50 protein-coding genes are annotated in these 57,227 nt (G+C 65.1%); 30 read left to right on the plus strand and 20 right to left on the minus strand.

The annotated features are described in order from the left end of the window. Positions 1–292: 292 nt before the first annotated feature. Positions 293–1,231, minus strand: a complete 939-nt coding sequence (locus tag AC066Y_RS11660) for a peptidylprolyl isomerase (RefSeq protein ID WP_478273997.1) — start codon at positions 1,229–1,231, stop codon at positions 293–295. A 379-nt stretch (positions 1,232–1,610) separates the two neighbouring features. On the opposite strand from AC066Y_RS11660, the gene secA reads away from it, so the two are divergent. After that, entirely contained in the window at positions 1,611–4,475 is a 2,865-nt protein-coding gene (secA, locus tag AC066Y_RS11665; RefSeq protein WP_478273998.1) for a preprotein translocase subunit SecA, read from the plus strand. A gap of 57 nt (positions 4,476–4,532) precedes the next feature. Here the strand turns inward: secA and AC066Y_RS11670 are convergent, their stop codons facing one another. Then, positions 4,533–4,967, minus strand: a complete 435-nt coding sequence (locus tag AC066Y_RS11670; protein ID WP_456719989.1) for a VOC family protein — start codon at positions 4,965–4,967, stop codon at positions 4,533–4,535. Between the two features lie 351 nt (positions 4,968–5,318). Between AC066Y_RS11670 and AC066Y_RS11675 the strand changes: the two genes are divergently transcribed. After that, complete coding sequence (locus AC066Y_RS11675; protein ID WP_478273999.1) at positions 5,319–7,754, plus strand: spermidine synthase family protein; 2,436 nt, start codon at positions 5,319–5,321, stop codon at positions 7,752–7,754. A 14-nt stretch (positions 7,755–7,768) separates the two neighbouring features. On the opposite strand, the gene AC066Y_RS11680 is transcribed toward AC066Y_RS11675, so the two are convergent. Beyond that, the gene (locus AC066Y_RS11680) at positions 7,769–8,212 is read right to left on the minus strand and encodes a MarR family winged helix-turn-helix transcriptional regulator (protein WP_038387042.1); all 444 of its coding nucleotides are present in this window, start codon (positions 8,210–8,212) and stop codon (positions 7,769–7,771) included. Positions 8,213–8,390: 178 nt separating this feature from the next. Between AC066Y_RS11680 and AC066Y_RS11685 the strand changes: the two genes are divergently transcribed. The 9 genes from AC066Y_RS11685 (at position 8,391) to AC066Y_RS11725 (ending at position 17,636) form a co-directional block, all read left to right on the plus strand. Next, a complete protein-coding gene (locus AC066Y_RS11685) occupies positions 8,391–9,572 on the plus strand; it encodes a substrate-binding domain-containing protein (protein WP_207834525.1) in 1,182 nt (393 codons plus the stop codon). Between the two features lie 85 nt (positions 9,573–9,657). After that, the gene (locus AC066Y_RS11690; RefSeq protein WP_478274000.1) at positions 9,658–10,821 is read left to right on the plus strand and encodes a substrate-binding domain-containing protein; all 1,164 of its coding nucleotides are present in this window, start codon (positions 9,658–9,660) and stop codon (positions 10,819–10,821) included. Between the two features lie 183 nt (positions 10,822–11,004). Beyond that, complete coding sequence (locus tag AC066Y_RS11695; RefSeq protein WP_478274001.1) at positions 11,005–12,519, plus strand: amidase; 1,515 nt, start codon at positions 11,005–11,007, stop codon at positions 12,517–12,519. Between the two features lie 42 nt (positions 12,520–12,561). After that, complete coding sequence (locus AC066Y_RS11700; RefSeq protein WP_092120142.1) at positions 12,562–13,419, plus strand: branched-chain amino acid ABC transporter permease; 858 nt, start codon at positions 12,562–12,564, stop codon at positions 13,417–13,419. A gap of 5 nt (positions 13,420–13,424) precedes the next feature. Then, positions 13,425–14,645 (plus strand): substrate-binding protein, encoded by a 1,221-nt coding sequence (locus AC066Y_RS11705; RefSeq protein WP_478274002.1) that lies wholly within the window; start codon positions 13,425–13,427, stop codon positions 14,643–14,645. 7 nt (positions 14,646–14,652) lie between these two features. Continuing rightward, on the plus strand, positions 14,653–15,780 hold the full coding sequence (locus tag AC066Y_RS11710; RefSeq protein ID WP_478274003.1) for a branched-chain amino acid ABC transporter permease: 1,128 nt from the start codon (positions 14,653–14,655) through the stop codon (positions 15,778–15,780). Further along, positions 15,767–16,501: an ABC transporter ATP-binding protein gene (locus AC066Y_RS11715; RefSeq protein ID WP_456719995.1), complete on the plus strand. Its 735-nt coding sequence runs from the start codon at positions 15,767–15,769 to the stop codon at positions 16,499–16,501. Before AC066Y_RS11710 ends, AC066Y_RS11715 begins: the two co-directional genes overlap by 14 nt. Then, complete coding sequence (locus AC066Y_RS11720; RefSeq protein WP_478274004.1) at positions 16,494–17,195, plus strand: branched-chain amino acid ABC transporter ATP-binding protein; 702 nt, start codon at positions 16,494–16,496, stop codon at positions 17,193–17,195. Before AC066Y_RS11715 ends, AC066Y_RS11720 begins: the two co-directional genes overlap by 8 nt. A gap of 267 nt (positions 17,196–17,462) precedes the next feature. Continuing rightward, on the plus strand, positions 17,463–17,636 hold the full coding sequence (locus tag AC066Y_RS11725) for a hypothetical protein (RefSeq protein WP_478274005.1): 174 nt from the start codon (positions 17,463–17,465) through the stop codon (positions 17,634–17,636). 43 nt (positions 17,637–17,679) lie between these two features. Here the strand turns inward: AC066Y_RS11725 and AC066Y_RS11730 are convergent, their stop codons facing one another. From AC066Y_RS11730 to AC066Y_RS11740, 3 genes are read right to left on the minus strand one after another with little or no spacing between them, the layout of a single operon-like run. Further along, on the minus strand, positions 17,680–18,168 hold the full coding sequence (locus tag AC066Y_RS11730; RefSeq protein ID WP_478274006.1) for a DUF3147 family protein: 489 nt from the start codon (positions 18,166–18,168) through the stop codon (positions 17,680–17,682). Then, positions 18,165–18,512: a DUF3147 family protein gene (locus AC066Y_RS11735; protein ID WP_478274007.1), complete on the minus strand. Its 348-nt coding sequence runs from the start codon at positions 18,510–18,512 to the stop codon at positions 18,165–18,167. The genes AC066Y_RS11730 and AC066Y_RS11735 overlap by 4 nt, the downstream gene beginning before the upstream one ends. After that, on the minus strand, positions 18,509–19,135 hold the full coding sequence (locus tag AC066Y_RS11740) for a phosphatase PAP2 family protein (protein ID WP_478274008.1): 627 nt from the start codon (positions 19,133–19,135) through the stop codon (positions 18,509–18,511). Before AC066Y_RS11740 ends, AC066Y_RS11735 begins: the two co-directional genes overlap by 4 nt. Before the next feature lie 149 nt (positions 19,136–19,284). Between AC066Y_RS11740 and AC066Y_RS11745 the strand changes: the two genes are divergently transcribed. Further along, the gene (locus AC066Y_RS11745) at positions 19,285–19,515 is read left to right on the plus strand and encodes a hypothetical protein (RefSeq protein ID WP_176528529.1); all 231 of its coding nucleotides are present in this window, start codon (positions 19,285–19,287) and stop codon (positions 19,513–19,515) included. Between the two features lie 32 nt (positions 19,516–19,547). Here the strand turns inward: AC066Y_RS11745 and AC066Y_RS11750 are convergent, their stop codons facing one another. The 5 genes from AC066Y_RS11750 to AC066Y_RS11770 all read right to left on the minus strand — a co-directional run bounded on the left by AC066Y_RS11750 (position 19,548) and on the right by AC066Y_RS11770 (position 24,309). Beyond that, positions 19,548–19,943: a nuclear transport factor 2 family protein gene (locus AC066Y_RS11750; RefSeq protein WP_478274009.1), complete on the minus strand. Its 396-nt coding sequence runs from the start codon at positions 19,941–19,943 to the stop codon at positions 19,548–19,550. A gap of 334 nt (positions 19,944–20,277) precedes the next feature. Further along, on the minus strand, positions 20,278–21,735 hold the full coding sequence (locus tag AC066Y_RS11755) for a L,D-transpeptidase family protein (protein ID WP_478274010.1): 1,458 nt from the start codon (positions 21,733–21,735) through the stop codon (positions 20,278–20,280). Between the two features lie 229 nt (positions 21,736–21,964). Then, complete coding sequence (locus AC066Y_RS11760; protein ID WP_212311932.1) at positions 21,965–22,927, minus strand: acetyl-CoA carboxylase carboxyltransferase subunit alpha; 963 nt, start codon at positions 22,925–22,927, stop codon at positions 21,965–21,967. A gap of 202 nt (positions 22,928–23,129) precedes the next feature. Then, on the minus strand, positions 23,130–24,146 hold the full coding sequence (gene xerD / locus AC066Y_RS11765) for a site-specific tyrosine recombinase XerD (protein ID WP_478274011.1): 1,017 nt from the start codon (positions 24,144–24,146) through the stop codon (positions 23,130–23,132). 16 nt (positions 24,147–24,162) lie between these two features. Beyond that, entirely contained in the window at positions 24,163–24,309 is a 147-nt protein-coding gene (locus AC066Y_RS11770; protein WP_478274012.1) for a histidine kinase, read from the minus strand. A 145-nt stretch (positions 24,310–24,454) separates the two neighbouring features. Here AC066Y_RS11770 and AC066Y_RS11775 point away from each other — a divergent pair, with 145 nt between their 5' ends. The 3 genes from AC066Y_RS11775 to AC066Y_RS11785 all read left to right on the plus strand — a co-directional run bounded on the left by AC066Y_RS11775 (position 24,455) and on the right by AC066Y_RS11785 (position 27,654). Further along, positions 24,455–25,087, plus strand: a complete 633-nt coding sequence (locus AC066Y_RS11775; RefSeq protein ID WP_478274013.1) for a shikimate kinase — start codon at positions 24,455–24,457, stop codon at positions 25,085–25,087. Next, positions 25,084–26,226: a 3-dehydroquinate synthase gene (aroB, locus tag AC066Y_RS11780; protein WP_478274014.1), complete on the plus strand. Its 1,143-nt coding sequence runs from the start codon at positions 25,084–25,086 to the stop codon at positions 26,224–26,226. Before AC066Y_RS11775 ends, aroB begins: the two co-directional genes overlap by 4 nt. Before the next feature lie 117 nt (positions 26,227–26,343). Further along, the gene (locus tag AC066Y_RS11785) at positions 26,344–27,654 is read left to right on the plus strand and encodes an HlyC/CorC family transporter (protein WP_478274015.1); all 1,311 of its coding nucleotides are present in this window, start codon (positions 26,344–26,346) and stop codon (positions 27,652–27,654) included. A 179-nt stretch (positions 27,655–27,833) separates the two neighbouring features. On the opposite strand, the gene AC066Y_RS11790 is transcribed toward AC066Y_RS11785, so the two are convergent. Both AC066Y_RS11790 and AC066Y_RS11795 read right to left on the minus strand, forming a co-directional pair. Then, a complete protein-coding gene (locus AC066Y_RS11790) occupies positions 27,834–28,322 on the minus strand; it encodes a hypothetical protein (RefSeq protein ID WP_478274016.1) in 489 nt (162 codons plus the stop codon). Positions 28,323–28,411: 89 nt separating this feature from the next. Further along, on the minus strand, positions 28,412–28,687 hold the full coding sequence (locus AC066Y_RS11795; RefSeq protein ID WP_028338206.1) for a BolA family protein: 276 nt from the start codon (positions 28,685–28,687) through the stop codon (positions 28,412–28,414). A 109-nt stretch (positions 28,688–28,796) separates the two neighbouring features. Between AC066Y_RS11795 and AC066Y_RS11800 the strand changes: the two genes are divergently transcribed. Further along, complete coding sequence (locus AC066Y_RS11800; RefSeq protein WP_478274017.1) at positions 28,797–29,432, plus strand: J domain-containing protein; 636 nt, start codon at positions 28,797–28,799, stop codon at positions 29,430–29,432. Between the two features lie 205 nt (positions 29,433–29,637). Here the strand turns inward: AC066Y_RS11800 and AC066Y_RS11805 are convergent, their stop codons facing one another. Next, positions 29,638–30,732, minus strand: coding sequence for a citrate synthase/methylcitrate synthase (locus tag AC066Y_RS11805; RefSeq protein WP_478274018.1), 1,095 nt, complete (start codon positions 30,730–30,732; stop codon positions 29,638–29,640). 76 nt (positions 30,733–30,808) lie between these two features. On the opposite strand from AC066Y_RS11805, the gene AC066Y_RS11810 reads away from it, so the two are divergent. Next, positions 30,809–32,032 (plus strand): citrate synthase, encoded by a 1,224-nt coding sequence (locus AC066Y_RS11810; RefSeq protein WP_478274019.1) that lies wholly within the window; start codon positions 30,809–30,811, stop codon positions 32,030–32,032. 60 nt (positions 32,033–32,092) lie between these two features. Here AC066Y_RS11810 and AC066Y_RS11815 read toward each other — a convergent pair whose 3' ends face one another. After that, positions 32,093–32,755 (minus strand): DedA family protein, encoded by a 663-nt coding sequence (locus AC066Y_RS11815; protein ID WP_456759514.1) that lies wholly within the window; start codon positions 32,753–32,755, stop codon positions 32,093–32,095. Between the two features lie 292 nt (positions 32,756–33,047). On the opposite strand from AC066Y_RS11815, the gene cobS reads away from it, so the two are divergent. From cobS to AC066Y_RS11840, 5 genes are all read left to right on the plus strand, one after another. Continuing rightward, positions 33,048–34,046 (plus strand): cobaltochelatase subunit CobS, encoded by a 999-nt coding sequence (cobS, locus tag AC066Y_RS11820; RefSeq protein ID WP_050405952.1) that lies wholly within the window; start codon positions 33,048–33,050, stop codon positions 34,044–34,046. Between the two features lie 3 nt (positions 34,047–34,049). Then, positions 34,050–34,460, plus strand: a complete 411-nt coding sequence (locus tag AC066Y_RS11825) for a GNAT family N-acetyltransferase (protein ID WP_461350790.1) — start codon at positions 34,050–34,052, stop codon at positions 34,458–34,460. Next, complete coding sequence (cobT, locus tag AC066Y_RS11830) at positions 34,457–36,355, plus strand: cobaltochelatase subunit CobT (protein WP_478274020.1); 1,899 nt, start codon at positions 34,457–34,459, stop codon at positions 36,353–36,355. Before AC066Y_RS11825 ends, cobT begins: the two co-directional genes overlap by 4 nt. Before the next feature lie 144 nt (positions 36,356–36,499). After that, positions 36,500–37,567, plus strand: coding sequence for an esterase-like activity of phytase family protein (locus AC066Y_RS11835; RefSeq protein ID WP_478274021.1), 1,068 nt, complete (start codon positions 36,500–36,502; stop codon positions 37,565–37,567). A gap of 133 nt (positions 37,568–37,700) precedes the next feature. Further along, positions 37,701–38,813, plus strand: a complete 1,113-nt coding sequence (locus AC066Y_RS11840) for an NADH:flavin oxidoreductase/NADH oxidase (RefSeq protein ID WP_478274022.1) — start codon at positions 37,701–37,703, stop codon at positions 38,811–38,813. Between the two features lie 80 nt (positions 38,814–38,893). Here the strand turns inward: AC066Y_RS11840 and AC066Y_RS11845 are convergent, their stop codons facing one another. Then, positions 38,894–40,402: an FAD-dependent oxidoreductase gene (locus AC066Y_RS11845; RefSeq protein ID WP_478274023.1), complete on the minus strand. Its 1,509-nt coding sequence runs from the start codon at positions 40,400–40,402 to the stop codon at positions 38,894–38,896. 55 nt (positions 40,403–40,457) lie between these two features. Here AC066Y_RS11845 and AC066Y_RS11850 point away from each other — a divergent pair, with 55 nt between their 5' ends. After that, on the plus strand, positions 40,458–41,096 hold the full coding sequence (locus tag AC066Y_RS11850; RefSeq protein ID WP_478274024.1) for a TetR/AcrR family transcriptional regulator: 639 nt from the start codon (positions 40,458–40,460) through the stop codon (positions 41,094–41,096). A gap of 106 nt (positions 41,097–41,202) precedes the next feature. After that, a complete protein-coding gene (locus AC066Y_RS11855) occupies positions 41,203–42,303 on the plus strand; it encodes an LLM class flavin-dependent oxidoreductase (RefSeq protein ID WP_478274025.1) in 1,101 nt (366 codons plus the stop codon). Positions 42,304–42,367: 64 nt separating this feature from the next. On the opposite strand, the gene AC066Y_RS11860 is transcribed toward AC066Y_RS11855, so the two are convergent. Both AC066Y_RS11860 and AC066Y_RS11865 read right to left on the minus strand, forming a co-directional pair. Further along, on the minus strand, positions 42,368–44,050 hold the full coding sequence (locus tag AC066Y_RS11860; protein ID WP_478274026.1) for a phospholipase D-like domain-containing protein: 1,683 nt from the start codon (positions 44,048–44,050) through the stop codon (positions 42,368–42,370). Between the two features lie 214 nt (positions 44,051–44,264). After that, complete coding sequence (locus tag AC066Y_RS11865) at positions 44,265–46,532, minus strand: DUF2235 domain-containing protein (RefSeq protein WP_478274027.1); 2,268 nt, start codon at positions 46,530–46,532, stop codon at positions 44,265–44,267. A gap of 222 nt (positions 46,533–46,754) precedes the next feature. Between AC066Y_RS11865 and AC066Y_RS11870 the strand changes: the two genes are divergently transcribed. Beyond that, the gene (locus AC066Y_RS11870) at positions 46,755–47,174 is read left to right on the plus strand and encodes a hypothetical protein (RefSeq protein WP_478274028.1); all 420 of its coding nucleotides are present in this window, start codon (positions 46,755–46,757) and stop codon (positions 47,172–47,174) included. 43 nt (positions 47,175–47,217) lie between these two features. Here the strand turns inward: AC066Y_RS11870 and AC066Y_RS11875 are convergent, their stop codons facing one another. Continuing rightward, on the minus strand, positions 47,218–48,396 hold the full coding sequence (locus AC066Y_RS11875; RefSeq protein ID WP_478274029.1) for an ABC transporter substrate-binding protein: 1,179 nt from the start codon (positions 48,394–48,396) through the stop codon (positions 47,218–47,220). 151 nt (positions 48,397–48,547) lie between these two features. Between AC066Y_RS11875 and AC066Y_RS11880 the strand changes: the two genes are divergently transcribed. Next, positions 48,548–49,546: a winged helix-turn-helix domain-containing protein gene (locus tag AC066Y_RS11880; protein ID WP_478274030.1), complete on the plus strand. Its 999-nt coding sequence runs from the start codon at positions 48,548–48,550 to the stop codon at positions 49,544–49,546. On the opposite strand, the gene AC066Y_RS11885 is transcribed toward AC066Y_RS11880, so the two are convergent. Beyond that, positions 49,537–50,163 (minus strand): TetR/AcrR family transcriptional regulator, encoded by a 627-nt coding sequence (locus AC066Y_RS11885; RefSeq protein ID WP_478274229.1) that lies wholly within the window; start codon positions 50,161–50,163, stop codon positions 49,537–49,539. The two genes, AC066Y_RS11880 and AC066Y_RS11885, sit on opposite strands and share 10 nt — an antisense overlap. A gap of 52 nt (positions 50,164–50,215) precedes the next feature. On the opposite strand from AC066Y_RS11885, the gene AC066Y_RS11890 reads away from it, so the two are divergent. From AC066Y_RS11890 to AC066Y_RS11905, 4 genes are all read left to right on the plus strand, one after another. Continuing rightward, complete coding sequence (locus AC066Y_RS11890) at positions 50,216–50,473, plus strand: hypothetical protein (protein WP_478274031.1); 258 nt, start codon at positions 50,216–50,218, stop codon at positions 50,471–50,473. A 286-nt stretch (positions 50,474–50,759) separates the two neighbouring features. Continuing rightward, entirely contained in the window at positions 50,760–54,230 is a 3,471-nt protein-coding gene (locus AC066Y_RS11895; protein WP_478274032.1) for an acyl-[ACP]--phospholipid O-acyltransferase, read from the plus strand. A 75-nt stretch (positions 54,231–54,305) separates the two neighbouring features. Further along, positions 54,306–56,081 (plus strand): NAD(P)-binding domain-containing protein, encoded by a 1,776-nt coding sequence (locus AC066Y_RS11900; protein ID WP_478274033.1) that lies wholly within the window; start codon positions 54,306–54,308, stop codon positions 56,079–56,081. 44 nt (positions 56,082–56,125) lie between these two features. Continuing rightward, positions 56,126–57,088 (plus strand): alpha/beta hydrolase, encoded by a 963-nt coding sequence (locus tag AC066Y_RS11905; protein ID WP_478274034.1) that lies wholly within the window; start codon positions 56,126–56,128, stop codon positions 57,086–57,088. The last annotated feature ends 139 nt before the right edge of the window (positions 57,089–57,227 follow it).

The following is a 57,227-nucleotide window of genomic DNA, read 5'->3' on the forward strand; positions in this document are numbered from 1 at the left end:
GCAACTGTTCAGGTTGATAGATGGAACGGGCGGGGGACCGAGCCGGCTCACGGCGTCAAGCGCCAAGGACCCAACGGCTTCCCGCCCACCGCCATCATGACAGACTTTCCAGACACAGGGACCCATACGCCGCGGCGGAGCTCTTCTTGCCGCGGCAGCAGTTTCTTGAACAATTGATGACGGTGGTTGGGTCCCGGCCTTCGCCGGGACGACGCGATCAATCGAACGCACCTTAGAAAGCAAATGGCCGGGACGTGCCCGGCCATCGCAACTGCAACAACGTTCGCGAAGCTTACTTCTTCGTCGGCGCCATCTTGGTGTCGGCGGGCTTCGGCGCATCCTTGGCGGCATCTGCCGGCGCCGTCGCGTCCTTGGCCGTCTCGGCCGGCTTGTCCAGGCGCTCGACCTTGGCGGCCTCGCGCAGCTTGGCGACATAGTCGGCCTGCGCCTTGCGGGTCACATAGGTCTCGATCTGGGCCTTCACCTGCTCGAAGTCGGGCGCCTTGCGGTTGCGCTTTTCCTCGACCTTGATGATGTGCCAGCCGAACTGCGACTTGACCGGATCGGAGATCTTGCCCGGCTCGAGCGTGAAGGCGACCGCGGAGAATTCCGGCACCATCTGCTCCTTGGTGAAGAAGCCGAGGTCGCCGCCGTCGGAGGCGCCGGGATCCTTGGACTTCTTCTTGGCGAGCTCGGCGAAGTCCGCGCCCTTGTCGAGCTCGGCCTTGATCGCCTTGGCTTCGTCCTCGGTCTCGACCAGGATGTGGCGGGCGCGCACCTCCTGCTCGCCGGTGATCTGCTTGGAGGCCTCTTCATAGACCTTCTTCATGGCGTCGTCGGTGGTCGCGGCCTTGCCCTCGCTGGCAAGCAGGCTGTCCATCAACAGGCGGTTGCGGGTGAAGGCGAGCCGCTTCTTGAAGTCGTCATTGTTCTCGATCTTCTTGTCCTCGGCGGCCTTGGACACGATCTTCATGTCGATCAGGAAGGACAGCACGTTGTCCTTCTTGGTCGCGGGGTCCATCTGCGCCAGGCTCGGGCCGAGTTCCTCCTCGGCGAGCGCGACGTCGCTGGCATGGATCTCGGAACCGTTCACCTTCGCCAGCACCGGGTCGGATTCCGCGGCGCGGACCGGGAGGCCGGCAGCCAGCACTGCGACAAGACAGCCCGTGGCGGCCAGGGTGGCGAGGCCGAGGCGCAGGCCGGTTTTGGTTTCCGGAGGCGAGGTGGTCATGCAAAATCCTTGGTCTAAAGGGGGGAAGCTCGAGCGGGCCGGACACTCGCCCAATCGTGTTACATTGGCAACGCGAAAGTCTTGTCAAAATGATGAATTCCTTGACATCTTGGCGGCGTTGACAACCCCCCGACCGGGCCATATCTCTGGCCGACCGTGTCAGCGGTGAGAGCGCTTATTTTGCTGCGTTTTTCGCCGTTGAACCCAGGATGGCCTGTTTCCCACTCAATTGGCGGAGGAGCCCCGGGTCGGGGCTCGAACCGTAGCGCGTCACGGTGAGTTGATAGGCAATCCGGCGGACCGTCTCAGGCTGTATTCCAAGACTGAAATTCAAAACCGAACCAAGACCGAACTCGAGACCGAAGAACAGGAATTTCGCATGATCGGCGCGCTCGCCCGCAAGTTTTTCGGCTCCGCCAACGACCGTCGGGTCAAGGGGTATCAGTCCCGCGTCAGCGCCATCAACGCCCTGGAGGGCGACCTCGTCAAACTGACGGACGACGAGCTCAAGGCCCGCACCGTCGAGTTCAAGCAGCAGCTCGCCGGCGGCAAGACGCTCGACGACCTGCTGGTTCCGGCCTTCGCCACGGTGCGCGAGGCGGCCAAGCGGACGCTCGGCCAGCGCCATTTCGACGTCCAGCTGATCGGCGGCATGGTGCTGCACGAGGGCGACATCGCCGAGATGAAGACCGGCGAAGGCAAGACGCTGGTTGCGACGCTCGCGGTCTACCTCAATGCGCTCGCCGGCAAGGGTGTCCATGTCGTCACCGTCAACGACTACCTCGCCCGCCGCGACTCCGGCTGGATGGGCCAGATCTATTCGTTCCTGGGGCTGACCACCGGCGTGATCGTGCACGGCCTCGACGACGCCGAGCGCAAGGCCGCCTATGCCTGCGACATCACCTACGGCACCAACAACGAATACGGCTTCGACTATCTGCGCGACAACATGAAGTACCGCCTGGAGGACATGGTCCAGCGCGAGCATTTCTACGCGATCGTCGACGAAGTGGACTCCATCCTGATCGACGAAGCGCGCACGCCGCTGATCATCTCCGGCCCGCTCGACGACCGTTCGGATTTCTACAACACCATCGACACCTTCATGCCCAAGCTCGCCAAGAAGGACGACTTCGAGGTCGACGAGAAGCAGCGCACGGTGACGCTGACCGAAGGCGGCATGGAGAAGCTCGAGAACCTGCTGCGCGACGCCGGCCAGCTCAAGGGCGAGTCGCTGTACGACGTCGAGAACGTCTCCGTCGTGCATCACGTCAACCAGGCGCTGCGCGCGCACACGCTGTTCACGCGCGACAAGGATTACATCGTCCGCGACGACGAGGTCATCATCATCGACGAGTTCACCGGACGCATGATGCAGGGCCGGCGCTATTCGGAAGGCCTGCACCAGGCGCTGGAAGCCAAGGAGCACGTCACGGTCCAGCCCGAGAACCAGACGCTGGCCTCGATCACCTTCCAGAACTATTTCCGGATGTACCAGAAGCTGTCCGGCATGACCGGCACGGCGCTAACCGAAGCCGACGAACTGTTCGACATCTACAAGCTCGAGGTCGTGGAGATCCCGACCAACCTGCCGGTGGCGCGCCTCGACGAGGACGACGAGGTCTATCGGACCCAGAACGAAAAATACGCCGCGATCCTTGCCGAGATCGAGCGCGCCAACAAGCGGCTGCAGCCGGTGCTGGTCGGCACGGCGTCGATCGAGAAGTCGGAAGTGCTGGCCGAGTACCTCAAGAAGCACGGCTACAAGCAGATCGACTTCACGTCCGAATCCGGCATGGAGAAGCTCTACGCCGCGGCGCGCGCGGGCAAGCCTGCAAAACTGTTCGCGGTGCTGAACGCGCGCTTCCACGAGCAGGAAGCCTACATCGTTGCGGAAGCCGGCGTACCGGGCGCGATCACGATCGCGACCAACATGGCCGGCCGCGGCACCGACATCAAGCTCGGCGGCTCGCTCGAGATGCGGATCCAGCAGGAGACCGCCGCGATCACCGACGAAGCCGAGAAGGCCAAGAAGATCGAGCTGATCAAGGCCGACATCGAACGCTTCCGCGAGCTGGTGCTGAAGGCGGAAGAGGATTTCGAGGTCGAGCCCGCCAAGGGCAACAAGCCCGCCAAGACCGTGAAGAAGCCGGGCGGCCTTTACATCATCGGCTCCGAGCGCCACGAATCCCGCCGCATCGACAACCAGCTGCGCGGCCGTTCCGGCCGTCAGGGCGACCCCGGCCGCTCGAAATTCTTCCTGTCGCTGGAAGACGATCTGATGCGCATCTTCGGCTCCGACCGGCTCGACAGCATGCTGCAGCGGCTCGGCCTGCAGGAAGGCGAAGCCATCATCCATCCCTGGATCAACAAGGCGCTCGAGAAGGCCCAGCAGAAGGTCGAGGCGCGCAACTTCGACATCCGCAAGAACCTCTTGAAGTTCGACAACGTCCAGAACGACCAGCGCAAGGTGATCTTCGACCAGCGCATCGAGCTGATGAAGGATGACAGCGTCGTCGAGACCGTGACCGACATGCGCCACGCGTTCGTCGAGGACGTGGTCGCCAAGCACATCCCCGAGCACGCCTATGCCGAGCAGTGGGACACCGCGGGCCTCAAGGAAGAGCTGAAGCGCGTGCTCGATGTCGACCTGCCGGTCGACGAATGGGCCAAGGAAGAGGGAATCGCCGACGAGGAGCTGCTCAACCGCATCGAGAATCATGTCGATGAGCGCATGGCGGCGAAGGTCGCGCAGTGGGGCCCCGACGTGATGCGTTACGTCGAGAAGACCATCCTGTTGCAGACACTCGACCATCTCTGGCGCGAGCACCTGATCATGCTCGACCATCTGCGCCAGGTGATCGGCCTGCGCGGCTACGGCCAGCGCGACCCGTTGCAAGAGTACAAGACCGAGGCCTTCAATCTCTTCCAGGAGATGAGCGCGCATCTGCGCGAGGCGGTCACCGCGCAGCTGATGCGGGTCGAGATCGTGCCGCCGGACGAGCCTGCGATGCCGCTGCCGCCGATGGAAGCGCACAAGCTCGATCCCCACACCGGCGAGGACGAGTTCGCCCAGGCCCGCCTGACCGAGGCCACCTACGCCCAGGCCTCGCTGGCGCCGGGCATGCCGGCCGCCGACCGCAATCCGAACGACCCGGCAAGCTGGGGCAAGGTCGGCCGCAACGAGGATTGCCCCTGCGGCTCAGGCAAGAAGTACAAGCATTGCCACGGCCGCTACGCGTAAGCCGCCGCAAGCCCTGACGCGGCGGGCGCCTGGCCCGCCGTCGAAGCTGCATCGCCGTCAGCCGGCGAAGGCCTTGTCGAGATCGGCAATGATGATCTTCTGCATCTTCAGCATCGCCTGCATCGCGCGATCGGCCGCCTTGCGGTCGGGATCGCCGAGATAGCGGCTCAACGCCGTCGGGATCACCTGCCAGGACAGGCCGAAGCGGTCCTTGAGCCAGCCGCAGCGCGATTCCTGGCCGCCGTCGGTGAGCTTCTCCCAGAAGTAATCCACCTGCTCCTGGGTCTCGACGCTGAGGAAGAACGACACCGCCTCGTTGAACTTGTGCTGCGGCCCGCCATTGAGTGCGTAGAACCGCTGCCCCTCGAGCTCGAAGCTCGCCATGAAGTCGCTGACGGTCTCGATCTCGGCGTTCGGAAACACCGATTTGTAGAAGGTGACGGCGTCGCGGACGTTGTTGTCGAGCCAGAGGAACGGCGTGATCGAAGTCATGACGGGGGAATCCTTGTGATCGATGAGGAGGATGAGCCGGAACCGCGCGCACAGCGTTAGCGCATCCGGAGGACGAGACCGCGTCCGGCACTCCGACATGTTGCCCGGACTTTTTGTTGAGCCTCCCGGCATGGCTGTCTGACGGCGAGGCGGTATTTTCGCGATTTTGGGTTCCCTGGTAACCCCGCGCTAAGCCCGCCGACGGTCCGGCCACTACCCAAAGTCGGAGTTGGCTCGTCCAATCAATCACTTGTTAGCGCTCTGTGCTTCAATATTGCCGGGCGTGTCGGGTGAGCCGCCGACGCGCATCAAAGCGTCTCTTTGATCAAGGCTCGATCAGGAGGCCGCGCCTTGCAGACCGCGACGACGATGCCCGGCCGCTACTATCCGGCGATCTTCGTGCTGGCGTCGGCCACGCTGGCCTATCAGATCCTCATCACCCGCTTCTTCAGCGTGGTGGTGCATTACCACTTCGCTTTCGGGGCCATCGCCCTTGCGATGTTCGGGCTGACGCGCGGTGCAATGAAGGTTTATGAGGATTCCACGCGTTATGCGCCGGAGCGTGTGGCGCCGGAATTTGCCTGTCACGCCGCGCGGTTCGCGCTCAGCGGCGTCGCCGTCATGTGCGCCTTTCTGTATGCGCCGCTGGTCGTGCCCGACGCATACGCCATGTCTGCGCTCGCCGCGGTGGCGCTGGCTTTCACCATTCCGTTTGCCGAGGGCGGCATCTGCATCACGCTGCTCCTGACCCGGCTGCCCTATGTCGGCGGCTGGCTTTACGCTGCCGATCTGGTCGGCGCCGCGGTCGGATGCCTCGGCATCATCTTCGTGCTGCTGGTGATCGATCCGGTCAGCGCGACGCTGTGGATCGGCGCCTGCGCCGCGGCCGTCGGCTGGTTCGTGGTCGGTCACGGCGAGGGCCGAAGCGCTGTGCGCCTGAGCCGCAACAGCGCGATTGGTCTCGCCGCGCTCGCCGCGGTTCACACCGCGCTTGCCGCAACCGGCAGCAGCCATCTTGGCGTGATCTGGGCCAAGGGCACCCCGCAGACCGGAACGTTGTTCGAGCGCTGGAACACCTATTCGCGCATCCGCGTGACCGATCTCGGGCTCACGACTCCGTTCGGCTGGTCTTTCTCGCGCACCCCGGATACCAGGATCGAGCAGCTCTATCTCGACATCGATGCCGACGCGGCGACGCCGATCACCCGCTTCTCCGGCGATCTGACCAAGGTTTCCTATCTCAAGGACGACGTCATCAACGCGCCCTATCTGGTGCAGCAACGGCCGGGCGATGTGGCCGTGGTTGGCGTCGGCGGCGGCCGCGACATCCTCTCTGGCCTCTATTTCGGCGCGCAGCGAATTCACGGCATCGAAATCAATCCCGCGATCTTCGAAGTGCTGACCGACAAGTTCGCCGATTATTCGGGCCATCTCCATCGCCAGCCCGGCGTGTCGCTGGTCAATGCCGAAGCGCGCAGTTACATCAACCACTCGCCCGATCGCTACGACCTGATCCAGATCTCGCTGATCGACACCTGGGCCGCCACCGCAGCCGGCGGGCTGACGCTGACCGAGAACCGGCTCTACACCGTGGAGGCGTGGGACGATTTCTTCCGCGCATTGAAGCCGGGCGGCATGCTCTCGGTGTCGCGCTGGTACGAACCGACGGTCTATCGCGGCGAGTTCTATCGCCTGATTGCGATCGCGGCCGAGGCGCTGCAGCATCAGGGCGTGCCGATGACCGAACTGTCGCAGCATGTGATTGCGGCGAATGTCGGCAGCATCGTCACGGTCATGACCCGGCCCGAGGCGTTCACGGCGGCGCAATGGCAGGGCGCGCGCGACCGGCTGGTAGCACAGGGGTTCAAGCTGCTGCTCGGGCCTGACATCGCGTACGACAATGTCACCTCGGCTCTTCTATCGGGCAAGGCCGACCAGAGCTTCCTTGATTCATTGCCGGTAAACATCGCGGCCTCGACCGACGACAAGCCATTCTTCTTCTATACCGCGCGACTTGCCGATCTGTTCCTCAAGAACGGCTTCGAGGCGCAGAACAACGCAGCGCTCGGCATCATCAAATGGGTGCTCGTCTTCCAGCTCGGCATCTGCATCTTCTACATCGGCATTCCCTTCGCGCGCCTGATGCGGCGGATGCCGGTGGCCACACTGGTGCCGCCGGTGGCCTATTTCGCCGCGATCGGCATGGGCTTCATGCTGATCGAGATTTCGCAGATGCAACGGCTGATGGTGTTCCTCGGCCACCCGGTCTACGGGCTCAGCGTCGTGCTGTTCACGATCCTGCTGTTCGGCGGCATCGGCAGCGCCACGGTGGCTGCCGCGCCTTCGCGGCCGGCCATGTTGATCGCTCGCCTCGTGGCGCTGGGCGCAACGCTGGTGGCCGCAGGCCTGCTGACGCCGGCCGTCACCGCTTGGGCGCGCTCCGCGCCGACCGACATCCGCATCCTGGTGTCGGTCGCGCTGCTGGCACCGCCGGCTTTCTGCATGGGCATGATGTTCCCGCTGGGCCTCGGTATCTGGCGGCGACATGACGGGCTGCTGCCGTTCTTCTGGAGCACCAACGGCATCACCTCGATGCTTGCTTCCGTGCTCGGCATGGCGCTGTCGATCCAGTTCGGCATCACCACGACATTCGGACTCGGCGTCTGCTGCTATGTGGTGTGCGCGATCATGATCGTCGGCAACCGGCTGGCCCAACCGGCCGCTGATACCGCCCTCACGCCGGTGCGGCCGGCCGGCCTGGTGGCGCAGGACGAGGTGGCGTCGTAGCGGAGGCTGTTGCCTCAGTTCGCGCTGCCGATCAGGCTTTCCAGCAGCCGCTTGAGCTCGGTGGTCGACTTGTCGCCATAGCTCTCGACGATGTGCTCTTCCTGGCTCACCGCCAGCGAGTTCAGGCGGCGGCACAGCGCCTTGCCTCGGTCGGAGACGAACATCAGGACCTTGCGGCGATCCTTCGGATCCTGCACGCGATAGACCAGCGCGTCCGACACCATGCGGTCGATCATCTTGGTCAGCGTCGGATGGTTGAGCAGCACCGCGTCGGCAAGCTCGCCCATCGAGTGGCCGTTGCCGTCGGACAGCACTTTGAGGATGCGCCACTGCTCGACCGGCACGCCTTCCTTGGCCAGCCGCGTCTCCAACTGCCGGTTGATCTCCCGGTTGGCTTGCGCGAGCAGGTAGGTGAGGTGTTCGGTGATCGGGGAATTTTCTTTCGGCGGTTTAGCCACGGCGTGAGACCTGGTTCCTGACCCGGTGAATGAATGTCCGGCAACTCATGCCATTTCTATATGCACTTCAATTGTTGAATATTCAATATTTTCCCCTAGAATATTCCCCCAACCAAGGGGCGGATGCCGCGACCGCCCGCTGGCTGCGTTGCGTACTGCTTCCCAGACAGGAGTTGGCGTGCTCTCGACGGTCTCCTTCCAGGCGTATGGCGGCATGCCCGTCGCGCCGCCGCACCTGTTTCGAAATCCGTCGTCCTGTGCGGCCGACCTCGCCTTGACCGTCAAGCCGGGCTCCTCGCGCCGTGGCGGCACCGACGGCAAGCTTAGGATCGGCAATTTCATCACCTTCTCCGGCGCGCCCGGGATCTGGGGGCCGATCTCGGCCAACAGCGTCATGCTGGCGGTTGCCGAGATCAACCGGCGCGGCGGCATCCGCGGCCGCGAGGTCGAATTGTCGATGTACGACGCCGGCGGGCCGATCGAGGAGGTGGTGCGCCGCGCCGAGCGGGCGATCGCCTTCGACGAGATCGACGTGATCATGGGCTCGCATATCTCGGCGGTCCGCCTCGCGCTGCGCAAGGTCACGGCCGGCCGCATCCCCTATGTCTACACGCCAGTCTATGAGGGCGGCGAGCGGACGCCGGGCGTGATGGCGATCGGCGAGACGCCGCGTGCCGAAAGCCGCCCGGCGATCCACTGGCTCACCGAGGTCAAGAAGGCGCAGCGCTGGTACCTGATCGGCAGCGACTATGTCTGGCCCTGGCAGTCGCATCGCGCGGTGAAGCGCTACATCAAGGAGGCGGGCGGCCAGGTGGTCGGCGAGGAATTCGTCCCGCTCGGCGAGGACGATCACGAGCCGCATCTGGCGCGGATCCGCGCGGCCCGGCCCGATGTCGTGCTGATCACCCTGATCGGGACCGACAGCATCACCTTCAACCGCGCCTTCGCCGACGCAGGACTCGCCGCCACCACGCTGCGCTATGCCGGCGCGATGGACGAGACCGTGCTGCTCGGCATCGGGCCGGACGCGACCGAGAACCTGTTCTGCGCCTCCGGCTATTTCGGCTGCGTCGATTCGCGCGCCAATGACGAGTTCCAGATCAGCTACCGCGCGATGTTCGGGGCGCACGCGCCGCCGATCGGCTCGGTCGGACAGTCGAACTACGAGGGGATGCGCTTTCTCGAAGCGGCGGCCAACCGCGCCCGCTCGCTGTCCACGGGGCCGTTGTCCGCCGCGGCGCGCAACCTCGTCTACAGCGGCGCCCGCGGCACCGTCACCATTCGCGACGGCCGTGCCGAAATGCCGATCTATCTTGCCGAGGCCGACGGTCTCGACTTCAATGTGATCAAGACGATCTAGCGTGGCACCGTCGCCCGTGAGGGCGATGCCGTGAGCGGCGTGCGGGTGCCGGACAGGAGCAGGTGTGCAGTCGACGCCCAACGTCATGGCAAGAAACCTCCCGTTCCCGCCATCCCTGCTGTTCAGGAACCTGGCGTCGGCGGCGTCGGATCGGCTGCTTGCGCCGGTGGATCGCAGCGGGTTCGGTCCGCGCGGGGCGCGCAACCGGCTGCGGATCGGCGGCTTCGTCTGTTGCTCCGGTTCGCCCGGGATGTGGGGGCCGGCCGCGACCTCGACCGCGCAACTCGCCGTCGCCGAGATCAACCGGCGCGGCGGCATTCTTGGCCGGGAGATCGAGTTCTCGGTCTACGACGCCGGCGGCCCAATCGACGAGGTGATCGACCGCGCCGAGCAGGCGATCGCCTCCGACGAGGTCGATCTCATCATGGGTATGCACACCAGCGCGGTGCGTGTCGCGCTGCGCAACCTCATCACCCGAAGCAAGATCCCCTACATCTACACGCCGGTCTATGAGGGCGGCGAGCGGACGCCGGGCGTTATTGCGATCGGCGAGACACCGCGTTGGCAGAACCGGCCGTCGATCCATTGGCTGGCCGAGGCGAAGCACGCCAGGCGCTGGTACCTGATCGGCAGCGATTATGTCTGGCCCTGGCAGTCGCACCGCGCGGTGAAGCGCTACATCAAGGAGACCGGGGGCCTCGTGGTCGGCGAGGAGTTCGTGCCGGTCGGCGAGGACGATCACCAGGCGCATCTGGAGCGGATCCGTGCGGCGAAGCCCGATGTCGTGCTGATCTCGCTGATCGGTACCGACGGCGTGACCTTCAACCGCGCCTTCGCCGAGGCCGGGCTCGCCGCTACCACGTTGCGCTTTGCCGGCTGTTTCGACGAAACGGCGCTGCTCGGCATCGGCGCCGACAAGACCGAGAACCTGTTCTGCGCCTCCGGCTATTTCCCCTCGGTCGGCTCGCAGCCCGGCGACGATTTCAGGGACCGCTATCGCGCGATGTTCGGTCCGTTCGCGCCGCCGGTCGGATCCTGCGGCGAGTCCGCTTATGAAGGCTTCTGCCTGCTGGAGGCTGCCGCCAACCGCGCCGGCACGCTGGACCTGCGCCCGCTACTCGCGGCAGCGGACAATCTCGTCTATCGCGGCCCGCGCGGTCCGGTCACGGTGCGCAATGGCCACGCCAGGATGCCGATGTATCTGGCCGAAGCCGATGGCCTCGACTTCAGGGTGATCAAGGCGATCTGACGCCGGATGCGACAGCCCGTCGAACCGATCCGTGAAATAATACTTGAAAAGGAAAATATTTCCGTTTTCAATACAACATCGGGGTGAGCGGTTCGCGCGGGTCAAACGCGCTGCCGCTGCTCCGTGCCCAAGGAATCCGATCCAGGAATCAAATCCAAAGATCAAAAGCTTCAGGAGAGCGCCGTGACCGTCGTCCTTCCCACGCCAACGCAACTTCGTGCCGTCGCCGAGCAGTGCGGCCTGTCCCTGACCGATGAGGACGTGGCCTCGTTCCGCGGCCTGATGCAGGGCTCGGTCGATGCCTACAACCTCGTCGCCCAGATGCCGGACGAACTGCCCGAGGTGAAATATCCGCGCACGCCCGGCTATCGTCCGGCACCGGAAGACAACAAGCACAATGCCTGGTACCGCAAGTCGACGGTGAAGGGCGCAGCCTCCGGCAAGCTCAAGGGCAAGACGGTGGCGCTGAAGGACAACATCATGCTGGCCGGCGTGCCGATGACCAACGGCTCGTCGACGCTGGAAGGCTATATCCCCGATTTCGACGCCACCATCGTCACGCGCATGCTGGATGCCGGCGCCGAGATCGCCGGCAAGACGCACTGCGAGCATTTCTGCCTGTCCGGCGGCAGCCATACCGGGTCCTACGGGCCGGTGCACAATCCGCACAAGATGGGCTATTCGGCCGGCGGCTCGTCGTCGGGCTCCGGCGTGGTGGTCGCGCTCGGCGAGGTCGACATGGCGATCGGCGGCGACCAGGGCGGCTCGATCCGCATGCCGTCCTCGTTCTGCGGCACCTACGGCATGAAGCCGACCTGGGGCCTCGTGCCCTACACCGGCATCATGCCGATCGAGATCTATGTCGACCACACCGGCCCGATGACCGCGACCGTGGAAGACAACGCGCTGCTGCTGGAAGTGCTGGCCGGCGACGACGGCTACGATCCCCGGATCAAGGCGCCGAAGGTCGACGACTACACCAAGGCGCTCGGCAAAGGCATCAAGGGCATGAAGATCGGCATCGTCAAGGAAGGTTTCGAGCAGCCGACCGCGGAGGCCGCGGTGAATGAGAGCGTGCATGAGGCGGCCAAGCGCTTCAAGGACCTCGGCGCCAGCGTCGAGACGGTGTCGATCCCGATGCACATGCTCGGCGGCGCGATCTGGACGCCGATCGGCACCGAAGGCCTGACCCAGACCATGATGTTCGGCGACGGCTACGGCCTCAGCCGCGGCGATCTCTATTCGACCTCGCTGATGGATTTCCACCGCGGCTGGCGCCGTCAGGCGGATTCGCTGTCCGAGACCACGAAGCTGTTCATGATGCTCGGCACCTACATCAACAACAACTTCGGTCCGCGCTTCTACGGCAAGGCGCTCAACATCTCCCGTCGGCTGGCCGCGGCCTACGACAAGGCCTTCAAGGACTACGATCTGCTGCTGATGCCGACCACGCCGATGAAGGCGACGAAGTTGCCCGAGGCCAATGCCAGCCGCGAGGAGTATGTCGCCCGCGCGCTGGAGATGATCTCCAACACCGCGCCGTTCGACATCACCCACCATCCGGCGATGTCGCTGCCCTGCGGCATGGTCGATGGCTTGCCGGTCGGTCTGATGCTGGTCGGCCGGATGTTCGAGGAATCCACCATCTACCGCGCCGCGCACGCTTTCGAGCAGGCCGGCGACTGGAAGAAGATGTGAGGCGCCGCTTGTCGCAGAAACAGGCCGAACGGATCGGGCACCATGGCTAGCACCTTCGCCGCGGTGTTCGAGATCGTGAGCTTCGGCGCGATCATCGTGCTGGTCGTGCTCGGGCTCGGCATCATCGCCAGCATGATGGGCATCTTCAACTTCGCGCAGGGCGAATTCGTCCTGCTCGGGGCCTATGTCACCTATCTGGCCTACGCTCATGGTGCGCCGGTGTGGGTCGGCATGGTCGCCGCACCCTTTGTGGTCGGCGCGCTCGGCTTCGTGCTGGAGGCGCTGATCATCAGGCGATTCTATGCCGCGCCGATCGTGGCGATGCTCGGCACCTATGCGCTCGGGCTGATCATCCGCGAAAGCGTCCGCGGGCTGATCGGCGGCTTCTATCTCACGGTGCCGGAGCCGATCGGCGGTTCGATCGATCTCGGCTCCGTCCACATCTCGGCCTGGCGCTTCACCATCATCGTGATCACGCTGTTGGTGATGGGCGGCTGCTATCTGCTGCTGGCGCGCACGAGTTTTGGGCTTCGGGTCCGTGCCACGCTGGAGAATCCGGCGCTGGCGCGCGCGTCGGGCATCTCGACGCCCTTGATCTACGGCGCGACCTTTGCGTTCGGCGCGGCGCTCGCCGGGCTTGCCGGTGCGCTGATCGTGCCGGTGTTCAGCCTGTTTGCCGATCTCGGCATCCGCTTCCTGATCCAGGGCTTCGTCGCCGTGATGGTCGGCGGGGTCGGCTCCTTCATCGGTCCGGTCGCCGGCGCCGGCGTGATCGGCACGCTCAGCGCGGCGCTGCCATGGGTCATGTCTCCTGTCGTCGCCGACGTCCTCGTCTTCGTGCTCGCCATCGCCTTCATCAAATTCCGGCCGCAAGGCCTCATTGCTGGGAAAGGGGTCTAATCACCATGTCGATTGAACGCATGAATCTCTCGCGCCGCCGCTTCATGAGCAATTTCGCCTTCGCGACCGGCGCGCTCGCGACCGGGGTCGGCAGCTGGGTGGTGAGGCCGGATTGGGCCAACGCCGCCGAGGGACCGATCAAGGTCGGCATCGCGACCGATCTGACCGGCCCGATCGCCTATGCCGGCAATGCCGACGCCAACGTCGCCAAGATGGTGATCAAGGAGATTAACGCCGGCGGCGGCCTGCTCGGCCGGCCGCTCGAGCTCTATATCGAGGACACCGCCTCGAACGAATCGGTCGCGGTCGGCAACGTCCGCAAGCTGATCCAGCGCGACAAGGTCGACATGGTGCTAGGCGGCATCACCTCCTCGATGCGCAACGCGATCAAGGACCCGATCGTGGCGCGCGGCAAGACGCTCTACATCTATCCGCAGCTCTACGAGGGCAAGGAGTGCACGCCCTATCTGTTCTGCACCGGGCCGACGCCGGCGCAGCAATGCGACGAGTTCATTCCGTGGTTGATCAAGAACGGCGGCAAGAAGTTCGCGCTGCCGAGCGCCAACTATGTCTGGCCGCATACGCTCAACGTCTACGCCCGCAAGGTGATCGAGGACAATGGCGGCGAGGTCGTGTTCGAGGAATACTACCCGCTCGACCAGGTCGACTTCTCGTCGACCGTCAACCGCATCATCTCGAACAAGGTCGACGTGGTCTTCAACACCGTGATCCCGCCGGGCGTCGGCCCGTTCTTCAAGCAGCTTTATGAAGCCGGCTTCCTCAAGAACGGCGGGCGGCTCGCCTGCGTCTACTATGATGAGAACACGCTCAACATCAATCAGGCCAGCGAGATCGAGGGGCTGGCGAGCTGCCTCGACTATTTCAAGGTGCTGACCAAGGAGGATCCGTTCAACGCCAAGATCCAGGCGGCCTATGAGAAGGATTTCCCGGGCAACTTCCTGTTCGCGGCCGGCAGCGCCGCCACCGGAACCTATCGCGGCCTCAAGTTGTGGGAAGCCGCGGTCAAGGAAGCTGGCAAGGTCGACCGCGACTCGGTTGCGGCAGCGCTGGACCACGCCAAGATTGCCGAAGGACCCGGCGGACCCGCCGAAATGGTTCCCGGCAAGCGTCACTGCAAGATGAAGATGTACACCGCTGTTGCCAAAGGCGGGAACTATGAGATCGTGGCGCGCAGCGCCGGTCTCGTCGATCCCAAGGAATGCTGAGCGATCAATGGGTGGAGCAGAGCAGGCCGTCGCACGCATCGGTGAGGGACCGGATGTCGTGACGCGCGAGGACGTACCGGCCGCGAGCGCGCCGGCGGGACAGGCATCGGCAGGATGGAAGGTCCTGCCGATCGTGGAAGGGCTGGTGCTCTTGATCGCACTGGTCCTGCCATGGGTGCTGCAGGATTATCTCACGGTGTTCGCCACCCGCGTGGTGATCCTCGCGCTGTTCGCGCTGTCGTTCGACCTGGTGTGGGGCTATGCCGGCATCATGAGCTTCGGCCAGGCGTTGTTCTTCGGCGCCGCCGGCTACGGCGTGGCGCTGATGGCGCGCGACCTCAACGTCACCTCGATCCTTCTGATCCTGCCCGCCGGCATGCTGATCGGCCTCACGGCCTCGCTGCTGCTCGGCGGCTTCCTGCTGCTCGGGCGCTATCCCTCGAGCGTGATCTTCGTCTCGCTCGGCACCCTGACCGGCTCCTATGCGGCGGACCGGCTGGCGCGCGGCTGGTATTATCTCGGCGGCCAGAACGGCATCCCGTCGATCCCGCCGCTCACGCTCGGCAGCTACGAGTTCGAGGAGGGGCCAGTCTACTACTACATGGTGCTCGGCATCCTCGTGGTCGTCTATCTGCTCTGCCGCTTCCTCGTGCGTTCGCAATTCGGACTGGCGCTCGCCGGCCTGCGCGAGAACGAGCAGCGCATCGCCTTCTTCGGCTACAAGGCGCAGCATCTGAAGGCGATCATCTTCGCGGTCGGCGGCACCATCGCCGGTCTCGCCGGCAGCCTCTATGCCTTCCACGAAGGATTTGTCTGGCCCAACATGCTGGGGGTCGTGTTCTCGACCCAGGTCGTGCTCTACGTCTTGTTCGGCGGCTCCGGCACGCTGATCGGCGCCGTCATCGGCACCGTGATCATCGAGGGCGTCAGCTTCTGGCTGTCGGACAATTACCGCGACGTATGGCCGATCATCCTCGGCGTACTGCTGCTGCTCGTGATCATGTTCCGCCCGCTCGGGCTGGTCTCCTTCGTGCTCGGCGAGCGCGAGCGGGTCGGCAGCTTCGGCAAGGGACCAAACAAGAAGGGACCAAACAAGGCGCCAAAGCCCAAGGAGACCGGCCATGCCGCTCCTTGAGGCGTCAGGAATCAGCAAGGTGTACGGCAAGCTCACCGCGCTCGATGGTGCGGCGCTGACCGTCGGCGAGAATGAGTTTCATGGCCTGATCGGCCCCAACGGCTCGGGCAAGAGCACGCTGATGAAATGCGTCGCCGGCGCCGAGGTGCCGACCACGGGCAAGGTCGCGTTCGTCAACACCGACATCACGGCATTCACGCCGACCGAGCGCGCCCGCGCCGGCATGAGCCTGAAATTCCAGATCACCTCGGTGCTGCCGACGCTGACGCTGTACGACAACATCCTGCTGGCGCTGCAGGCGCATTCGTCGCTGTTCGATCTCGTGCTCTCGCGCACCCGCAACAGGCTGCACGATCAGGTCATGACGATGCTGACCCAGTTCCGTCTCGCCGATCGGGCGTATGACGCCGCAGCCGCGCTGTCGCACGGCCAGCAGCAATGGCTCGAGATCGCGATGGCCCTCGCCGGCAAGCCGCGGCTGTTGCTGCTGGACGAGCCGACCGGCGGCATGAGCCTCGAGGAGCGCCGCGTCACCGGCGAGCTGTTGCAGCCGATCAAGCAGCATTGCTCGCTCGTCATCGTCGAACACGACCTCGATTTCATCCGCGACATCTGCGACCGCCTCACGGTGCTCGACCAGGGCAAGGTGCTGGCGTCGGGGACGGTCGCGGAAATCCAGGCCAACAAGAGTGTCCAGGAGATCTATCTTCGCCGTGCCTGACCAGTCCTTCCTCGATGTCCGGCATCTCGATGCCGGTTATGGCCGCAGCCAGGTCCTGTTCGATGTCAACATCGGCATTCCCTGGCGCGGCGGCGTCGCCGTGCTCGGCCGCAACGGCGCCGGCAAGACCACGCTGATGAAGACCATCGTCGGCGAGCTCGCGAGCTCGCAGGGCGAACTGTTCTTCGACGGCCGCGACATCACCCGCCGCCGCACCGAGGAGCGCGTGCGCTCCGGCATCGGCTATGTACCGCAGGAGCATTCGGTGTTCGCCCGCCTGTCGGTGCGCGACAACCTCGCGGTCGGCTCGCTGACCAATTCCGATACGAGCGCGGTCGATCGCGTGCTGGCGATCTTCCCCAAGCTCGGCCAGCGCCTCGACCAGCCGGCCGGCACGCTGTCCGGCGGCGAGCGCAAGATGCTGGCGATCGGCCGTGCCATGCTCGGCAATCCGAAACTGCTGCTATTGGACGAGCCGACCGAAGGCGTCTGGATCGGGGTGATCGAGGAGATCACCGAGCGGCTGATCGAGCTCGCCAAGAGCATCTCGGTCGTGATCGTCGAGCAGCATCTCGACCTCGCGCTGCGCGTCGCCGACTATGCCTATGTGCTGGACCGCGGCCGCGTCGCGCTGCAGGGCGGCGCCAGCGAGGTGCGCAACGATCCGGAACTGCTGCGGTATCTCGCGCCGTAGCCGCCAGCAAACGGGGCAACCGAAAGGCGTCCTGGATTGTCGGGATCGCTGCGGACCGGCTCCGGCTCGCAGGGGTGGCCCCATCCCTGGCCTGGTCTGACCGTTCCGGCCGGTGAGGGCCATAGCCGCCGCGAGCGTTCGTTATCTTGACAAAGGTCAACGCAGACCCGGCGAGGACGTGCTGAATTGCCAACGGGCTTCCGGTTGCTTGCTGGAGCCGCAACGGATTCTTGCATTCGTTGGATCGGCTATCGTGCGGGGACAGTCTTGACGAAAGAACGGCAGGCGGAAGATGCGGCGGATACATTCCGGCTCCTTCGGGCCTTTCGCTCGATCCGGGACCGTGCCGCACGACGACGTATCGTCGAGACGGTTGAAGCGATCGCGGATGACCGCGCACCGGCCGCCGACGCAATGTCGGTCGCCACCGATCAAAAATGAAGTTCAATGTCCAACCGATTGCTCTGCCCCGTTCTTGCCAGGTTCAGTGCACGATGCGGTCAGCCTTGCGCCGGACAGGGTCGTTTCCCTGCTTCCGCGTCCGTCGCGCTGATCGCATCTTGCGGCGCACATACCAGGCAGCAATCGAGCAAATCAGCCAGGCAAACGATGCGGCGATGAAGGCGGCCGGGACGCTGCGATCCACCGTCAGCGAGAACACAATCGCAAACGCCAGCATGCCGATCGCGCCCAGCGCCGCGCCCGCGGCATCGAGCGCGGCGGCTTGCTGGCCGCGCCGCGTGCCATTGAGTCCCGCTTGTCGCTTGCGGCGGATCTCATGCTTCTCGATCAGGGTTGCGCTGGCGCAGAAAATGGCGGGAAGTGCAAGAAAGGCGCCGCCGATATACGCGCCGCAGTAGCTGCTGATCAGCCCGGTGAAGACCGTCGCGCCACCGCCAAGCACGAAGCGGATCAGATATTCGCTCCAACTGCCCTCTCTCAGCGCCGACGGTGAGAAGCGGACCGGCGTCATGCTTGCCCTCCGGCAAGGGCCAGCAGGCCGAACACGATCGTCAGCCAGACGGCAAGCGACAGCGATGTTGCAGGGATTGCGCGCAACCTGGTACGAATCAGCAGTTGGCAGACCACGAAGCCATAGACGGCGAGTGCGAGTGCGCCGGCGATCATCGCGCGGCTCTGCAGGGCGGCGTATTCGGCGCCGTGCTGGTACACGGCGATGCCGAGCGTGGCGAGCGCAACGGAAGGCGCCGCACCGAACAGGCCGGCGAAGCTCTTCGGGCGCAGAACGTCACCCAGCATCGCGAAGGCCGACACCACGGCTCCGCCAAGCAGAAAACGGATGACATATTCAGTCATCGCGCCTTGCTCCGCGGCGGATCGTCACCCGGATAGCCGGTCCAGAAGCGCAGCAGCCGCTCGAGACCGGCGCCGAGCGCGAATCCTGCGATCACGTCGCTTGTCCAGTGTGCGAGAACGACAATGCGCGTCAGCGAAAGGCCGATCGCGAGCCCCTGAATTATGCGGCGAGCGCTGGCGGGCAGCGTCGCGGCCGCCGACGCCAGCGCGCCCATATGCAGCGCGTGGCCGGAGGGAAAGGCGTCTTCACGCTTGCCGGAGATCGAGACCCCGTTGAGGTGGCCAACCACGGTCAGGCGGTCGGGGCGGGTCTGGTTGAACAGCAACTTCAGGCCGTGCGGCAGCAGCGATGCTGCGACCGTCACCAGCAATGCGTGATTGCCAGCGCGTTCCAGCGCTGCGCCGCGCCCGCGCGAGGCGAGCCAGCCGGCGGCCGCGAGCACAAGCAGGACCTTCTCGTCAGCGCCCCAGGTCAGTCCGCGGGCGACCTCTTCCGGAGCAGGTGCGGTGTTGCGGGCGATCGCACGCGCGATCATGGCATCCGCCGCGGTCGGGCGAATAGTGATGGGGAAGGTGGGGCCGCCTCGATGGCGGCGTGCTCGAACTCTGGCTGTCGTATGCATGGTCCAGTTCCCATCCAACGCGCCAGCCGCGGCATGGGTCCTAACGGGCGTGCGGGCGAGGTCCACGGAGGAGCCAACTGCAGTTCGATCCTCGTTCCCCAGGGAACGAAGAGCCCCGGCTGCCGTTGGGCAGCGGGAGGAATTCACCGATGCGTTATCTTTCGATCATAGCCCTTTGTGCCGCTGCCGTGATGAGCGGCGGTACCGCGCTGGCGCAGCATGCCGGCACCAAGTCCGAACAATCCGCATGCTCGCGCGACGCACAGCGTTTCTGCCGCAAGGATCTCGGCAATGACGGCGCCGTGCAGAACTGCCTTCAGATGAAGCGAGCCAGCTTGAGTTCAAGCTGCAAGAAGGTTTTCGAAAGTCACGGCATGTAACCGCTACCCGCCGACGCAGATCTTCTTGTTGATCAACGCGACGACGGTCCGCCGACGTGTTCGATAAGGTGCGCGCGCGAGGGTGACGGCTCAAACCTGTCAGCGAAGTACTGCGTTTCGTGGGCGACCAGACCGTCGCGGAACTCCATGATGCTCACTACGTAAGACGGTTTGTCGTCATAGGTGAGGATGTACTCGGTGATCCACAGATCGCCGCTGCCGATCATGCGCCGGATCGTGAAGCGCTTCTTGTTCGGCTGCACCGTCCGGCTCTGCTGAATGTTGCGCCGGCCGCGGATCCGCTCGCCCGATTGCGGATAGTCGAGCACTGCATCCTCGCGGTAGATCTCGTGCTCGCGCTCGAAATCGCTCGCGTCCGACGCCTCCCAATGGCGCTCCAGCGCCGTGCGTATGGCCCGATCATCCATCGCAATCTCCCGGCTGTGCCCCGTGCATGATCTGGCGATCATCTACGCGTGGTTAGCAAGAGGAATGTGGTGGCGAAGGGCGGCTATGATTGAGAGGGGCATGTCGCGAGAATGCGGAACTGCGTCCCACTGGCCGAGCAACAAATTCGATGTCGTCCCGGCCTTGAGCCGGACCATAACCACGAATGCGAACCGTCTTGAAAAGCTGTGGCCACAGCGCGCTTCGACAACACGGCCCCGTGGTTATGGGTCCCTTGCTTTCGCAGGGACGCACCTTGTGCTGTTCGAAGTGTTGATTGGAGACGACGAGCGCCGCGGCGCAAGCCGGCCGCGCTTACTTCACCGCGGAGAAGCGGGTGTCGAACGAGTTGGTCTGCACGACAGGCGCGGAGCCGGCGAGTTGGGTCGACGATGCCGCGGGGGCCAGCGCGGCTGCGGCGGTGCTGGTTGTCTGCGGCTTCGGCGCCGGCTTGGCGGCCTGCTTCGGCTCGGCCTTCGGGGCGACGCGAACCACCGATTGCGGCTTGGCCTCGGCGACCTTCGGCTTGGCCGGTGCGGCAGCGACCGGAGCCGGCGGCGGTGCGGTCGTCTTGCTGGCGTCGGCGGTGCCGCCGATGCCGACCTTCTGGGCAAAGCTCGAGAAGAAACCTTCGGACTTGTCGGACGTGTTGGCCGAGGCAACGCGGGCAGTCGACGACGTGGTCGCCACCACAGGCTCTTCCTGCTGGACCGCGAGATTGGGTTTGGGCGGATTGACCGTGCCGGGGATCGTGCCGGGTGCGCGCGCCAGCGCCATCGATTGCAGCGACTGGCTGTCGCCGCCTTCGGACAGACCGGTATTTCCTTCGGGAATCTTCGAGGCGAAGATCGCGTTCATGCCGCCGTCGATGCCGGTGTTGAGGCGCGCCACGGGCGTACCCTTGGACACCAGCTTGGCGGTCTCGGCGGCGTCCCGCTGCTCCTTCTCGCGCACCGCGCTCGCGATCTCCTCGGGGACCACATAGGCTGGGCACTTCGCGGAGGCGTCGAACACCGGATCGCGCGTTGCGTTCGGGGCCTTGACGGCGTCGAACACGTACTTCTTCTCGCAGAAGTCGACCTTCGGCTCCTGCTTCGTCACCTCGAAATGATCGTAGCCTTCCTTGATCATCTTCCAGAAAGGCATGTTCGGATTGTTGCGGTGCTTGGCCATGTTGACCGGCGTCATCCGGAACGGATAGGCCTGCAGCTGGAACGCCTTCTGGCCGCCGAAGAACGATTCGCGGCCGAGCGAATAGATTTCCGCGATCTGCTCGTCGGTCATTGCGTAGCAGCCGCGCGAGGAACAGTCGCCATGCACCATCAGCTGCGAGCCGGTGCGGCCGAGCGCCTTGTCGAACGCGTTGGGATAGCCGGTGTTGAACGACAGATAATAGGCCGACTGCGGGTTCATCTGGCTCGGATTGATCGAGTAGAACCCTTCGGGCGCCTGGCGGTCGCCCTCACGGACCTTCGGGCCGAGATCGCCCGACCAGCGGCAGATCGGATAGGTCTTGAGCAGCGCGAACTGGCCGGAGCGGGTCTGCTTCCAGACCTCGAGCTCGGCCTCCTGCTTGAACAGCCGCACCAGGATCGGCGACTGCATGTCCATGTCCTTCTCGGTCATGGCAGCGACGAGCTTTGGCGGGACCGGCTGGTTGGCCTTGGCGTTCTGGGCGAGCGAGATCTGGTCGCTGTCACAGCCGGCGAGCATGATACCCGCGGCGAGGACCGCCGAAGTCAGAAGCGCGCGTACGAGCGTGCGATGAGTCAAGTCCGAGCTCCACACCCACCGGGCGATTTTCGCGACCCCAACACGGCGAATATGCCCTGAAGCCATTGTGTAAAATATTAGCCTTCGACGCCCCCTGCTCGCAACCTGAACGGAGGCTGACACCGCTCACGGTAGCAGGCATGGTTCAAGGAACGTTAAAGACCCGGCTCGGGGCCCAATTACGGCAAAATCGGCCGATTTGGTCGAAAAATCCGCCCGTTTGGGCGGCTCAACCCAGCTTGCGGCCGATATCCAGGAACTTCTGGCGCCGCTGTTTGCGAATCGCGTCCGGATCAAGATTTCGTAGGTCGTTGAACGCCTGGGCGATGGCATCGCCCGTGGTCGTGATCATCGCGGCGGGGTCGCGATGAGCGCCGCCGGAGGGTTCTTTCAGGATCTGGTCGATCACGCCGAAGCGCAGCATATCCTGGGCGGTGATCTTCATGCTGTTGGCGGCTTCCTGCGCCTTGGTGCCGTCGCGCCACAGGATCGAGGACGCCGCCTCCGGCGAGATCACGCTGTAGATCGCGTGCTCCATCATCAGCACGCGGTTGGCGGTGGTGATGGCGATGGCGCCGCCCGACATGCCTTCGCCGGTGACGATCGCGACATTGGGCACGCCGAGCGACAAGCAGGCGTCGATCGAGCGCGCGATCGCCTCGGCCTGGCCGCGCTCCTCGGCGCCGATGCCGGGATAGGCGCCGGCGGAATCGACGATCGACAGCACCGGGACGCCGAAGCGGTCGGCCATCTCCATCAGGCGTACCGCCTTGCGGTAGCCTTCGGGACGCGCCATGCCGAAATTGTGCTTGATGCGGGTATCGGTGGTGGCGCCCTTCTCCTGGCCGACCACGCAGATGCTCTCGCCGCGGAAGCGGCCGAAGCCGCCGATCAGGGCCTCGTCGTCGGCGAATTTGCGGTCGCCGGCCATTGGGGTGAATTCGGTGATCAGACCGCCAATGAAATCGGTGAAGTGCGGCCGCTGCGGATGCCGCGCCACCAGCGTCTTCTGCCACGGCGTCAGATTGGCATAGAGGTCGGTGAGGGCCTGCGCCGCCTTGTCCTCGATCCGCGCGACCTCGTCGCCGATGTCGCTGCCGCTCGCGGCAAGCGCACGCAACTCGTCGATCTTGGATTCAAGCTCGGCGACGGGTTTTTCGAAGTCGAGATAGCTGCGCATCGGGTCGGGCATCAACTCAATATAGGGAGGAACAATGCGAGGGGCGAAGCGGTTTTGGCGGTGGCAAGAGAAGTTTTGTAACTTCAATCGGTTAACGCGCATTCGGGCGGAATGCACGCTTCGGGATCGCAGGCAGGTGACGCTCTTTCTGCGGAGACGACGCGGAAGTCAAGGCGGATCAGGTGAAGGTATCGATGTCTGGCGGGCGGCGGACTTACTTCTCGGCCAGCGGATGCAGGTCGCGGACCAGGCTCTTCAGCCGCTCCTCGACCACATGGGTGTAGATCTGGGTGGTGGAGATGTCGGTATGGCCGAGCAGGGTCTGCACGATGCGCAGGTCCGCGCCATTGTGCAGCAGGTGGCTGGCGAAGGCGTGGCGCAGCACGTGCGGGGAGACCAGCCGTGGCGCGAGACCGGAGGCTGCCGCGAGCTCCTTCAGGTCGCGGGCGAAATGCTGCCGGGTCAGGTGGCCGCTCTCGCCGGAGGAGGGAAACAGCCATTTCGATGGCGCTGCCTTCTTCGCCTTCGGCCGCATCACCTCCAGCGCCGCGAGATAATCCGCCATCGCCTGGCGCGAGGCGTCGTTGAGCGGCACCAGCCGCTCCTTGTTGCCCTTGCCGCGCACCACGATCATCCGCGCGTCGCGCCGCGCCGCCGAGACCGGCAGCGACACCAGCTCGGAGACGCGCAGCCCGGTGGCGTAGAGCACCTCGAGCAGGCAATACAGGCGTAGCGCGCGCAGCCGCTGTGCCGGCGAGACGTCGGTCTGGGTCAGCTCCTTGGCGCGGGTCAGCATCCGGTCGACGTCCGCAATCGACAGCACCTTGGGCAGGCCGCGGCCACGCTTCGGGCCGGACAGGATCGCGGCCGGATCGTCGCCGCGGATCCGCTCGTTGAGCAGGAAGCGATAGAGATGCCGCATCGCCGACAGCCGCCGCGCCACGCTGGTCGACTTGAAGCCGCGCGTGTCCAGATCGGCGAGGTAGCCGCGCAGCGCCTCGGTGTCGGCGCTGGTGAAATCGGCGCCGGCGTGGGCGAGGTAATCGGAGAAATCGGTGAGGTCGCGCCGGTAGGCGTCAAGCGTGTTGACGCCGGCGCCCTGTTCCGCGGCGAGCATGTCGAGGAACAACGCGGTCAGCCTGGCGTCGGAGGACCTGGCAGGGGTCCCGGCTTGGGTCCTGGCTTGGGTCTTGGCGGGTGTCTTCACAGGAGCTTTGGCAGCAGCGGGCATGCCAGGATCATAGCGGCTATTTCTTGAGGAACTTATCCGGCGGGATGGTCACGCTGATTTCCCGCGGCTTCGGATGTACGAAATTGGCCAGCGCGAAGACGATGCCGTAGCCGATCCCGAAAATCACGGCGACGACCGTCAGGAAGCGGAACAGGCTGGGCATGGAGGCGACTCAGGCGGCGAATTAACCAATGAAATCATCCAACATGTTCCCCGCGCGGTTGCAAGAGTCGCTGGTAACGGTGTCGCCGAGGGTAGTATAGGTGGCTCGAATTCTGAACAAATCGTCCGAATATCCGAGCTTTTTGATGTCCGACGCAGCCGTCCCGGCGCCCACCCACCCGACCCTGGAGGCCGATATCACGGCCGCCCTGGGGACGCGGTCGATCGTGCTGGTCGGCATGATGGGGGCCGGCAAGTCGACCATCGGCCGGCGATTGTCGGTGCGGCTCAAGCTGGCGTTCACCGACGCGGACACCGAGATCGAGGCGGCGGCGGACATGACGATCCCGGAGATTTTCGAGACCCATGGCGAGGCTTATTTCCGCGACGGCGAGGCGCGGGTGATCGCCCGCATCCTCGACAGCGGCCCGATCGTGCTGGCGACCGGTGGCGGCGCCTTCATGCGTGAGGAAACCCGCAAACGGATCAGCGACAAGGCGATCTCGATTTGGCTCAAGGCCGACAGTGATATCATCATGCGCCGGGTCCGCCGCCGCGCCGATCGTCCGCTGTTGCAGACCGCCGATCCCGAGGCGACCGTCAGCCGGCTGCTCAGCGAGCGCGAGCCGGTCTACCAGAACGCCGATCTGACGATTGCCTCACGCGACGTGCCGCACGACCGTATCGTCGACGAATGCCTCGAGGCCCTGCACGCGCATCTGTGCGGCGTGCGTCCGGCCGGCGAGCCACCTTCTGATGGATTGAACGCGACCTCATGACTGCGCCCTTGAAACACTCCGCCTCCGTTACCGTCGACGTCGCGCTCGGTGACCGCGCCTATGACATCGTCATCGGCCGCGACGTGCTGGCCTCGCTGGGCGAACGCGTCGCGGCGCTGCGGCCCGGCGCGCGGACTGCTGTTGTCACCGATCGCACCGTCGCAAAATACTGGCTGGAGCCGGCCGAGGCGTCGCTGGCGGCCGCGGGCGTGCCGACGTCGCGGATCGTCGTCGAGGAGGGCGAGGGCTCGAAGAGCTACGCCACGCTGACGCAGGTCAGCGAGGCGCTGATCGCGGCAAAGATCGAGCGCAACGATCTGGTGATCGCGCTCGGCGGCGGCGTGGTTGGCGATCTCGCCGGCTTCGCGGCTGCGATCCTGCGCCGCGGCGTCGATTTCGTGCAGGTGCCGACCTCGCTGCTGGCGCAGGTCGATTCCTCCGTCGGCGGCAAGACCGGCATCAACTCGCCGCAGGGCAAGAACCTGATCGGCGCATTCCACCAGCCGGTGCTGGTGATCGCCGACACCTCGGTGCTCGACACGCTGTCGCCGCGCCAGTTCCGCGCCGGCTACTCCGAGGTCGCGAAATACGGTATCCTCGGTGACGAGGCCTTCTTCGCCTGGCTCGAAAAGAACCACGCCGACATTTTCTCGGGCGGCGCCGGGCGCGAGCACGCGATCGCGACCTCCTGCCGCGCCAAGGCCGCCATCGTCTCCCGTGACGAGCGAGAGACCGGCGAGCGTGCGCTGCTCAATCTCGGCCACACTTTCGGGCATGCGCTGGAAGCCGCGACCGGCTTCTCCGACCGCCTGTTCCATGGCGAGGGCGTCTCGGTCGGCATGGTGCTCGCGGCGGAATTCTCCGCGCAGCTCGGCATGATTTCGACGGACGACGCTGCCCGCATCGCGCGTCATCTTTCCTCGGTAGGATTGCCGACGCGCCTGCAGGATATCGCAGGCTTCACGCAGGAAGGGCTTGCCGATGCCGACGCTCTGTTGGCGCTGATGGCGCAGGACAAGAAGGTCAAGCGCGGCAAGCTCACCTTCATCCTGCTGGAGGCGGTCGGCCGCGCCGTGATTGCGAACAATGTCGAGCCTCAGCCGGTGCGCGACTTCCTGCAAGCCAAGCTGAAGGCTTAGAGCGCGATGACTCTTCTTCGGATCGTCATCCCGCTCTATCTCTTTGATTTGAGCATGATCTTTTCGGAAAACCGCTACACACTTTTCCGGATCATGCTCTAACCACGGATCAAGCCAGTGGGATGGTTGACCTTCTCGATCGTGCTGCTCTGTCTGCTCGTCTCCGCCTTCTTCTCGGCGAGTGAGACGGCGCTGACCGGCGCCTCGCGCGCCAGCATGTTGCGGCTGTCGAAGCAGGGCAACAGCGAAGCTACGGTTGTCTCGAGCCTGATGGCGATGCGCGAGCGGATGATCGGCGCGCTGCTGCTCGGCAACAATATCGCCAATATCGGCGCCTCCGCCCTCGCCACCGGCATCTTCACCGCCTGGTTCGGCGATGTCGGCGTGCTTTATGCCACCGGTGTGATGACTGTGCTGGTGGTGATCTTCGCGGAAGTGCTGCCCAAGACCGTCGCCATCAACGCGCCGGACCGGGTATCGCTGCTGGTGGCCCGGCCGATGCGGCTGACGGTGCTCGTGCTCGGGCCGCTTCTCACCATCATTGAATGGATCGTCCGCGCCCTGATGCGGCTGCTTGGCATCAAGATCGGCGCGCATCAGGCCATCCTGTCGCCGACCGAACGCCTGCGCGGCGCGGTCGATCTGCTGCATCACGAGGGCAAGGTCGAGAAGCAGGACCGCGACATGCTCGGCGGGTTGCTCGACCTCAGCGAGCTGCAGGTCTCCGACGTGATGGTCCACCGCACCGAGATGACCATGGTCAATGCCGACCTGCCGCCCGAGGATTTGGTGCGCGAGGTGCTGGCGAGCGAATACACCCGCATCCCGCTGTGGCGCGAGAAGCCGGAAAACATCGTCGGCGTGCTCCACGCCAAGGACCTGCTGCGCGCGATGCGCGCCAATGAGGGCGACATGTCGGCGATCGATGCCTCCGCGATCGCGCTGCCGCCCTGGTTCGTGCCGGAGATGCGCCCGGTCTCCGAACAGCTGAAGGCGTTCCGCCGCCGCAAGACCCACTTCGCCCTGGTGGTCGACGAGTATGGCGAGGTCGAAGGCATGGTGACGCTGGAGGACATCCTGGAGGAGATCGTCGGCGACATCTCCGACGAGCACGACGTCGTGGTCGCCGGCGTGCGCGCCCAGCCGGACGGCTCGGTCGTGGTCGACGGCTCGGTGCCGATCCGCGACCTCAACCGCGCGATGGACTGGCGCCTGCCGGACGAGGAGGCGACCACGGTTGCCGGCCTCGTGATCCACGAGGCGCGGTCGATTCCCGATCGCGGCCAGAGCTTCACCTTCCACGGCTTCCGCTTCCGCGTGCTCCGCCGCGAGCGCAACCGCATCACCGCGCTGCGCATCGTCGCGGTCCCGCGCGAGGCCGCCGAGCTCGACGAGAAGAAGCCGAAGCGGGCGGGGACGGCGTTCTAGTCCTGGTCCGGCGAACGAAGCCTATCCCCGTCACCCCCGCGCAACGGCTTTGCCGTTGTCGCTGGAGGAGCCGCGAAGCGGCGTCTCGAAGGGTCGACGGCCCGGCTGGTGGTCGCGCATCCTTCGAGGCTCGCAAGGGCTCGCGCCTCAGGATGACGGTCTGGCGACTATTCCGAATGCTACTCGATATCGATCGTGATGCCTGACAGCTTCCACGCGCCGTCGGAGGGGATGAAGCCGAGCTGATACTTCACCTGCTTGGGCGTGGTGTCGAAATGGCCCTTGAGCCGCAACACGCCCTTGTCGTCGATCTTGGCGTCCTCATCGAGCACAATCGGCTTGGCGACCACGGCGTCGAACACCGCGTGCTTGTCGACCAGATCCTTGAAGATCGTCTTCAGCTTGTCCGGCGAAAACTGGTCGCGGAACGGCTTTGAGATCTTGGCGTGGAACACGGTGAAATTGTTCGCGGCCACCGCGTCGTTGAGCGAGACCAGGATGCTCTTGATCAGCACCTCCTGGACGAACGGGCTCGGCATATCCAGTGCCGAGGCCGGGCGCATCGCGCAGATCAGGAGCAGGCCGGCGGCGGCGACAATCGACCGGAAACGTGGCCAGCAAGGGATCATCAATGGCCCCATATCAAGCGTGGCGATGCGGTCCGTCATTTGCCTGCTCAGACATGGAGCGGGTCCATCGCCGGGAGTCTTGTTCTCAATAACGGAAAACCACTGCTTCGTCTTGAGCCAAGCGCGAGCTAGCGCGGCTTTTCCCCGGGGCCGTGGGCGTGGATCGCCAGCGCATGCACCGAGCCGGCGAGTTCCTGCGCCAGCGTCGCATTTATCATGCGATGGCGTTCGATCCGGCTCTTCCCTTCGAAGGCCGGAGACACAATATATACCCTGAAATGCGTCTCGCCGCCTGGCCTGTGGCCGGCGTGGCCCTCATGCAGATGTGACTCATCGACCACGTCGAGGCTTTCGGGCAAGAAAGCTTCACGCAACTTGTTTATGATAGCGTCTTTGGTGCTCATGGCGGCGGAGTTAGGTCCGCGACGGCTTTTCGTCAATGGTGCAAGCGGGAAACGAGGTCTGCGCAATGTCAAGACTTGAAGATTTGTGCATTGCGTAGTCAAAGAGAACATGCCGATCGATTCATCAAAATTCTTCGACTCCATTCGCATCAAGCCGACCAAGGTGAGTGCGAAGCGCCAGGCGCAGGCCGGCGAGCAGGCCGTGACCTGCGAGTGGGCGGGTTGCCAGAACAAGGGCGCGCACCGCGCCCCGAAGGGCCGCGAGAATTCGCGCGAGTATTGGCACTTCTGTCTCGAACACGTCCGTGAGTACAACCAGTCCTACAATTTCTTCCAGGGCATGAATCCTGACGACGTCGCGCGCTACCAGAAGGACGCGCTGACCGGCCACCGTCCGACCTGGAAGATGGGCGCCAACAACGGCAAGAAGGAGAGCGGGCTCGACGCCGCCTCCGATCCGTTCCACGTGTTCTCCGAGCTCAACGGCCGCGGCCGCTGGCGTCCCGGACCGGGTGGCGCGGAGCCCAAGCCCGAGACCCGCAAGGTCATGAACGCCGAGCGCAAGGCGCTGCTGGTGATGGGGCTCGGCGCCGGCGCGACGCTCGAAGACGTCAAGTCGAAATACAAGGCGCTGGTGAAGCAGCACCACCCCGACGCCAACGGCGGCGACCGCTCCACCGAGGATCGCCTGATCGAGATCATCAAGGCGTACAATTATCTGAAGACCGTGGTGCGCGAGGCGTAAGCTGTTGCCTCCGTCGCCCCTGCGAAAGCAGGGGCCCATAACCACCGGCGGTTATTGCGTTTACGAGATGTCTAACCCATCGTCCGACGATGCAGTTTTGTAGCCCGGATGAAGCGAAGCGCAATCCGGGACCCATCGATCCGCGGTCACACCGTTCCCGGATTTCGCTGCGCTCCATCCGGGCTACGGCTTGTTCGCTTGTCACTTAACCCTTCGGCACTGCTCCGACATACGAAGAGCTCGGCCGGATCAGCCGGCCGGTGCGCCGCTGTTCCAGCGCGTGCGCGGTCCAGCCGGCGGCACGGGCCACCGCGAAGATCGGCGTGAACGCCTGGCGCGGGATCTCCAGCCCATCGAGCAGGATCGCGGTGAAGAACTCGACATTGGTCTCGAGCGGCCGCTCCGGGTTCTTCTTGCGCAGCGCTGCGCGGATATAGGCCTCGACCTCGCCGGCAAACGGCAGGTCGGCGCCGCTGGCCTCCAGGCGCTCGATCGCGACCTTCAGCACATCGGCGCGCGGGTCACGCACGCGATAGACCCGATGTCCAAAGCCCATCAGCCGTTCGCCATGCGCCAGCGCGCCGTCGACCCAGGGCTTGATGCGCTCACGGGTGCCGATTGCGTCCAACATCTCCAGCACCGGCTCCGGCGCGCCGCCATGCAGCGGGCCGGTCAGCGCGCAATAGCCGCCGGTGATGGCCGCGAACAGATCGGCCTGGGTCGAGGCGATCACCCGCGTGGTGAAGGTCGATGCATTCATGCCGTGGTCGCAGACGGTGACGAAATAGGCGTCGAGCGCCGCTACCTCGCGCGGCTCGGCCTTGCGCCCCCGCAGCATCCGCAGCGTGTCGGCGGCGTGGCTGGCGTTCGGGTCCGGCGCGATCGGGGCATGTCCCTTGGCGTGCTGCACCAGGGCGCCCGCGATCACCGGGAAGGCGCCGACGATCGTCGCCTCGTGCTCCAGCCCGTTCTCGCCGCGAAGGCCAGCGATCGCGGCCCGGAAGCCGTCGACGATCGACATGCCGCGCGTCGCCGGCATCAGGTCCGGCAGTCGCGCAAAGGCGCGTTCGCGGGCGGCGCCGAGGCCGGCGCGGACGTTGGCCTCGCTCAGCGACTTGCCGGTGGCGCCGTTCCACAGCCGCGCCGTGACGCCCTCGAAGCTCGACTTGCCCGCGAGGTTGGCGACGTGCTCGCCGGCGATGATCAACTCGCCGCGCTCGCCGTCGACATGGCTCAACACGGTCTCGGCGGCGGGAACGCCTTCCAGACCGATCTGGCTCTTGGTGAGAATCATGTTCATGGCCCGATCTCCTTGCTTCACACCTTGAAGGTCGGGCCTCTCGACGAGTTGATCAATCTTGATTATATAAATCAATATGAAAAAATCCGCCGAGCTTTACCTCTCCGCCCGCGAGGCCGCCGCCGAGCTCGCGATCTCGCCGGCGACCCTCTATGCCTATGTCAGCCGCGGCCTGATCCGCTCCGAGCCGTCGCCGGATTCGCGCAGCCACCGCTACCGTGCCGAGGACATCAGGGGGTTGAAGGAGCGCCGCGTGCCGTCACCGGAGCCGCGCGGCTTTCGCAATTTCGACGCCGATCTGCCGGTGATGGATTCGGCGATCGCGACCATCACCGAGCAGGGCCCGATCTATCGCGGCGTGAACTGCGTCGATCTCGCCGAGCGTGACACGCTGGAGCACACCGCGACACTGCTGTGGGACGTCACCGGCGTCGATCCGTTCGCGTCGGACAATTGCCCCCATGTCTCGGATGAGATGCGCGCGATCGCCGAGGCCGCGCGGCGCGCCCAGCCGATCGACCGGACGGTCGCGGTGCTGGCGCTGGCGGCGAGTGCCGATCCCGGTGCCTTCACCCGCGCGCCTGATGGCCGTGCGATGGTTGGCGGGCGCATCCTGCGGCTGCTGGTCGCGACCATGCTGAACGCCGTGCCATCGGCCGAGCCGCTGCATGAGCAGGTGGCGCGGGTCTGGACGCCGGACAACAAGCACGCGGCCGACCTGATTCGCCGCGCGCTGGTGCTGCTCGCGGATCACGAATTGAACGCCTCCACCTTCACGGCGCGCTGCGCGGCATCGACCGGCCTCAATCTGTACGACTCCGTGATCGCGGGTCTCGTCGCGTTGAAGGGGCCGATGCATGGCGGCGCCGGCGTGCTCGCCTCGCGCCTGGTCAAGACCATGATCGACAATGACGTTGCGCCCGTGGTCCGCGAGCGGGTCGCGCTCGGCGAACGCTTCGCCGGCTTCGGGCACGGCGTCTACAAGAAGGGCGATCCGCGCGCGATCTCGCTGCTCGAGGCCCTGACGCGGGCCGGCGCACCGCGCAAATTCACCAGGGAGGTGCCTGAGCGGATCGCGGAAGCGACCGGCGAGTTCGTCAACATCGATTACGCGCTGGCGGTGCTGATCCATGCGCTGCGGATGCCCGCAGGGAGCGAGCTCGCGCTGTTTGCGATGGCCCGCAGCGTCGGCTGGATCGCGCATGCCAGCGAGCAGCTTCAGCTTGGCAAGCTGATCAGGCCCCGCGCGCGCTATGTCGGCCCGGCACCGGGGCGGGCCGGCACGACCAATAGTATCTAGCGCATGATCCGGAAAAGTGGGGACCGGTTTTCCGAAGAGATCATGCGCAAAAAGATCAGGCTATTTTGCCGGCTTGGCCGGTTCGATCAGGCCGCCGCCATGCCGGCGGCGGATGGTCCAGATCGCCAGCGACAGGATGACGGCGCAACCCGCGACCGCGAACATCCACAGGTGCTTGCCGACATGTTGATGATGCGGCAGGCCGGCATAGTCGTGCAGCGCGGTGACGGCGAGCACGCCGGGCAACACATGCGCCGGTGCCCAGAGCAGGATCGCTGGGATGTTGATCGCGTAGAAGCGCGCCGGCGGCATGTCGAGCGCGCCGGCGGTGATCGGCACAAAGGCGCGAATCGGCGGCACGAAGCGGGCGAAGAACACCGCGAGCACGCCCCAGCGGTTGAAGAAGGCCTCGCTCTGCGCGACCACGCGCGGGTAGTTGGAAAGCGGCCAGGCCGACAGGATCTCGCGCTGGCTGCGGTAGCCGATCAGGTAGGCGGTGCCGTCGCCGAGCATCGCGCCGGCGGCCGCGGCGGCCAGCACCGGCACGAGCTTCAATTCGCCGCCCGGGACCAGCGCGCTCAGCGCCAGGATGATGGTCGACCCCGGCACCAGCGAGCCAACCACCGGGACTGCTTCCAGCAGGGCGGCCAGAAACAGCGTCAGATAGGCGAGCCAGGCATGGGCCGAAACGAACGCGATCAATGGGTCAAGGAATGAGGTCACAGAATCCCTGGGTGCGGTGAAACAGGTCCGAGAGCTAACAACTCCCCACCGGGCTGAAAAGTGCCTCGCCGGGCAGGCCGCCGTGGCGCTGCGGCGAAAGTACGGCGGGATTTGCAGAGCAGCCTTCCAAAAACCGAGTTTCGCGCCTATCTTTATGATACAACAACGGAACTTTGATTTGCCCGTGGGCTTCTGCCGGCCGATGCTCTCTGCTAGGCTTGTGCGTAGCACCCCATCCGCAGCCAAATGACCTAAATCTGGTTTCGGGAATGCCCGGGACCTCGGAGGATGAATGACGACGGCCGTCCAGACCAAAGCGCAAGAACCCGTCGGGTTGCCCGACATGAAGGTGTCGGTTCGGCAGGTCTTCGGGATCGATAGCGATCTGGAAGTTCCGGCCTATTCCGAAGTCGATCCGCATGTGCCGGAAGTCGACAGCGACTATCGCTTCGACCGCGCCACCACGCTCGCGATCCTCGCCGGCTTTGCCAAGAACCGCCGCGTGATGGTCACCGGCTATCACGGCACCGGCAAATCGACTCACATCGAGCAGGTTGCCGCCCGCCTCAACTGGCCCTGCGTGCGCGTCAACCTCGACAGCCACATCAGCCGTATCGATCTCGTTGGCAAGGATGCCATCGTGGTCAAGGAGGGCAAGCAGGTCACGGAATTCCGCGACGGCATCCTGCCCTGGGCGCTGCAGCACAACATCGCGCTGGTGTTCGACGAGTACGACGCCGGCCGTCCGGACGTGATGTTCGTGATCCAGCGCGTGCTGGAGGTGTCCGGCCGCCTGACGCTGCTCGACCAGAACAAGGTGATCAAGCCGCACCCGGCGTTCCGCCTGTTCTCGACCGCCAACACGGTCGGCCTCGGCGACACCTCGGGCCTCTATCACGGCACCCAGCAGATCAACCAGGGCCAGATGGACCGCTGGTCGATCGTCACCACGCTGAACTACCTCGCCCATGACGAGGAAGTTGAGATCGTGCTGGCGAAGGCGAAGCACTATCGCACGCAGGAAGGCCGCGACATCGTCAACAAGATGGTGCGGCTGGCGGATCTCACCCGCAACGCGTTCGCCAACGGCGACCTGTCGACGGTGATGAGCCCGCGCACGGTGATCACCTGGGCCGAGAACGCCGACATCTTCAACGACATCGGCTTCGCGTTCCGCGTCACCTTCCTCAACAAGTGTGACGAGCTGGAGCGGCCGCTGGTCGCCGAGTTCTACCAGCGCTGCTTCAACGTCGAGTTGCCGGAATCCTCGGTCAACGTGGCGCTCAGCTAGTCCATGCCGAAAATCTCCGTCGAGCGCACAGTCACACAGACGAAGAAAGCGGTGCTCGGCGGATTGCTCCGCTACAACAGCGAGAAGATGGGGAAGCAGAAATACAAGCGCTTCGCCATCTCGCTGCGGCAAGGCGACGAGATCGTCGGCGGCATCGTCGGCGAGGTCTGGACCGCGGTGTTGTTCATCCAGCTGTTCTGGATGGAGCAGAAGTTTCGCAACAAGGGTTTTGGCGCGAAGCTGATCAAGGCGATCGAAGACGAGGCGCGGCGCTTCGGAGCGACGCGATCCTATCTGGATACGATGAGCTTCCAGGCGCCGGGCTTCTACCGCGCCAATGGATATAAAGAGTTCGGTTCGATTGAGGGGTATCCCGGCGGCGTCACACGCCACTGGTTTACGAAATCGCTATGACAACCTCCAATATCAAATTCCGTCCCGGATCGAAGGAAGCGCCGACCGAGCCGTTCAAGCGCTCGGTGTCGGCCTGTCTGAAGGCGATCGCCAGGAAGCCGGAGCTCGAGGTCTCTTTCGCCGCCGAGCGGCCGGGGCTTGCGCCCGGCAAGGCGCGGTTGCCGGAGCCGGCGCGCAAGATGACCAAGCGCGATGCGGCGATCGTGCGCGGCCACGCCGACTCGATCGCGCTCAAGATCGCCTGTCACGATCCCAAGGTGCATCGCAAGCTGATGCCGGGCAATCCGCAGGCGCGCGGCGTGTTCGAGGCGGTCGAGCAGGCGCGCGTCGAGGCGATCGGCTCGCGGCGGATGGCCGGCGTTGCGAAGAACCTCACCGCGATGCTCGACGATCATTTCCACCGCGGCAAGTATGACGAGATCACCGACCGCGCCGATGCTCCGTTGTCGGATGCGCTGGCGATGCTGGTGCGCGAACGCCTGACCGGCATGGCGCCGCCGGCGGCCGCCAAGAAGATGGTCGATCTCTGGCGTCCGACGCTGGAGGACAAGATCGGCTCGCGGCTCGACCAGCTCAGCCGTTTCACCGAGGACCAGGCGAGGTTCGGTGACATGGTCCACGATCTGCTGTCGGCGCTCGATCTCGGCGACGACCGCAACATGGATTCCGACGACGACGAGGATCAGGACGAGAACCAGGACGGCGAGAACGATCAGTCCGGTGCCGAGGGTTCGCCCGATTCCGACGCCGCGCAGGAGATGAGCGCCGACCAGGCCCAGACGAGCGCGGAAGAGATGAGCGAAAGCGCGATGGAGAGCGCGCAGGCCTCCACGTCAGACACGTTCGACGACGGCGAACTGGGCGACGACGAGACGCCGGGCGAGGCGACACGGCCGAATTCGCGCGGCCAGAACGAGCCGCGTGGTCCGGAATATCACGCGTTTGCGCCGAAGTTCGACGAGGTGATCGCCGCGGAAGATCTCTGCGATCACGACGAGCTCGAACGGCTGCGCTCCTATCTCGACAAGCAGCTCGCGCATCTGCAGGGCATCGTGGCGCGGCTCGCCAACCGCCTGCAGCGCCGCCTGATGGCGCAGCAGAACCGCGCCTGGGACTTCGATCTCGAGGAAGGCATCCTCGATCCGGCGCGGCTGTCGCGCGTCGTCACCGATCCCTATCATCCGCTGTCCTTCATGCATGAGAAGGAGGCGACCTTCCGCGACACCGTGGTGACGCTGCTGCTCGACAATTCAGGTTCGATGCGCGGTCGTCCGATCACGGTTGCCGCCACCTGCGCCGACATCCTGGCGCGCACGCTGGAGCGTTGCGGCGTCAAGGTCGAGATCCTGGGCTTCACCACCCGCGCCTGGAAGGGCGGGCAGTCGCGCGAGGCGTGGCTTGCGGCCGGCAAGCCGGCCAATCCCGGCCGCCTCAACGATCTGCGCCACATCATCTACAAGTCGGCCGACGCACCGTGGCGTCGTGCGCGCAAGAATCTCGGCCTGATGATGCGCGAGGGCCTGCTCAAGGAGAACATCGATGGCGAGGCGCTCGACTGGGCGCACAAGCGTCTGCTCGCGCGTCCCGAGCAGCGCCGCATCCTGATGATGATCTCCGACGGCGCGCCGGTCGACGATTCCACGCTGTCGGTCAATCCCGGCAACTATCTCGAGCGGCACCTGCGTCACATCATCGAGGAGATCGAGACCCGCTCGCCGGTCGAGCTGATCGCGATCGGCATCGGTCATGACGTGACGCGCTATTATCGCCGCGCCGTCACCATCGTGGACGCCGAAGAGCTTGGCGGCGCCATCACCGAAAAGCTCGCCGAGCTGTTCAGCGAGACCCACGGCTCGGCACCCGCACCGGGCACGCGGCGCCGCCTCCACTCGTGAGACATGCTCCCACCGCCTGGAGCGTTTTCGAGCGAAGTAGATACCGGTTCGCGTAAAGAAAACGCGTCAAAACAAGAACCTAGAGCCCCGTTCCGATTCAATCGGAACGGAAAAGGCTCTAGCCGCCGCCACGTCCTGCAAGGGATGGCGGCGGGACTGTCGGCCGCAGCATTGCCGCGTCTCGCACAGGCGCAGGGCGCGAGCCAGCCGGCGCTGACGCCGGGACCGCCCGGCAGGCCGGGCCGTCACCGCGTCGACGAACCCGCAGCTGTCGAGGTCAACGCGCGGCCGCTGCCGTCGTTCGATATCCGCGATCGTGCGCGGGTGCGGTTCGGCGCGCTGGAATATCGCAGCGGCCTGATCCTGACCTCGTCGTTCACCGGCTTCGGCGGCCTGTCCGCGCTGCGGCTCGATGCCAAAGGCGAGCGCTTCATCGCGGTCAGCGACCAGGGCACCTGGTTCACCGGCCGCATCGTCTATCGCGGCCGGGAGATGGCCGGGCTCGACGATGTCGAGGCGGCGCCGCTGCTCGACGCCCACGGCAAACCGATCACCGCGACCCGCGGCTGGTATGATTCGGAATCGCTCGCGCTCGACGGCTCCATTGCCTATGTCGGGCTCGAGCGGGTCAACCAGGTGCTGCGCTACGATTTCGCCAAGGGCTTCACCCGCGCGCGCGGCGAGGTGGTGCCGCTGCCCACGGCGGCGCGCAAGCTGCCCATCAACAAGGGGCTCGAGGCGCTCGTCTTCGTGCCCAAGGTCATGCCCAAAGCCACACCGGCGAGCCAGCCGCTGGCCGGTACGCTGATCGCGCTTTCCGAACGCGGGCTCGATGCCGGCGGCAACCTGATCGCCTTCCTGGTCGGCGGCAAGACGCCGGGCCAGTTCAGCGTCCGCCGCACCGAGAACTTCGACATCAGCGACGCGGTCCTGCTGCCGTCGGGCGATCTGCTGATCCTGGAGCGGAAATTCTCCTGGCTCGGCGGCGCCGGCATTCGCATCCGCCGCCTCGCTTTGTCGGACATCGCGCCCGGCGCCGTCGTCGATGGTCCGGCGATCTTCAATGCCGATCTCGGCAACGAGATCGACAACATGGAAGGCATCGACGCCCATGTCACGGCGGAGGGCGAGACCGTGCTGACCATGATCTCCGACGACAATTTCTCCCTGATCCAGCGCAATTTGCTGCTGCAATTCACGCTGGTGGACTGAGGCGCCGGCCTGCGGGTCACTGTTATCGCATTGCTGATCTGCCCCGGCCCGTTCGGCGACCGCGGCAGTTGGTGATCGCGGCGGCCGCCTCTATCTTATCGTGGCCGTTTCCCCGATCCCGGATACCCCTCGCATGAGCACCCTGTTTTCCCCGATCGAACTGCGCAGCCTCAAGCTCTCCAACCGGATCATGGTCTCGCCGATGTGCCAGTATTCGGCCATCGACGGCTCCGCCAATGACTGGCACTTCACCCACATCAACATGCTGGCGCTGTCGGGCGCCGCGATGTTCTGCATCGAGGCCACCCATGTCGAGGATATCGGGCGGATCACGCCGGGCTGCCTCGGCCTCTACAGCGATGCCAACGAGGCGGCGCTGAAGCCGATCCTGGCCTCGGTGCGCAAGCATTCGAAGGCGGCGGTCGCGATGCAGCTCGCCCATGCCGGCCGCAAGGCTTCGAGCCAGCGTCCCTGGGAGGGCGGGCAATTGATCCCGATTGCCGAAGGCGGCTGGCAGACGGTTGGGCCGTCGGCTGTCCCGCATAAGGAAAGCGAGGCGCCGCCGCTGGCGCTCGATGACGCCGGCCTGAAGCGCATTCGCGAGGCCTTTGTCGCGGCCGCCCGGCGGGCCGACCGGCTCGGCATCGATGCGCTCGAGCTGCACGGCGCGCACGGCTATCTGCTGCACCAGTTCCTGTCGCCGATCGCCAACAAGCGGACCGACCGCTATGGCGGCTCGCTCGAAAACCGCATGCGCTTCCCGCTGGAAGTGTTCGATGCGGTGCGCGCCGTATTCCCGGATCACAAGCCGATCGGCATGCGGGTGTCGGCGACCGACTGGGTCGAGGGAGCCTGGGATCTCGCGCAGACCATCGAATTTGCCAAGGAGCTGAAGAAGCGTGGCGTCGACTGGATGGACGTCTCCTCCGGCGGCGTGTCGCCGCTGCAGAAGATTCCGCTCGGTCCGGGCTACCAGGTGCCGGCGGCGCAGGCGGTGAAGGAGGCGACCGGCGTCACCACGATGGCGGTCGGCCTGATCACCGAAGCGAAGCAGGCGGAGGAGATCGTTACCTCAGGCAAGGCCGACATGGTCGCGCTCGCCCGCGGCATGCTCTACGACCCACGCTGGGGTTGGCACGCTGCCGCCGAGCTCGGCGGCGAGGTGAGCGCGCCGCCGCAATACTGGCGCTCGCAACCCTCGACGCAAAAGGCGCTGTTCGGCAAGACCACGTTCGGGACGCGCTAAGTTCACCCACCGTCAGGACCGACCCCGGAATCTCGAGATTCCGGGTTCGATGCTGCGCATCGCCGGAATGACGATGCAATTCATCCTGTTCGGGCACCGAACCAGCGCGTGAGCGCGGCGTCGAGGCCCGCCAAGTCCTCGCCGTCGGCCCACGCGATGCAGGCATCGGGGCGGATCAGCAGCGACGGGCCGGCGCGCCTTGGTACGCATCGTACGAGCATGTCCCAGCGAGCCGCGATCGCTGACGCGGCCCCGCCCGTTGCATCGACCAGCACGGCCCTGCCGTCCTCCATCTGATCGAACAGCGTTGTTGCCGCGCCGTCGTCGCCGAGCGCGAAATTGCCGGAGAGCCGGCCGACCGATGCATGATCGCTGCCGAGGTCGTAACGGATCTTGATGCCGCTGATCATCTCGCCGAAGTAGCGAGTCCCCTCGTCGCCGCTCATCAGGTCGGCGACGATGTCGCGCAGGGCGTCCGTCATGACGTCAGGCCGCATCAACGCGACCTGGGCGCGGGTGTTGGCGAGCACCTTGGCCGCGATCGGATGCCGCTCTGCCGTGTAGCTGTCGAGCAGGCTTTCCGGCATGCGATCGCACACGACCGCCGCGAGCTTCCAGCCGAGATTGGCCGCATCGAGCAGGCCGAGATTCAAGCCTTGCCCGCCGAACGGCGAGTGCACATGCGCGGCGTCGCCCGCCAGCAGCACGCGGCCCCTGCGATAGCTGTCGGCCTGCCGCGCATTGTCGGTGAAGCGGGTGGCGGTCTTGACCGCGGTGACACGAACGTCGGCACCGCTGATCCGGCGCAGGGTGGTCTCGATCTCCTCGCGCGTCACCGGCGCGCTGCGATCCGTCGGCGGTCCGTCGAACTCGGCCATGAACACCCGGCCCGGAATCGGTCCATAGGCCATCATGCCGACCGGCGTCCGCCGCCAGCCGACCGGGAGCAGACGATCCGGATGATCGAGGTCGACGATGGCCTGGTGTCCGGTGAGCGTCGGTTCGGTGCCAGGGAAGTCGAAGCCCGCGCGCTTGCGCACCGCGCTGCGTCCGCCGTCGCAGCCGACCAGATACGCGGAGTGCAACTCCACATCGCCGGACGCGCTCCTTGCCCTCGTCAGGACGCCGTCTCCGGCATCCTCGAAATCGTTCAGTTCGCAGCCGCGCCTGATCGCGATACCCAGTGCCTGGGCGCGCTCGCCGAGCATTTTCTCCAGGGCTTGCTGGTTCACGCCGCGCAACCGCCGGTCCGGCTCGCGCTGACGCGTCTGGTCAATCCCGAAGATGCCGGAGAAGTGACCGCCGAATTTCTTGAACGGCAGCTCCGACTCGCCGTCCGCACGCTTCATGAGCCTGGACATGCTGTCCGCCATGCTGCGTTCGACCGCATCCATCGCCTCGGCAAGGCCACGGCGCTCCAGCGCTTCGCCGGCGAGGGCGCCGATCGCGCCGGCCTTGATGGTCTGGTCAGGCTCCGCCAGCCGCTCGATGACGATCACGTCGGCGCCGCCCAGGGTCAATTCGATCGCCAGCAGCAGTCCGGTCGGTCCGGCGCCGACCACAACCACATCCGTCCGTTCACGCGTCAAGTCGTCACCGTAAATTTGTACCAAGTATAATATTTTTTATGGTACAAATTCTTCCATGTCAAATCGGGACGGATTGCGGGAGCGGAAGAAGGAGGCGACGCGCCAGGCGATCTCGGATGTCGCCACCGAGCTGTTCCTGGAGCGCGGCTTCGACAATGTCTCGGTGGCCGAAATTGCCGAGGCTGCCGAGGTCTCCCGGATGACGGTGTTCAATTACTTTCCGCGCAAGGAAGATCTGTTCTTCGACCGTGAAGAGGAGAGCCGCCAGATTCTGAAGGCCGCCTTTGCCGAGCGTCCAGCCGGCGAAGCGCCGCTGATGACGCTGCGCAAGCTGGTGCAGAGCCTCGCGGACCGGGTGCATCCGTTCGCGAAATTTACCGATGCAACGGCAAAATTCTGGCGCACCGTTGCCGACAGCCCGGCGCTCTCGGCGCGGGCGCGCGAGATGCGCGACGAGTTGATCGATGATCTTGCAGCTGTGCTGGCGGGCGCCATCAAGCGGCCGCTCGCCGATGCCGACGCCCGGCTCGCCGCGTCGATGGTGGTCACGGCGCTGACCGTCGCTTACGCGGAAGGGCTTCGGGAGCACAAGGCCCGCAGGTCGGCCGCGTCGTCACGTGCAACCTTCCTGCAGATCATGGAGCGAAGCTTTTCGGGCATCGCGGCCATGCTGAAGGGGACGCCTTACGTGTGATTCCCGGCCGGGCGGCATGCGACAAAGCCATTGTTCTGCCGTAGCCGGGGCAGGTACTCTCCGGAGCGCGTGCGGAAGACACGTATCGAACAAAGAGAGGAAGCCCATGGAACTCGGATACTTCGCGATGCCGTCGCATCCGCCGGAGTGCGGACTGAAAGAGGGCCACGACTGGGACCTGCAGGTGCTGCGGTGGCTGGACGAGCTCGGCTATCAGGAAGCCTGGATCGGCGAGCACCACACCGCGCCCTGGGAGCCGCATCCGTCGCCGGATCTGTTGATCGCGCAAGCGCTGCTGCAGACCAAGACCATCCGCATCGGACCCGGCGGTTTCCTCTTGCCGTATCATCATCCGGCCGAACTGGCGAACCGCGTCGCGATGCTCGATCATCTCTCGAACGGGCGGCTCAATTTCGGCGTCGCCGCCTCGGGCCTGCCGAGCGACTGGGCGATGTTCAACGTCGACGGCATGTCCGGCCAGAACCGCGACATGACCCGCGAGGCGCTCGAGATCATCCTGAAGATGTGGACCGAGCCGGCTCCGTGGACCCACAAGGGCAAGTTCTGGACGGTGACCAAGCCGGACGCGATGTTCGATTTCCTCAAACCGCACATCAAGCCGCAGCAAGCGCCGCATCCGCCGATCGGCGTCGCGGGGCTGTCGAAGAACTCGGATACGCTCAAGCTCGCAGGCGAGCGCGGCTTCATCCCGATGAGCCTCAACCTCAACCCCGCCTATGTCGGCAGTCACTGGGACTCGGTCGAAGCCGGCGCGGCCAAGACCGGCCGCAAGCCGAGCCGCAGGGATTGGCGGATGGTGCGCGAAGTGTTCGTCGCCGACACCGACGAGGAGGCATGGAGGCTGTCGACCGGCGACATGATGGGCCGGATGATGGGCGAGTATTTCCTGCCATTGCTCGGGCACTTTGGTTTCAAGGATTATCTGAAGGCGTCGCCCGACGTGCCCGACAGCGACGTCACGGTCGAGTATTGCGCCCGCAACAACTGGATCGTCGGCTCGCCCGCGACCGTCACCGAGAAGATCGAGAAGATCTATCAGGAGGTCGGCGGCTTCGGCGTGCTGCTGGTGTTCGGCTTCGACTACAAGCACAAGCCCGAAGCCTGGCACAATTCGCTGCGGCTGCTGAAGCAGGAGGTCTTGCCGAAGCTGAAGCACCTCGACGCCTCGGTCGGCCGCGCGGCGTAGTTTGACGGTGAGGATCATGCGGGCAGCGGCAATGCTGCCCGTATGTCATGACGGATCGCCGGCCTCAGGCCGTTCCGAGCCAGAAACGGGTTTCGATTTGCGCCCAGCCCTTGCCGATGCGGCTGCTCAGCCACGTGTCGCTGCGCTTCAGACCCTTGTCCTTCTGGCCTTCCGGCGTGTTGCGCCAGGCCTGCCAGCGATACTGGCCGTAGATGCTGACGATGCGCGCGGCGTAGGTCAGCGCCAGCTGTGAATCGCCTCTGATGATGACGAGGTTATCGTCGTTCTTGGTGCTGGCGCGGTCGGAGAAATTGTGCGAGCCGGTCATGACCACCGGGTTCTTGCCGGCCGGATCCAGCACGATCACCTTGCTGTGCACGGCGATCATGAATTTTCCGGTGTTCTTGATCTGGTGCTGCCACCAGTCGGCGGTCTTGTCGATGCCGGCGGGCCGGATCACGTCGGCAATCTGCTTGCCCTTGAAGACCTGCTGCTGGCCGCTGCCGGCCAGCAGTTGCAGCTGATCCTTCGGACTGTCCTTGCCCTGCGCCGGGAAGTTGTTGAGCACCCCGCGCACATAGAGGTTCTTGTCCTGCGCCTTCTCCAGGATCGGGCCGAGCAGGCCCTTGTTGCCGGGATTGAGCATCAGGCACACCGCACCATGCTCGGCGTCCTCGATCATCTTGGTCGCTTCCTTGAGATCGCCGCTCTTGGTGGTCGGCGTGAACCAGACACTGATGTTCGAGTTGCCGATCGTGAACGGCCAGACGTGATTGCCGGCCACGGCCAGCGCCTTCGGCGACTTGCTGCCGTCGGCGTAGACCGCCTTCCAATGCTCGTGATAGGCCGCCGCGATCTTGTCGTCGGTGATCTCCAGCCCATTGTTGTTCTGGGTGCAGAGCCCGGTCCGGGTCCAGTTGGTGCTGCCGGTCCAAACCACTTTCGGTGTCTGCGCGCCGTCGCAGAACACCGCGAACTTGTTGTGCGCGTAACGAGCCGGTGCGATCTTGCGGCGGACGATGTCGACGCCCGCCTTCTTCAGCACGCCGGCGTTCTTCTCGGTCTCCTTTGCGGTGGCGTCGGACTTGCCGGTGCTGTTGCCGAGCACGACGTGCGCCTTGCCCTTCAGCGCGGTCAGCGCAGCGATCAATTCAGGATCGTTGAGCTCGTAGAGCGCGACATAGACGTCGACTTTGTCCTTCTTGGCCCCGGCCAGCAGAGCGAGCAAGCGCGCGCCAAGCTCGCCCTTGAGGAAGTCGCGGATCTTGTTGCCCTTGGTGGAGATCGCCTTCTCCAGCGTCTGGGAGGCCTTCGGCGTGGTGCCGATCGCGCGCGACAGCCATTGTGCCGAGATCGTGCCGCGGTTGAACCACGGCTTCAGCGGGCCCGACGGCGTGGCCGAGACGTAGTCGGTCCATGTCGCCGGCGCGCTGTAGGCGGGCTTCACCTTGGTGGCGCCGTCCTTGAGAACCGGAACGACGCCATAGCGGACCGGCGCATCGGCCGGGGCCAGGAAATCGGTCCAGTTGGTCTTCTGCACCGGCCATTCGGTGCTCGGCCGATGATCTCCCGCCTTGTGACCCTGCACCTGATCCTCGAATCCGACCCAGGTGTCGACGACGGTCGCGTTCTTGCCCTGCTGCTGACGATAGAGCGCAAAGCCGAGGCAGTCCGGGATCATTGCCGCGACCTCCCAAACCACGAAGATGCCGTCGGTGGTTGGAAACGCCTGAATTGTGGAAATCATGGTGATGCCTCCAAATCACTGATGAGAAATATCTGCTCGATATGAAGCTGGCGCGTCTGCGCCGCAGCAGATTCGACGTGTCGCGTCGGATCGTTCCAGGCGCCTGGCAGCTCGTCTAGCAAGGGGAGTATGGAACAAGGTATGCAACTGAAACTATCGGCTGGATCACAGATGGATCACGCCGTGTCGACCGTTCCGCCGCTGTTGCAGCTGTCTAGAGCAGCTTCACCGTGACCTTCGCCTTACCATTGTGATCGCCGTAGAACCATTTGGTGATCCAGGGCAGGCCGATGACGGCCTGGTTGACGTAGAGGAAGATCTCGCCGCTGCGATCGGCGGTGAACCTCGCCTTGTAGACCTGCGGGTCGGTGTTCGGCGCCGGCAAGGGGTCGAGGAAATACTCGTCGACGCCGGTTTCTCCGACCCGTGCGATCAGCCTGAACCATGGCCGGAACAGGATGCGCCGCAGGAAGATCGTGGCGTATCCGCGCCAGCGTTTGGCGCCCTCGATGGTCGAGGTCCGGTATCCGATCGGCGTGACCGCGCGTCCGGCGTCCTGCCACGGCTCCGACATCGTGATCGCGATCTCGTACCTGAACCCGGTGCGGACCTTGAGCCCGGTCGGCGCACAGATCGCGCTGGTGTCGAAGTCGGCCGCATCCTGCGGGATACCCTTGTCGACGGCGACGAGCTTGTCCGCCGCGCTCCCCTTGCAGAAGGCGCCCATCGAATCCGCGGCATTGAACAGGAAATGGCTCAGCAGCGTCGCGCCGAACCAGACCAGCAAGGCTGTCAGTGCGAACGGAACAACATGCCGCTTCCCGACATTGAGGATCCACTGATAGATCGTGCTGGTCCGGAAGCGATAGATCGCCTCGTGCATGAACCCGGAGAGCGGCGTCGGGTTCGCGCGGTCACGCCAGATGATCCGCATCCTGTCACTGATCGTTGCGCTCAGCGAACTGCCCACAGCCATCAGCGCGATAGCGGCGATGATGCCGCCGGCGAACCATTCCGGGTTGCCGGCATACCAATCGGTCCACCAATGAAACGAGGCGGGCAGGAATGACTCGATGAAGCGCACCAGCTCCGAGATCATCCTGAACCAGGAGCTGAATTCGTGCTCCTTGTGCTGGTTGTGGAACAACCAGAACGTCGCCAAATGCAGCGACGCCGCCAGCGTGGCGAAGTAGGCGATCCGCCGCATCCAGACGAAATTCCACAGCTTCTCCTGCGCGGCATGACGCGCCGGCGCGCCACTGGGCGTTTCAAACGTATTCAGTCCCAGCGGTGTCACCTGGCCGCTGCGGGAGACGACCACATAGTGCGGTGGAAGTCCGATCGGGGCATAGGCATTGGCACCGCTGTCGATCCGCTCGAACACGCTTTCGTGGATCTTCGGCATCGGCACGCTGACGCCGGCATAGGGATCGTTGCAGAGGTCAGCGACCTTGCGGGGACCGTACCGGTAGTAGGAGCCAAGGCCGGCCCGCGAATCGTAGAGGCGGCCATCCTTGTCCTCGGAGGACTTGATCGCCTTGATCGCATCGGGATCGGCGATCGGCGCGCGCTTGAACACGAGCCCGCGCTTGACGGCTTCGTCGACCAGCCAGGCCAGCGGCACGAAGGCGACGGCGTCGTCCGGATAGCCGCCGCCGACATTGGCATGCATGCCGACGAACCACACCTGGACGAGGCGCTCGCCGTCGATCGTTGCCGGCACGGCCGGTGCGGGCTGTCCCGGCTCCTGCTCCGTCCACAGCACCGGGTGAAAGGTCGTGCGCTCGTCGTCGAGCGCCAGCGCGTGCCGTGCCCACTTGACCTTCGGGCTGAGAATCCGGTTCGGCAGCTCGAGCGGCCACACCCAGTCGGAGATGCCGCGTGTCATCTCGTCGATCGGCAAGCCATAGGCCGCGACGGTGTCCCAGATGCCGATGAACTCGATCGCCGGCACCGGCTTCCGTGCGATCTCCGCATAAGGCTTGTTGCGCTGAAGGCGGTCCAGAACCGGCACGAGGATGTAGTCGCGCAGCGCGCGGAACAGCACCTCGATGCGCCAGATCGAGTGATAGCCCGCGGCCCGGTACGCGCGATAGGCCTTCACCGCGCCGTCGTGCAGTTCGGCTTCGGTGTCCGCGACGATCAGGCCCTGATCGAGGATGAGTGCGGCGAGTGTGCGCACGGTGAATGCGCCGCGGCTGAATCCGAACAGGTAGATCTGCGAATCGTTCTGGTGGTCGTAGTTGCGGCAGATGAATTTGTAGGCATCCAGGATATTGCGCTTGAGGCCGTAGCCAAAGGCGCCGCCGAGCAGCGCAAGCGGAACGAAGGACGACGTGCCGACACCGTCATCATACTTGGCGGCCTGCGTGTTGCCCTGCAAATCCAGCGACTGGAAAATCCGCCAGACATTGGTGCGCCAGACGCTGGAGGCGGCGTTGCCGGTGCCGTCGGACAGGATAATGATCTTCGGGCTCGGCATTGAAAGACGCTCGCTGAAGTGATTGAAGCGGATGGCGCAGCGTAGCAGGGGCCGGATCGAATGCTACCTTGGATCGATCATTAATGACTCCGTGCCGCGTTAGGTGTGAACTGGCGCACAAAAGCGTCACGAGGTCGCGGCCATGTGAGGCGAGACGACTTTCGCAGCGTAACGAAAGGGCCTACGCTGACCGGCGGTGCAATTCATTGATGAGGCACAGCAATGCGCAGCCGCGTCAGAAAATTTGCCCATGTCCTGGAGCGCTTCGGTCTTGCCCTGGCGGGAGCTGCAAGCGGTCTGTTCGTCGCCATCCATGTCGGCTCGAGCGTGTCGGCGCTGACCTCGCAGGCGTTCCTGCTGATCATGATGCTGGGCGGCGCGATCGGATTCTATGTCGGCATCGACACGCCGCCAAAGCTGTTCCATCCGAAGGACGGGACCTCGACGCGTAAGATCGACGCAGCGGAGCTGCTGAGCGCGATCGGCACCTTCCTCGCGACCATGGTCGCGTTCTTCTCGGTCGGTGTCGTCGTGCTGCGCAGCGAGCCGGACATCGCCTGGACCGCGGCGATCATGGCAGGCTGGGTGCTCGGCGTCGCAATGCAGATCGTCGCCGGCACGATCGCCCGCACCCGGGTCTGACGCGTTGGAGCGGCGCCAGGCCCGACCGGCTTCGCCGCCTGGCTTACTTGTTCGCGACCTTGGCGGGGTCCTTGATCGCCTTGAAGGTCTCGTGCTCGACGCTGTAGAGCCCGCCGCCGACCCTCTCGACCTTGCGAATGTAGATGTCGTGGACGACATCGCGCGTCTTCGGGTCGATCGACATCGGGCCGCGCGGACTTTCCCAAGCCATGCCCTTCATGGCTTCGATCAGTGCGTCGCCATTGGTCTTGCCGCCGGTCGCCTTCAGCGCCTCGTAGATCAGATGCATACCGTCATAGGCGCTGACGCTGATAAAGTTCGGACGGACGTTGGCATTGGCCTTGCGGAACGCTGCGACATAGGCGCGGTTCAGGTCGGATGGATGAGCGGCGGAGTAGAATCCGGCCGTGATCATGCCGATCATGGCATCGCTCATTCCCGGCAGGTCTTCGTCGTCAGCGATGTCGCCAGGGCCGATCAGCTTGATCCCGCTCTTGTCCAGCCCGCGCTCGACAAATTGCTTGGCCAGGATGGCGGCCTGGCTTGTCGGCACGAAAATGAACAGGGTATCGGGATTGCCGTCCCGCGCGCGCTGCAGGAACGGCGCGAAATCGGGATTGGCCAGCGGCACTTTCAGCGCCTCGACGATCGATCCGCCCGCCGCGGTGAAGCTTGCCGAAAATACGCCGGCGGCTTCATGCCCCGGTGCCCAGTCGGACGCGATGATGGTGGCCCGCCTCGATCCGTTCCTGGCCGCCCAATCCGCCAGCACGCTGGCCTGCTGCGCGTGCGTCCAGCTGGTGCGGACGAAGTAGGGCGATCGTTCGGTCACGATCGATGTGCCCGACACCATGACGACGGTCGCCGTCTTGCTCTCATTGACCAGCGGCGCGAGCGCCAGCACGCTCGGCGTCAGTCCGCCGCCGAGGATCGCGACCTTGTCGTTGACGATCAGCTCCTGAGCGATGCGCTTGGCATTGTCGGGCACGCTGGCGTCGTCCCGGACGATCAATTCGATCTTGCGACCGGCGACCATATCGCCGTGCTGCGCCATGTAGAGCCGTGCCCCCGCGACCGCCTGCTTGCCGACCGGCCCCAGAACGCCGGTCAATGGCATCACCAGCCCGACCTTCACGGTGTCCTGGGCTTGGGCTGGTCCCGGTTGCACCGCCGAAAGCGCCAGAACAGCTCCGACCAATACGGCAAACGGCGTCCTCGACATGGCCAACCTCCCGCGGGCCCGGAAATGATGCAGGGCCAGCTCGCGACTATCGGCTTCGTCGCTGGGAAGTCCTGATCAAGAAGTGACAGAACGACGAATTTCCTGCTAAATTTCTCCAATTGACGCCGTCTGTGGGCATGGAGTGTCCTCTATGGACCCGACGACTGAATCCGTTTTGATATTTGATTCCTTTGTGCTCGATCTCGCCCGCGGTGTCGCGCTCGTGGATGGCGTCGAGCTCGAGCTCAGGCCGAAGTCGTTCGCGGTCCTCCGCCATCTCGCCGGCAATGCCGGGCGGTTGCTATCGAAGCAGGATCTGCACGCGGCGGTCTGGGGCAATGTCGCGGTCTCGGACGATTCGCTCGTCCAATGCATCCGCGAGCTGCGCCTGAAGTTGCGGGATGACGACCACCGCATCATCAAGACGGTGTCGCGCCGGGGATACCGGCTCGATGCCGAGCCTGCTCCGCTATCGCTGGACGATGGACTGCAGAATGTCCCACGCGGGCCGTCTGCTGCCCGGGGCGGTGCAGCACGTTTGGCCATGCTTCCTCGATGGTCGATGGTCGCGGCCCTGCCGGTGATTGTCTTCGCAGCTCTTGCCTCCGCGCCGCCAATTGCCAACGGGATGTGGCATCCCCTAACGCAATTGGCGAACTGGCTTGCGCCGCAAGATCACGGCATCGTGCCGGATCAGGATGTTGAGCGGATCACCGCGCTGGCGGCCGAGAAGCAGCTGCCGCTTCCCGCTTATCGCGTTCACGCGCCGGCTAGCGATGTGCCGGACAATGTCCGCCGCTTTCTCGGCGTGTGGGTGAGCGGTGAGGGATGGATCAATTCGCACCGCCAATTCATGATGATTGTCACCAATGTCGATCGGGACGGTGTTGCGACCGGCTACCTCGTGAATGGGCCGGCGATGCCGCACAGCCGAGTACCCGGACCCGGATTTTCCGGAGGCTTCACCGGACATGTCCTCGATGACGTCTTGCGATATGACGGCAATGCGGGACTGCATTCTGCATTCATCACAGCGGACGGACGGATCGAGTTCAAGCTCGTCTTCCGCGAGGGAGGCACCAGTGTTGTGTTCCTCGAACCGCTCTGGACGCTCGCCAACCCAGGCCGTGTCGCACGAAATCAAACCTGATTGCTGCGCGTGACGCCCAATCCGGACAGATGCGTGTCGACGAACTGCGCGAGGCGTTCGCGCAGCTGCTCCGGCGGCACCGCGACCATGCGCTCCTCGAGGCCCAGCGAGATGATGCCGTGGACCGCGGAGAACATCATCCGCGACAGCAGCGCAACATCGTTGGGATCGCGATCGGGCAACAGCCGCACCAGCGGCGCGTGCATCAGCGCGAAGGCATCCATCACCATCGCCAGGATATCTTCCGGAAACGGCCGGTCGTGTTCCATCCGGTGCTCGAACAGCGAGCGCAGCAGATTGGCGTGCTCGGTGGCGAAGCCGAGATAGGCGACCGCAAGCCCGTGGAGCTGGCGCAGGGGATCGTCGGCCGGGACCGCCTTGAGCCGCGTGGCCAGGGCCTGAACGGTCTCCCGGTTCACGGTGAGGATCAGGCCGTCGAAGTCGCCGAACTCATTATAGACGCTGCCGATGGAGCAGCCGGCGGCCTCGGCAATATCGCGAACCTTTAATGATCTCAATCCTTTAGTTGCAATATGCCGGCGCGCGATCTCGATCAGCAGACCTCGCCGCTGAAGTTTTTTCCGGTCCCGCCGCGATTCTTCTTGAACAATGTTCATTCTCGTACTACTAATTTGAGCGTTGCTCAAGTTGGCATAGGAGGCCACTCACATGCAGACCCTAGCACTTCAATTGACCACCACCTTTGTCGATGACGCGATCGGGCTCGTGAAGGGCTTTGGCCACGCCATCTTCGCCCTGGCGACCGCGCCGGTCGAGCGGATCGCCCGCGCCTGCGACGTCGCGGGTGTCCTGGAGCAGCGGCGCGCCGATCGGCGCGCGCCGCGCCCAGCGGCCCAGCGGGGTAGCCGCCGCAAGTCACGCCACTGCCGATGGTCGCCGTTCGGCGGCCTGAATGAACTGACCTGACGCGCCCACTCCGCAATTGTCGCCGAAACCTCAACAAAGCGCTCACCATGTCCCTCGCGAGCCCGTTTCGATGTCGATCGACCACAACTCTGGATAAGGTCTCGTACATTTCTGCCGGGCATTGTCGCGGCGCCCGGCGCGGCCGATCCGCGCCGGTTCGAACCGATACGTTGCGGAAAAGACTAAAGGCTGCGGCATCTCCGTCATTTTCACCACGCCCACCATTCTCAGCCACGCGAATTCGCAGACCTGCCAGCGCCGTGCGCGCTAACCCAAGGAACCGGTCATGATCAAGGAATTGATGACGTCCCGCCGCTTCGCGCCGCTGTTCTGGTCGCAGTTCTGCTCGGCGCTGAACGACAACGTGCTGAAGAACGCGCTGGTCATCATGCTGCTGTATGGCATCGCCAACGAGCAGGGGCCGGCGCTGGTCCAGCTCGCGGGTGCGGTCTTCATCGCGCCGTTCTTCGTGCTGTCGGCGCTCGGCGGCGAGCTCGCCGACCGCTACATCAAGTCCGTCGTGGCCCGCCGGCTGAAATTCTTCGAGATATTCGCCGCGGCCTTTGCGGCGGCCGGCTTCTTCACCCATTCGATCCCGCTGCTGTTCATCGCGCTGGCGCTGTTCGGCATCGTCGCCGCGCTGTTCGGCCCGGTGAAATATGCTGTGCTGCCCGACCAGCTGTCGGTTTCGGAGCTCGCGACCGGCAACGCGCTGGTCGAGGGCGCGACCTTCATGGCGATCCTGATCGGCACCATCGCGGGCGGCATGTTCGTCGCCGGCGCCAGCCACATGGGCTGGATCTGTGCCGCCGTCGTTGGTCTGTCGGTGCTGTCCTGGGGCTTTGCGTCGCGCATTCCGGTGACGCAGCCCTCCGCGCCGGATCTGCCGATCACCAAGAATCCCTGGACCTCGACGGTGCGTCTGTTGAAGTCGCTCTATGCCGAACAGCGGCTGTGGGACGGCATGGTGATCGTGTCCTGGTTCTGGATGGTCGGCGCGATCGTGCTGTCGCTGCTGCCCGCGCTGATCAAGGAAGGCGTCGGCGGCACCGAGGGCGTGGTCACGCTATGCCTCGCGGTGTTCGCGATCGGCATTGCCGCCGGCTCGCTGTTCGCCGCGCAGCTCAGCCATGTTCGTCCGAATCTCGCGCTGGTGCCGATCGGCGCCATCGTGATGGGCGTGATCGGCCTCGACCTCGCTTGGGCGATCGCCACCACCTCGCTCGGCAACGAGGTTACGGCGGCGGCGTTCGCGGCCTCGTTCGGTGGCTTCCGCATGCTGGCTGATTTCTTCCTGTTCGCGTTCGGCGGCGGCCTGTTCGTGGTACCGTCGTTTGCGGCCGTGCAGGCCTGGACCGCGCCGTCCGAGCGCGCCCGCATCATCGCCGCCGGCAATATCCTGCAGGCAGGCTTCATGGTTGCCGGCGCGGTGTTCGTCGGCGCGCTGCAAGCTGCCGGCCTGCCGATCGCCTGGATCTTCTTCGGCCTTGCGATTGCGAGCTTCGGCACCGTCTGGTTCGTGCTGAACAAGTGGGGCAAGGAAGGCGTGCGCGATTTCGGCGCGCTGCTGTTCCGGGCGCTGTTCCGGCTCGAGGTGCGCGGCATGGAGAATCTGCCGCCCGCCGGCACCCGGATGCTGATCGCGCCCAACCACGTCAGCCTGGTCGACGGTCCGCTGCTGCACGCCATGCTGCCGATCGATGCGAGCTTCGCGGTCGACACCGGCATCGCCAAGGCGTGGTGGGCCAAGCCGTTCCTGAAGATGATCAAGCACTACACGATGGATCCGTCCAAGCCGCTGGCCGCGCGCGACCTGATCAAGCTGGTCGCCGCCGGCGAGCCGGTCGTGATCTTCCCGGAAGGGCGCATCACGGTCTCCGGTTCGCTGATGAAGGTCTATGACGGCACCGCGATGATCGCCGACAAGGCCGACGCGGTCGTCGTTCCGGTCCGCATCGAGGGCGCGCAGCGTTCGCATCTCAGCTATCTCAAGAATGGCGAGATCAAGCGCTCCTGGTTCCCCAAGGTGACGATCTCGATCCTGCCGCCGGTGAAGCTGCCGATCGACCAGTCGCTGAAGGGCAAGGCGCGCCGCAATGCCGCCGGCGCCGCGCTGCAGGACGTCATGATCAACGCCATGGTCCAGAACGCGATGCTCGACCAGACGCTGTTCGAGAGCCTCGGCCATGCCTATCGCGACCGCGATACCGGCAAGCCGATCATTGAGGACGCGCTCGGCACCAAGCTGACCTATCGCAAGCTGATCCTCGGCGCGCAGGTGTTGAGCCGCAAGCTCGAGCAGGGCACCGCCGTCGGCGAAAATGTCGGCGTGCTGTTGCCGAATTCGGCCGGCGTCGCCGTCGTCTTCATGGCGCTGCAGACCGTCGGCCGCGTGCCGGCGATGCTCAACTTCTCGGCAGGTCCAGTCAACGTGCTGGCCGCGATGAAGGCGGCGCAGGTGAAGACCGTGCTGACCTCGCAGGCCTTCATCGAGAAGGGCAAGCTCGACAAGCTGATCACGGCGATGGCGGGCCAGGCGCGCGTCGTCTATCTCGAGGACGTCAGGGCCGACATCGGCCTCGCCGACAAGATCGCAGGCTTCCGCGCCGGCATCGCGCCGCGCGTCGCCCGCGAGGCCAACGATCCAGCGGTCATCCTGTTCACCTCGGGTTCGGAAGGCACGCCGAAGGGCGTCGTGCTGTCTCACCGCAACATTCTCGCCAATGCGGCGCAGGCGCTGGCGCGGGTCGATGCCAACGCCAACGACAAGGTGTTCAACGTCCTGCCGGTGTTCCATTCGTTCGGCTTGACCGGCGGCATGATGATGCCGCTCCTCGGCGGCATTCCGATCTTCATGTATCCGTCGCCGCTGCACTACCGGATCGTGCCGGAGCTGATCTACCAGACCGGCGCCACCATCCTGTTCGGCACCGACACCTTCCTCACCGGCTACGCCCGCTCGGCGCATACCTATGATTTCCGCACGCTGCGGCTCGTGATCGCCGGTGCGGAAGCGGTGAAGGAGCGCACGCGGCAGATCTACATGGAACGCTACGGCATCCGCATCCTCGAGGGCTATGGCGTCACCGAGACCGCGCCGGTGCTGGCAATGAACACGCCGATGGCGAACCGCCAGGGCACCGTCGGCCGCATTTCGCCGCTGATGCAATACCGCCTCGATCCGGTCCCCGGCATCGAGGAAGGCGGACGTCTGTCGGTGAAGGGGCCGAACGTGATGCTCGGCTACCTCCGCGCCGAAAATCCCGGCGTGCTCGAGCCGCTGCCTGAAGGCTGGCACGACACCGGCGACATCGTCACGGTCGACGCGCAGGGCTTCATCGCGATCAAGGGCCGCGCCAAGCGCTTCGCGAAGATCGCCGGTGAAATGGTCTCGCTGTCGGCGGTCGAGACGATGGCATCCGCGCTGTGGCCGCAGGCGATGTCGGTCGCGGTCTCGATCCCCGACGCGCGCAAGGGCGAACGCATCGTGCTGCTCACCACCGAGAGGAATGCCGACCGCGCCGCGATGCAGCGCCAGGCCAAGAGCGTCGGCGCCTCCGAGCTCGCGGTGCCTGCCGACATCCGCGTGGTCGACAAGGTGCCGCTGCTCGGCACCGGCAAGACCGACTATGTCGGCGCTACTGCGCTGGCCAAAGAAATAGCAGCGGAACTCGCCGCCGCGCCCGCAGCGCAGGCCGAGCCAGCCGGCGAGGAGGGCGAGGCCGAGCCGGCGTCGCTGCAGCAACACGTTGCCTGAGTCTTGGCATGATGGTTGTGCTTTTCGGGAGCATGTTGTCAGATAGACGGCAACTGCTCCCGAGAAAGCACGATCATGCTGGACAAACTGAACCCGGCTACAGAGGACGCGCCTGAACTGTTAGCCGAGCGCTGGATCGGCGCGCTGGATGCGGCGCTCGCGAGCCGCTCCCTTGATGCTCTTTCCGCGCTGTTCGCGCCCGACAGCCACTGGCGCAACATCTTCGGTATCTCCTGGCATTTTGCGACATTCAGCGGGCGGCAGCGCGTCGTTGCCGAGCTGCTGGCGCGTGCGATCGCCGTTGGCGCCAGCGGCTTTCGTCTCGATGACCGTGCCTTGATACCGCGGCGCGCCGTGATGGCCGGACGCGAGGTGATCGAGGCTGTCTTCACCTTCAATACGTCGAATGGCGCAGGCACCGGCGCGGTCCGCCTGTTGCATGAGAGGGGCGGAAATTCCGCGGCGTGGACGTTCTCCACGATGCCTGACTTCGACCGCATCTGCGATGCGCGCGCCAAACACGCCACTGAGGAATCCCACGCGCGCGATTTCGCCGCACCCGACTGGCTGGAGCAGCGGCAGGCCTCGCGCGCCTATGCCGACCGCGAGCCCGATGTCCTGATCGTCGGTGGCGGCCATGCCGGCATCGCGGCCGCCGTCGAGTGCAAGCGGATCGGGCTCGATGCCCTGATCGTCGATCGCCAGCGGCGCATCGGAGACAATTGGCGGCTGCGCTATCGCGGCCTCAAGCTGCACAACAAGACGCCGGTCAACCTGTTTCGCTATCTGCCGTTCCCGCCGACCTTTCCGGACTACATCCCGAAGGACAAGATCGCGAACTGGCTGGAGAGCTATGTCGACGTCATGGAGCTCGACTTTTGGACCGAAACCTCGTTCGAAGGCGCGCGCTATGACGAGATCGCGCAGCGCTGGACGGCGACGCTGCAACGGCCTGATGGTCCGCGTACGCTGCATCCGAAGCACGTCGTGCTCGCGACCAGCGTCAGCGGCACGCCGAATATCCCCACGATCCCGGGCATCGAGCGCTTCGAGGGCCGGGTGCTGCACTCCAGCGCGTTCGCCGCGGGACGCGAATGGGCAGCGCGCTCGGTGGTCGTGTTCGGTACCGGCACCAGCGCGCATGACATCTGCCAGGAACTGCATGCCGCCGGCGCCGATGTCACGATGATTCAGCGCAGCCCGACCATGGTGGTCAATGTCGAGCCCGCGCAGCTCTACGACAGGACCTATCTCGGCGACGGTCCGCCGATCGCGGTGCGCGACATCCTCAATTCCGGCGTGCCGCTGCCGGTGATGAAGATCGCGCACCGGATCATCACCGACGAGGTCAAGCGGCTCGATGCGCCCTTGCTGTCGCGGCTGGAGCGCGCCGGTTTCCGGCTCGAATTCGGCGAGGACGGCACCGGCTGGCCGCTGAAATTCCGCTCCCGCGGCGGCGGCTATTACTTCAATGTCGGCTGCTCCGAATTGATCGCCGACGGCAAGATCCGCCTGATCCAGGCCGCCGACATCACCGGCTTCACCGCCACCGGCCTCGCGCTGACGGACGGCACATCGCTCGCCGCCGAGCTGTTCGTGCTCGCGACCGGCTACAAGGGCCCCGATCACCTGCTCGCCAAGCTGTTCGGCGACGACGTCGCAGCGCGCGTCGGCCGCGTCTGGGGCTTCGACGAGGCGACGCAGGAACTGCGCAACATGTGGACGCGCACGGGCCAGCCCGGCCTCTGGTTCACCGGCGGTGCGTTCTCGCAGGCCCGCATCTACAGCCGCTTCATCGCGCTGCAGATCGCAGCGATCGAGGCCGGCAGCCTTTCCAAGCATCTAACCTGAACTGCAAGCACCTGACCTGCAAGCACCGACTTAGAAGGACTCCCATGCCGCTTCCGCTCGATCCCGTCGTTGAGAAGATCATCCCGCTGCTGCCGCTGCGCGATCCCGCAACCATGACGCCGCAGAGCTGCCGCGATTCACTCCGGGCGCTGGCCGATGCGCGCAAGGCGGTGCCGCCGCCGCCGGTCGATGTGGCGCGCGATATCGAAGTGCAGGGCGCTGCCGGCAAGCTGGCGGCGCGGCTCTATCGCAACGGCCGTGGCACAGCGCCGACCGTGATCTTTTTCCACGGCGGCGGCTGGGTCGCCGGCGATCTCGAGACCCATGACCGCCAGGCGCGCAACCTCGTGATCGAGACCGGTGCCGTGGTGATCTCGGTCGATTACCGCCGCCCGCCGGAGACGCGCTTTCCCGGCGCCTTCGAGGATGCGTTCACTGCTGTCCGCGACGTCGTCGCGCGCATCGCCGAATTCGGCGGCGATCTCTCCCGCGTCGGGGTCGCCGGCGATTCCGCGGGCGGCAATCTCGCCGCCGCCACGGCGCTGGCCTGCCGCGATGCCGGCATCAGGCTCGCCGGGCAATTGCTGGTCTATCCCGTCACCGACGTAGCAGGCAATTTTGCCGATGCGGGCGAGAACGCGAAATTTCCGTCGCGCGATGAGAATGCCGAGGGCTACTTCCTGACCCGTGCGACGATGCAGTGGTTCGCGGGGCATTACCTCGCAGATCCCGCGCAGGGTGCCGACTGGCGCGTCTCGCCGCTGCGCGCGAAGTCTCTCGCCGGTGTGGCGCCGGCGGTCGTCACCACGGCCTGGTTCGACCCGCTGCGCGACGAGGGCCATGCTTACGCCAAGGCGTTGCAGGCGGCCGGCGTGCAGGTCGCGTATCATTCCGGCGAAGGCCTGATTCACGGCTACTTTGGCCTCGGCGATGCGTCGGAGGCGGCGCGTGCCGAGGCGCAGCGGGCGCGGGCGGATTTTCGGGTGCTGCTGGAGCGGGGAGTCTAACCTCCCGTCGTCCCGTCCTTGTTGGCAAAGGGAGTCTAACCTCCTCGTCGTCCCGGCCAAGCGAAGCGCGAGCCGGGACCCATAACCACCGCAGCCCGTTGTTGCAGAAGGCTGTGGCCCCAGCGTCGTACCACACCGA

It is taken from the genome of Bradyrhizobium sp. USDA3010, from assembly GCF_056429065.1.

Excerpts from the sequence above, each read along its gene's own strand:
- AC066Y_RS11660 (WP_478273997.1), bottom strand. The coding sequence starts at position 1,231 with ATGACCACCTCGCCTCCGGAAACCAAAACCGGCCTGCGCCTCGGCCTC.
- secA (WP_478273998.1), top strand. The coding sequence starts at position 1,611 with ATGATCGGCGCGCTCGCCCGCAAGTTTTTCGGCTCCGCCAACGACCGT.
- AC066Y_RS11670 (WP_456719989.1), bottom strand. The coding sequence starts at position 4,967 with ATGACTTCGATCACGCCGTTCCTCTGGCTCGACAACAACGTCCGCGAC.
- AC066Y_RS11690 (WP_478274000.1), top strand. The coding sequence starts at position 9,658 with ATGGCAAGAAACCTCCCGTTCCCGCCATCCCTGCTGTTCAGGAACCTG.
- AC066Y_RS11700 (WP_092120142.1), top strand. The coding sequence starts at position 12,562 with ATGGCTAGCACCTTCGCCGCGGTGTTCGAGATCGTGAGCTTCGGCGCG.
- AC066Y_RS11705 (WP_478274002.1), top strand. The coding sequence starts at position 13,425 with ATGTCGATTGAACGCATGAATCTCTCGCGCCGCCGCTTCATGAGCAAT.
- AC066Y_RS11710 (WP_478274003.1), top strand. The coding sequence starts at position 14,653 with ATGGGTGGAGCAGAGCAGGCCGTCGCACGCATCGGTGAGGGACCGGAT.
- AC066Y_RS11715 (WP_456719995.1), top strand. The coding sequence starts at position 15,767 with ATGCCGCTCCTTGAGGCGTCAGGAATCAGCAAGGTGTACGGCAAGCTC.
- AC066Y_RS11730 (WP_478274006.1), bottom strand. The coding sequence starts at position 18,168 with ATGACGCCGGTCCGCTTCTCACCGTCGGCGCTGAGAGAGGGCAGTTGG.
- AC066Y_RS11735 (WP_478274007.1), bottom strand. The coding sequence starts at position 18,512 with ATGACTGAATATGTCATCCGTTTTCTGCTTGGCGGAGCCGTGGTGTCG.
- AC066Y_RS11740 (WP_478274008.1), bottom strand. The coding sequence starts at position 19,135 with ATGCATACGACAGCCAGAGTTCGAGCACGCCGCCATCGAGGCGGCCCC.
- AC066Y_RS11745 (WP_176528529.1), top strand. The coding sequence starts at position 19,285 with ATGCGTTATCTTTCGATCATAGCCCTTTGTGCCGCTGCCGTGATGAGC.
- AC066Y_RS11750 (WP_478274009.1), bottom strand. The coding sequence starts at position 19,943 with ATGGATGATCGGGCCATACGCACGGCGCTGGAGCGCCATTGGGAGGCG.
- AC066Y_RS11760 (WP_212311932.1), bottom strand. The coding sequence starts at position 22,927 with ATGCCCGACCCGATGCGCAGCTATCTCGACTTCGAAAAACCCGTCGCC.
- xerD (WP_478274011.1), bottom strand. The coding sequence starts at position 24,146 with ATGCCCGCTGCTGCCAAAGCTCCTGTGAAGACACCCGCCAAGACCCAA.
- AC066Y_RS11770 (WP_478274012.1), bottom strand. The coding sequence starts at position 24,309 with ATGCCCAGCCTGTTCCGCTTCCTGACGGTCGTCGCCGTGATTTTCGGG.
- AC066Y_RS11775 (WP_478274013.1), top strand. The coding sequence starts at position 24,455 with ATGTCCGACGCAGCCGTCCCGGCGCCCACCCACCCGACCCTGGAGGCC.
- aroB (WP_478274014.1), top strand. The coding sequence starts at position 25,084 with ATGACTGCGCCCTTGAAACACTCCGCCTCCGTTACCGTCGACGTCGCG.
- AC066Y_RS11790 (WP_478274016.1), bottom strand. The coding sequence starts at position 28,322 with ATGACGGACCGCATCGCCACGCTTGATATGGGGCCATTGATGATCCCT.
- AC066Y_RS11795 (WP_028338206.1), bottom strand. The coding sequence starts at position 28,687 with ATGAGCACCAAAGACGCTATCATAAACAAGTTGCGTGAAGCTTTCTTG.
- AC066Y_RS11800 (WP_478274017.1), top strand. The coding sequence starts at position 28,797 with ATGCCGATCGATTCATCAAAATTCTTCGACTCCATTCGCATCAAGCCG.
- AC066Y_RS11805 (WP_478274018.1), bottom strand. The coding sequence starts at position 30,732 with ATGAACATGATTCTCACCAAGAGCCAGATCGGTCTGGAAGGCGTTCCC.
- AC066Y_RS11810 (WP_478274019.1), top strand. The coding sequence starts at position 30,809 with ATGAAAAAATCCGCCGAGCTTTACCTCTCCGCCCGCGAGGCCGCCGCC.
- cobS (WP_050405952.1), top strand. The coding sequence starts at position 33,048 with ATGACGACGGCCGTCCAGACCAAAGCGCAAGAACCCGTCGGGTTGCCC.
- AC066Y_RS11825 (WP_461350790.1), top strand. The coding sequence starts at position 34,050 with ATGCCGAAAATCTCCGTCGAGCGCACAGTCACACAGACGAAGAAAGCG.
- cobT (WP_478274020.1), top strand. The coding sequence starts at position 34,457 with ATGACAACCTCCAATATCAAATTCCGTCCCGGATCGAAGGAAGCGCCG.
- AC066Y_RS11835 (WP_478274021.1), top strand. The coding sequence starts at position 36,500 with ATGGCGGCGGGACTGTCGGCCGCAGCATTGCCGCGTCTCGCACAGGCG.
- AC066Y_RS11840 (WP_478274022.1), top strand. The coding sequence starts at position 37,701 with ATGAGCACCCTGTTTTCCCCGATCGAACTGCGCAGCCTCAAGCTCTCC.
- AC066Y_RS11850 (WP_478274024.1), top strand. The coding sequence starts at position 40,458 with ATGTCAAATCGGGACGGATTGCGGGAGCGGAAGAAGGAGGCGACGCGC.
- AC066Y_RS11855 (WP_478274025.1), top strand. The coding sequence starts at position 41,203 with ATGGAACTCGGATACTTCGCGATGCCGTCGCATCCGCCGGAGTGCGGA.
- AC066Y_RS11860 (WP_478274026.1), bottom strand. The coding sequence starts at position 44,050 with ATGATTTCCACAATTCAGGCGTTTCCAACCACCGACGGCATCTTCGTG.
- AC066Y_RS11865 (WP_478274027.1), bottom strand. The coding sequence starts at position 46,532 with ATGCCGAGCCCGAAGATCATTATCCTGTCCGACGGCACCGGCAACGCC.
- AC066Y_RS11870 (WP_478274028.1), top strand. The coding sequence starts at position 46,755 with ATGCGCAGCCGCGTCAGAAAATTTGCCCATGTCCTGGAGCGCTTCGGT.
- AC066Y_RS11875 (WP_478274029.1), bottom strand. The coding sequence starts at position 48,396 with ATGTCGAGGACGCCGTTTGCCGTATTGGTCGGAGCTGTTCTGGCGCTT.
- AC066Y_RS11880 (WP_478274030.1), top strand. The coding sequence starts at position 48,548 with ATGGACCCGACGACTGAATCCGTTTTGATATTTGATTCCTTTGTGCTC.
- AC066Y_RS11885 (WP_478274229.1), bottom strand. The coding sequence starts at position 50,163 with ATGAACATTGTTCAAGAAGAATCGCGGCGGGACCGGAAAAAACTTCAG.
- AC066Y_RS11890 (WP_478274031.1), top strand. The coding sequence starts at position 50,216 with ATGCAGACCCTAGCACTTCAATTGACCACCACCTTTGTCGATGACGCG.
- AC066Y_RS11895 (WP_478274032.1), top strand. The coding sequence starts at position 50,760 with ATGATCAAGGAATTGATGACGTCCCGCCGCTTCGCGCCGCTGTTCTGG.
- AC066Y_RS11900 (WP_478274033.1), top strand. The coding sequence starts at position 54,306 with ATGCTGGACAAACTGAACCCGGCTACAGAGGACGCGCCTGAACTGTTA.
- AC066Y_RS11905 (WP_478274034.1), top strand. The coding sequence starts at position 56,126 with ATGCCGCTTCCGCTCGATCCCGTCGTTGAGAAGATCATCCCGCTGCTG.